This is a genomic window from Pseudomonas sp. FBF18 (assembly GCF_024261405.1).
Classification (GTDB): domain Bacteria; phylum Pseudomonadota; class Gammaproteobacteria; order Pseudomonadales; family Pseudomonadaceae; genus Aquipseudomonas; species Aquipseudomonas palmensis.
In genome coordinates, this window is sequence record NZ_QKRS01000004.1 from 229,177 (window position 1) to 284,970 (window position 55,794).

Here is a 55,794-nt window from a genome sequence, read left to right on the forward strand (position 1 = left end):
TGCGCGACAGCCACAAGTACGACCGCATGCTGGCCTTCGCCAAACGCCTGCCGCGGCTGCGCAAGCAACTCGACGAGCACCTGGCGCGGCCCGGCCTGGACCGCGAAAAGGTCATGGCACTGGTGGTCAGCCTGCTCGACAACACGCTGATCCGCGTGGGCAACCGTCAGTATGCCCGCGACAACCGCTCCTACGGGCTGACCACGCTGCGCACTCGCCATGTGCAGGTCGAAGGCAGCGCAATACGGTTTCGCTTTCGCGGCAAGAGCGGCATCGAGCACCAGGTGACCCTCAAGGACCGGCGCCTGGCACGCATCGTCAAGCGCTGCCTGGAACTGCCGGGCCAGGACCTGTTCCAGTGGCAGGACGCGCTGGGGCAATGTCACACCGTCGGTTCGGCGGACGTGAACGCCTACCTGCAGCAATTGACCGGTGCCGACTTCACCGCCAAGGACTATCGCACCTGGGCCGGCAGCGCGCTGGCGCTGGAGTTGCTGCGTGAGCTGCAATGGCAACCGGAAACCGAAGCGCGCCGACAGATCGTGGCCATGCTCAAGCAGGTGGCGTCGCGACTGGGCAATACCCCCGCCGTATGCCGGCGCAGCTATGTGCACCCGGCGCTGCTGGAGCGCTTCGTGCTGGGCGAGCTCCACGCGCTGCCACGGCCACGGGCGCGCCAGCGCATGGAGCTGGCCGAGGTGGCCCTGGCACGGTTTCTCATGACATTGAATGCATGCGATACGAATGAAAATCATTAACTAGCACATTAAATAACCCTACTTTTTAAACGCCGCCGTTCCATAGAAAAAAGACATATCCCCCATCAGGCAGAGAAATTTCCCATATGCGTTGAAGCCCCCTATGCTTGCGTCCATGGGCGATACCGGTTGTGCGTAATTGCCCATCTGCCCAATCGGAACCTGTGACTAAAGACCTCAACAGAATCTTGTGCTCGGGGAATTAATTTCCATCGAATGCGTCTTTAATGAAGGGAAAGACGGCTGTGCCACCGCGCACACCCGGCCTGTGCAGCTACCGCCTGCAAGGCATTCAAAGTTACCAAGGAGAAGTACATGCTGATACTCACCCGCAAAGTTGGCGAAAGCATCGTCATCAATGATGACATCAAGGTCACCATTCTAGGGGTCAAGGGGATGCAAGTGAGGATCGGCATCGATGCACCCAAAGATGTCCAGGTGCACCGTGAAGAGATTTACAAGCGCATTCAAGCCGGCAGCCCGGCGCCGGAGAAGGGGGATGATCACCAGTAACCAGGGCTAATCGAGTCGCACGGATGCGCTTGGTCCCGGCAACACGGTTCACTGAAGCTCTGGCGTATCCCGCCCGGCCTCCGCCACACCGATGAATGCCCTGACCCTGGCCACCATGCTGGCAGTATCGAACGGCTTGTCGAACACTGCAGAAAACAGGTCAGGTATGGCTTTGCCGATACTTGCCTGGGCCCCGCTCATGAGAATGACCGGTAGGTCCGCAAACTGCGCATTGCTGCGAATCGCTTTGGCCAACTCCTCGCCATTCATTATCGGCATCATGTAGTCGGTGATGACCAGGTCGATTCGCACCTTCTCCAGCACGTCCAGGGCCGTCTTGCCATTGGGCGCCTTCTCGACCTTGTAGCCGGCATCCTCCAGGGCATACCCCAGGATATCGGCGATTACATACTCGTCGTCCACGACCAGAATCGTGCTCATGGCTGCCAGCCCAGGGCTTTCATGCCCCTTGCGCCGATGAAGCGGTGCCCGACATCACCGCGCTCGCCTGAACGAACGCCTTGTCGAGCTCGATGCCTGTCGAACGGATGACCAGCTCCAGCAGGGCCGGATCGTATTCACTGTCGCGCACCTTGAGGATCGACAGCAAGCGTTTGAGCTCGGCGTCCAGCTCGACGAAACGCATCAGGAACAGGTTGTCGACGATCGACGACAGCTCCGACGCGGGTGCGTTGATTTCAGAGCCGAACAGGTCGCGCATCTCCCAGGTCGCCAACACCGTCACATCCTCGGCACGCAGCTCGCCCATCAGCGCACGGAAGAACTCGTTGAGCCGCCCCTGGTTGGTGGCGAGCCGGGCAAACGCGCCCAGGCTGTCGATCAGCACCCGTTTGATGCGGTGCTTGCGTACATGGCTGAGCAAACGGGCGCCCACGCCATCGAGCAACCCTTCGGTAGTGGGCTGCCAGGCCAGGTGCACCGCCCCGCTTTTCTCCAGTGCCGGCAGATCGATACCGATGGCCCTGGCCTTGATGCGCAAGCGCTGCGGGGTCTCGTAGAAGCCGAAATGCAGGCCCGGCTCGGCCACTGTGGCACCGGCCAGAAAACTCAGCCCCAGGGACGTCTTGCCAATACCCGACGGCCCCATCGCCAGCGAGACCGAAGCGCTGGGAAAGCCCCCGCCCAGCAAGCCATCGAGACTGGCCAGGCCCGTGCCGACGCGGGTCAACACCTCGCTGCCCGGGCTGGAGGGGTGGCTGTAGAGTGCTTCAAGGCGCGGATACACCTTCAGCCCCTGCTCGGTGATCTCGCATTCGTGCACCCCGGACAGCGCCCCGCTGCCGCGGGTCTTGCGCAACTGGATGCGTCGCACCGAACGTGCGCCGTACAGGTCCTCGCCCAGCTCGATGACGCCATCGACCATGGTGTGTTCCGGGCTGCCGTCATCCAGGCGCGAACTGGTAAGCAGCAGCAAGGTGCAGCCGGCAAACGCGGCATGGCCTTGCAGCTCTGAAATGAACTTCTTGGTGTCGAGCACGTTTTCGGCGCGTGAACGTGCATTGAGCAGGCCGTCGACAATCAGCAGGGAGGCGCCCTGGCGGCCGATTTCACCGCGCAGCAGCTTGACCACCGCCTCCAGCCCCTCGCTTTCGAGGGTATCGAAGGCACTGACGAACTGCAGCTGGTTGCCCACCAGCGCAGGGTCGAAAAAGCTCAGGGTGGACAGGTACTGGAACAGACGCTCATGGGACTCGCTCAGCAGCGTCGCCACCAGCACCCGCCCGCCCGTGGCCACATGGTTGAACGCCAACTGGTTGGCCAGGATGGTCTTGCCCGAGCCCGGGCGACCCTGGACGATATAGGACGAGCCGGCCACAAGGCCGCCCTTGAGCAGGTCGTCCAGACCTTCGATGCCTGTAGCAAGACGCTTGAGCTGCTCCACGATAGGTTCACTCGCTTTGAAGGTTGTCGGGCTGGGGTGGCTGCCATGCCGGCAGGCACAGGGTCATGCAGGTGCCGCGACCGCTTTCGCTCTCGACCCTGATGCAACCGTTGCTCTGCTTGGCAAAACCGTAGGCCTGGCTCAACCCCAGGCCGGTTCCCTTGCCAAAACTCTTGGTGGTGAAAAACGGTTCGAAAATGCGCGGCAACACCGCAGCATCGATACCACGTCCGGGGTCGCGCACGCTGATGAGCACATGATCGCCAACCAGCCCGTCCCACTCCCCCTGCAGCACCTGGTTGCGTGCAACCAGTTCGATGCGCCCCTCGGCATCCATGGCGTCACGGGCGTTGAAGATCAGGTTGAGCAGCACCATCTGCAACTGGCCGCTGTCCACCTCGATATCCGACACCTCGCCCTGGATATCCACCAGCAATTCGATGCCCTTGGGCAGCGCCTGGGACAGCAACGCCTGGCTCGCCCGGACCAACTGCGCCACATCGACCCGGCTTGTGCTTTGCACCTTGCGCCGGGCAAACCCGAGCAACTGCTGGGTCACTTGGCTGCCGCGTTCGCCGGCATCGACGATATGCTGCAACAGGCGCTCGGTACGCTGCGGGTCGCGAGAGGTCATGGCCAGCTTGGCCGAGCCGATGATGATCGTGAGCAGATTGTTGAAATCGTGGGCCATGCCCCCGGTAAGCTGGCCGAGGGCTTCCAGCTTCTGCGACTGGAACAGCTGCGCACGCATGGCGTCCAACTGTAATGCGGCTTCCCGACGATCGGTGATGTCGCGGGTGTTTTTCGCCAGCCCGACCACCTCGCCCTGCTCGTCCCGAATCACATCCAGTGCCGCCAGGGCCCAGAACTGCGTGCCGTCCTTGCGCATGCGCCAGCCTTCGTCCTGTGCCCCGCCGGTGCTCAGCGCACGATTGAGCAACCAGCCAGGCCGGCCTTCGGCGCAATCCTGCGGCGTGAAGAACATCGAGAAGTGCCGACCGATGACCTCGTCGGCGTTGTAGCCCTTGATGCGCTGGGCCCCCAGGTTCCACGACACCACATGGCCCTCGAGGTCGAGCATATAGATGGCGTAGTCCGCAACGGTCTGCACCAACTGCTCATAGCGGCTGGCGTGCATGGTTTGAAGGTCAGAGCGCTGGGAAGAATCCATGGCAAACCCGCAGGCACCGCAGTGAGGACAATGAGAAGGTAGACAACCGGGTGCCTCTGCAATTCCGTAATTTCGAAACAGTCGTATCGACCTGCAGGACGTGAACGATAAATCACTGGCGGAACAGTGGCGCAGTGATTGCCCGGTGTCAACGGGTGCTCAGCTATCCGGGCAGTGCCCGGGGAAATCGTTCCGGGCCGGGGGGCAACTTGTTATAGTCCACAGGTGCAAGCGCAACCGGGGGAAGGACGTTGACCACAGATGCAAGGATGAAAGGCATTCACGATGACCTGGAGCACACCGCCGCCGATCTGGAGCAGATCGCGCGCGAAATGGCCGGGCATGCGCGCTACCTGCAGCACTCGGCCCACCCGCAGGATGCCCTGGAAGTGCAGCGCAGCATCAATGGGCTGCAGGCATCGATCGACCAGTTGCGCAGCGTGGCCGACCGCATCGAACCCTAGCCCCGGAGACGCCCATGCTGCCAGAGCGCCCACAGGGCCAACGCGGGCCGCTGACTACCCTCGTCTACAAGCGCCGGGGCCGCGTCGGGTTGTTTTTCGTCGCTGCCCTGTCGGTGCTGGCGGGCATGACCGACGCCATCGGCTTTCTCGCCACCGGCGATTTCGTTTCATTCATGAGCGGCAACACCACGCGCATGGCCGTCGCCCTGGGCGATGCGCACTGGGCACTGGTGGCCCGCCTGGCCCTGCTGATCGGCGCCTTCATTGCCGGCAACGCGCTGGGGGTGATCATCGCCCGCCTGAGCGCCAAGCGCGCATGGCCGCTGCTCGCCCTGTCGGCGGCACTGCTGCTGGGGGCAGGCCTGTGGGGCGCGCAGGCGCAGTTGCCGGCGCTGCTGGGCGCGATCATCGCCATGGGCATGCTCAATGCGGCGGTCGAAGAGGTGAACGGGCTGCCCATCGGGCTGACCTATGTAACCGGCGCCCTGTCGCGCTTTGGCCGCGGCCTGGGCCGCTGGCTGATGGGGGAGCGGCGTCCGGGCTGGCGCGTGCAACTGGTGCCGTGGTCCGGCATGTTCGGCGGCGCAGTGCTGGGCGGGCTGCTGGAGCACCGCTACGGCCTGGCGGCGCTGATGGCCTGCGGTGGCTTCGCCCTGGCGCTGGCCATCGTGTCACTGCTGATTCCCCGTCGCTGGCTGCGGCGTTACATGGCAAAGTAGCGGGTGCGCGAGTTGACTCGAATATAACGATGAGTTATAAAGCCGCCTTGATCCGGAAGGTAAAGTGTCGCACACACCCTGTGCCTGACCTTGCAGCCGGATGATCCGTGCGAGTGTGGTGGAATTGGTATACACAGCAGACTTAAAATCTGCCGGCGTGAGCCTTGCGGGTTCGAGTCCCGCCACTCGCACCATCTTCTGAAAAGCGCCCCTTGGGGCGCTTTTCTGCTTTCTGCGTCCTGCGTTCTCCCTCGCCTTGCCCCTGCCCCTGCGTCCATCTCCCTGCAGCAAAATCTGCAGGGATGAATTGACTTGTACAAATTTCCCTCTAACCTGCAAATATCTTGTACAAATAACAATACGTGTACAACTAAATGACCACAATGGTCATGGGTGCAGGCAATGTCCGAGTATCTCAAACGCTTTGCAGAGCGATTCTGCGCCATCGACGCGCACAACCTGGGTGTGCTGCGCGAGTTGTACAGCGACGATGTCCAGTTCCGCGACCCGCTGCATCAGATCCACGGCATGGCCGCGCTGCAGGATTATTTCGCTCAGCTGTACGCCAACGTCGATCAGGTGCGCTTCGAGTTCCACGGTTATGACCAGGTCGACGACGGGAAGGGCTACCTGCGCTGGACCCTGCACTACCGGCATGCGCGCCTGAACGGTGGGCGCCCGGTTCAGGTACAGGGTTGCTCGCACCTGATGTGGCGCGACAAGGTCTACCTGCACCATGACTACTTCGACGCCGGGGCGCTGCTGTACGAGCACCTGCCGGTGATGGGCAGTGTGATCGGCTGGCTCAAGCGGAGGCTGGCATGAGACGCATCTGGCTGACCGGCGCCAGCAGCGGCATTGGTGCGGCACTGGCCCCCCTGCTGCTGGCCCAGGGGCATCGCCTGGCGGTCAGCGCGCGCAATGTCCAGCCCTTGCAGGCATTGGCGCAGCGCTACCCCGACCAGGTACTGGTGGTACCGGGCGACCTTCGCGAAGGTGACCAGGTGCGCGCGATAGCCCAGCAGATCGCCCAGGCCTGGGGTGGCCTGGACCAGGTGATACTCAACGCCGGCACCTGCGAGTACCTGGACAGCGAAGCCTTCGAAGCCGCCATGGTCGAGCGCGTGGTGGCTTCCAACCTGTTCAGTGCCAGCCACTGCGTGGAGGCTGCCCTGCCCCTGCTGCGCCAGGGCCGACAGCCGCACCTGGTGGCCGTGGCCAGCGCCGTGACCTTTCTGGCGCTGCCACGCGCCGGGGCCTATGGCGCCTCCAAGGCCGCGGTGCGCTACCTGTTCGAATCGCTGCGCATCGACCTGGCCCGCGAAGGCATTGCCGTGACGCTGGTCAGCCCGGGCTTCGTCGACACCCCGCTGACCCGGCGCAACGACTTCCCCATGCCGCTGTGCTGGCCCGCCGAAAAGGCCGCACGCCATATTGCCCGGCGCCTGCACAAGCGCCCGTACACCATTGCCTTTCCGCTCCTGTTCATCGCCGGCCTGCGCCTGGTCGCGCTGCTGCCGGTGAGCCTGCAACTGGCACTGGGCAAGCACCTGTCACGGCCACTGCGCCAGGAACCCCACCCATGAAGATAGCCATCATCGGCAGCGGTATCGCCGGGCTTACCTGCGCCCACCTGCTGCAGCGCCAGCACGCCATCACGCTGTACGAGTCCAGTGACCGGATTGGCGGGCACACCCATACCGTCGACGTGCAGCTTGGCGAGCGACACTACGCGGTGGATACCGGGTTCATCGTGTTCAACGACTGGACCTACCCCAACTTCATCCGCCTGCTCGATCAGCTGGGCATCGCCTCGCGCCCTACCGAAATGAGCTTTTCGGTCCACGACCCGCGGACCGCCCACGAGTACAACGGCAACACCCTCAACAGCCTCTTCGCGCAGCGCCGCAACCTGTTGTCGCCGCCCTTCTGGGGCATGCTCTACGACATCCTGCGCTTCAATCGCCAGGCCCTGAACGACCTGGAGCAGCAGCGAGTCAACGACACCCTTTCGCTGGGCGACTACCTGTACATGAACGGCTACGGCGAGCGTTTCATCGACCACTACATCGTGCCGATGGGGGCCGCCATCTGGTCGATGCCACTGGCGCAGATGCTGGGCTTCCCGCTGCAGTTTTTCGTGCGCTTCTTCAAGCACCACGGGCTGCTGTCGGTCAACGACCGCCCGCAATGGCGGGTAGTGGAAGGCGGCTCGCGCAGTTACCTGGCCCCGCTGTGCGCACCGTTTGCCGAACGCATTCGCCTCAACTGCCCTGTACTGGGCGTGACCCGCGATGCCGACGGTGTCAGCCTGTTCAGCCGAGCAGGCATGGAGCGTTACGACAAGGTGGTGTTCGCCTGCCACAGCGACCAGGCGCTGCTGATGCTGCATGATCCCAGCCAGGCCGAGCGCGAGATTCTTGGCGCGCTGCGCTATGCCGACAACGACGTGGTCCTGCACACCGACACCCGCCTGCTGCCGCGTCGCCCCTTGGCCTGGGCCAGCTGGAACTACCGCCTCGGCGGCTCGCAGTCCCAGCCGGCCGCCGTCACCTACAACATGAACATTCTGCAGGGCATCGATGCCCCGCAGACCTTCTGCGTGAGCCTCAACCAGACCGGCGCCATCGACCCCGGCAAGGTCCTTGGCCGCTACACCTATGCCCACCCGCAGTTCAGCCTTGCCGGGGTACGGGCCCAGGCGCGTCACGCCGAACTGTGCGGTGCCCGGCACAGCTACTACTGCGGCGCGTACTGGGGCAACGGCTTTCATGAAGACGGCGTGGTCAGCGCGCTGCGCGTGGCCGCACAATTTGGTGAGCAGTTGTGAACAGCGCGCTCTACCAGGGCTGGGTCAGCCACCGCCGCCCCGCCAGGGGGGATTTCGGCTTTGCCTACCGCATCGGCCTGCTGTACCTGGACCTGGACGAGCAGGCGCAGCTGCCAGCGCTGTCGAGGCTGGCCGGCGGGGGCCGGTGGAGCGCCTTTGCCTTCGACGAGCGGGACTATCTGCCAGCCGCCACTCACCAGGGCACGCCCCTCAAGAGCGCCGTGCTGGACCTGCTCGAACAGGTGCTGCACCACCGCCCCCAAGGGCCGGTGTGCGTACTGACCCAACCCCGCAGCTGGGGCCTGGCCTTCAACCCGGTGAGCTTTTTCTACTGCTTTGAAGGTGACGGGCGTCTGGCTGCGATTCTCTGCGAGGTCACCAACACGCCCTGGCGCGAACGCTTTCACTACGTGTTGCCCGCCGACGGCCCGGGGCCGTGGAACTTCAGCGTGGCCAAGGCGTTTCATGTGTCACCGTTCCTGCCCGCCGACCTGGAATACCGCATGCACTTCTGCACACCTGCAGCGCGTATCCGTGTGCGCATGGAGGACTGGCAGGCACACACCCGGGTGTTCAGCGCCGTGCTGAACCTGGCGCGCATCGAGTTGGACCGACGCAGCCTGCACCGGCACCTGCTGAGCTTCCCGTGGATGACCGCCAAGACCCTGCTGGCCATCCATTGGCAGGCGTTGCGCCTGCTGCTCAAGCGTCATCGCCTGTTCGACCACTTCGCCGCCCGGGGCACCTGGCGGCGAGCCAAACCGATCAATGCACCCGACAGCGCAAAGGACACCCCCCATGAAAAGCCCTGAGGCAATCCCGGCAAAACGCTTCGCGTCCGCCGGCAACGGCATCGGCGTGATGCTGCTGCGGCGCGCTGTGCTGCGCCAGCTCGAACGCCTGCGCCACGGCGCACTGGTGGTCATCGAAGCCAATGTGGTGCACCACTTCGGCGACGCCGGCGCGAACCTGCAAGGGCATGTCCAGGTAGTGGACGACGCGCTATGGGGCCTGGTGGCCAGCAACGGCTCGATTGGCGCAGGCGAAGCCTACGTCCACGGCTACTGGACCAGCCCGGACCCCACCGCCGTGGTCCGCGTGCTGGTGGCGAACCTGGAGGTACTCGACGGCCTGGAAGGCGGGCTGGCACGCCTGGGGCGCCCGCTGCTGCATGGCCTGCACTGGCTCAACCGCAATACCCGGCGCGGCGCCAGACGCAACATCGCCGCCCATTACGACCTGGGCAACGAACTGTTCGAGCGCCTGCTGGACCCGAGCATGATGTACTCGGCGGCCATGTTTCAGGGGGCCGACGATACCCTGGAACAGGCCCAGCACTACAAGTTGCAGCGCATCTGCCAGAAGCTCGCCCTCACCCGCGACGATCACCTGCTGGAGATCGGCACCGGCTGGGGCGGCCTGGCCATTTACGCGGCACGCCACCACGGCTGCCGGGTAACCACCACCACGGTGTCGGCCGAACAGTTCGCCTATGCCCGTCGACGCATCGACGAAGCCGGCCTGCAGGACCGCATCACCCTGCTGCTGGAGGATTACCGCGACCTGCAGGGCCAGTACGACAAGCTGGTTTCCATCGAGATGATCGAAGCTGTCGGCCATCGCTACCTCAGCAGCTACTTCAGGCAATGCGCGCGGCTGCTCAAGCCCGATGGCCTGATGCTGCTGCAGAGCATCACCATCCGCGAACAGCGCTACGCACAGGCGTGCCGCTCGGTCGACTTCATCCAGCGCTACATCTTTCCGGGCGGCGCCCTGCCTTCGGTAGGGGTGATGCTGCAGGTGATGGGCCGCGACACCGATCTGAACCTGCACCACATGGAGGAATTCGGCCTGCACTATGCGCGCACCCTGCGCTGCTGGCACCAGAACCTGCAGCAGGCGCGCCAGCCGTTGCAGGCGTTGGGTTATGACGACACGTTCTACCGCTTGTGGGAGTTCTACCTGTGCTACTGCGAGGGGGGCTTTCTGGAGCGTGCCATCGGCACCGCCCAGCTGTTGCTGGCCAAGGCCGGCGCACGGCCCGCACCGCTGCTGGGGCAACCAGGCTGAACCGGCGGACAGCGCATTGGGCAGCGGTGCTGGGCAATGCGCTGCTGTTTCAGCTTGGCTGGTTCGCCTGCGTGCTGGGTGCTCGCCACCCCGCCTTGCTGGCAGTGGCAGTGGCCTGCCTGGTGACGCACCTGAGCTGCCTGGCCAGGCCCGGCGAGGTGCGCCTGATCGTCGCCGTCAGCCTGTGCGGCTGGCTGACCGACAGCCTGCTGCTGGCGCTTGGGGTGTTCGAGTTTGGCGGTCATCGTTGGCTGCCGCCGTTCTGGCTGCTGTTGCTGTGGCCGGTGTTCGCCTGCACCTTGCGCCACAGCCTGCACTGGACCGCCAACCCCTGGTGGCGGGCCAGCCTGCTGGGCGCGGTGGGCGGCCCGTTGTCCTACTGGGGCGGTGTGCAGCTTGCCGGTGCCAGGCTGCCATTGGGCACCTGGCCGAGCCTGCTGGTGCTTACCGCCGTGTGGGCCTTGCTGCTGCCGGTACTGCACCGTCTCGGCCGGCCTACTGCACCTGCTTGCGAAAGAACAAGGTGACCTGCCCGACTTCGATGCCGAACTTGGTCATGTAGGAGCGGTTGGCCAGGGTGTTCTCGTCCAGCAGGTACATCCAGTCGTCGAAGCGGATGGCCCAGGTCTTGCCGTCCACCGGTACGTCGAGCACGTACTGCCAGCGCAAGGCGAAACCGGCGTTCTGCCCGCGCGCCTCTTCCACCACATCCCCGGCCGTGCCGCGCCAACGTCCTGGGCCGTCCGGGCGAATGGTCCAGGTGCGTTGCTGCCGGGTGCCGTCGCTGTAGGTGAAGTGCTCGTTCAGCACCACGTTATCGCCTTCGCTGCGCCCTTCGATCAGCACGTGAAAACGCTTGATGACCTCGCCGGAACGCTTCTGCACGATGCCCCAGCCGTCGACGCGGCCGTTGAAGTACTGACGCAGGTCGAACGCCGGTGACTGGTTGCGGTAAGCCTCGACATCAACATTGCCGCAGCCGGCCAACAGCAGGAACACCAACAGGTACCAGGCTTTCATGGGGAGGCTCCAAGGAGTTGCCGACGCAAGTCGGGGTAGCGGCTGCGAGGGTCCAGCCAGATGGCGAAGAACGCACGGGCGAATGCCTGGTCACGCACTTCGTGCTGCAGGCGCTCCCCCACATAGAAGCGACAGCCAAGCCCGGGAACGTACACGCCCGTGATGCGCATACCCGCCTCGACATCCACGAACGCCTGCTGCATCTGCGCCTGCCACTGGTCCCGTTGCGCTGCCGTCAGCGGGGTGGCAGACAGACGCTGGATCTCCTCGAGGCTGACCTTGACCAACCGCTCGCGACTGACCGCGCGCCGGTAGGTGATCTCGAGGGCGAAGCCATCGCCCTCGTTCAAGCGTGCACCGGGGGCCCACAATCGCGCCGTATAGATATCCAGGCCCCAGGTCCTGAATTCAGCACTGCCTACCAGACGCGCATCCGGCAGGTCGGCCCGCCACCCCGCCTGGGCGTAACCGCAGGCCAGCACACCGATCAGCAACAGCAGCCTGCACAGCGCGATAGGTGGCGGTCGCATGCGGTACTCCCTGGCAGGCCCTTGGGCGGGGGGGCGGCGATACTTGCACATGGAAAATTTTATGTACAAGTTAATTGCCGTATCTGTACACGCTAGCACAGCCTGCAGAAATCACTGCTTGACGAACACTACCCACGACGGCGAGGAGTCGATGATCTGCTCCTTGAACTCGATCTGGACCTGCCCTGCCCCGAACAGGCTGATGTCCTTCAGGCCCAGGCCACCCTGAACCACCACCCGTGCATCCTGCGGAAGCCGCGACAAGGCTGCCACCAGCTCGCCAACGGTCTTGTACTGCGCCATATCAACCTCACTGTGCAAAAGCCAATCGGCCATCTTCGCCGAGGCCCGCGAAGCCTCGCAAGGGCGCACCACGTTTTTAAATGGCGCGACCGGAAACCAAACCTTCAGCGCGCGGTCTGAACAGCACCAAAAAATCATCTTGCAGATCAAGTACCTGAGGTTCACATCATGCGTTTCACCCTGCCTACCCTCGCCCTGGGTATCCTGCTGCCCCTGACTGCCGCTGCCGGCGACGGCACCACCGCCATCGGTGGCGGGCTGGGCGGCGCACTGGGCAATGTCGTTGGCCAGCAGATCGGCGGCAGCACCGGCGCCGCCATCGGTGCCGGGCTGGGTGGCGCTGCAGGTAGCGCGGCTGGTGCGCGCAAGGGCAACCGCACCCAGGCCGCCGTGGGCGGTGGCCTGGGGTCGGCTGGCGGCTCGCTGATCGGCAATGCGCTGGGCGGCTCCACCGGTTCGACCGTCGGCGCCGGCCTGGGCGGCGCGGCCGGGGGCGCGGTGGGCAATCATCTGGCAGATGACAACAGGCACAGCGCCAGCAAGCACAAGCGCAAGCACCGCCACCGTTAAGTCGCCTGCCACTACGCAAACGTCCGGCCATGTGCCGGACGTTTGCGTTTTGCATTGCAGCACAGTTGCAGTCAAACCACGCTGTACCACAGCACAAATGCCGCCATTGCGATGCCCTGCACGATCAGCAACACCCGAGCACCATCAGGCCGGAACGCCAACAGCCAATAGGCAAACACCAGTGGCAGGCACAGCAGGTTGGTCAGTGCCAGCGCGAAGATCGCCAGCACCGGGCCCAGCGAGGGGAACATGCTGGCCGGGCTCAACAGGCAGTACAGGGAAGCACAGAGACCAACCGCCGCAATGATGACTGCACAGACAACGCAGAAACGACGCGCGACGTCGCGCTCATCCAGCTCCCCAACCATGCAGCACTCCCTTTACCCGATCCGATCGCACGGATCCTACCACTTTTGCTCCCTCGCGCCGGTGCCTGCAACTGTCGATCAGTCGCCGCGATGGGCGAGCGCCTGCAGCACCTGGTTCACCTTGAGGCTGGCGGTCTCCATGCTGTCCAGCGAGGCCACCACCGCGCTCCAGTCCTTGTGCTGCGCCTGGTGCAGCGCATGGCTGGCCGATTCGTGGCAGATACGGTGGGGGTCGTCGAGCTGGGCGAATGCCCGGTCGTGCTGGTAGATCTGCTGGGTTTCCGGCATCAGGTACCACTTGCCCAGGCGGCAATGCTTGTGGTCCGACAGCTCAAGGTTCGGGTCCTGATTGAACAGGCGCAGGTACACCATCAGCTTGAACAACAGGTGGTCGAGCTTGACCGCCTCGCAGAACGAACTGAGCGCCATGTTCTCGATCAGGGTGGTCATGTGGTCACCCATCACCACCATTTCGTCCAGGGTCTGCGCCGAGGTCGACACGTCGCCAGCCAGGCGCGTGGCTTCATTGGAGAGGTTGCCGATCGAGTTGCTCGCCGCCGTGGTATCGACATTGATGGCGTCCACCAGCACACTGATGTCCTGGGTGGCCTGGTGGGTGCGCTGGGCCAGGGCCCGTACCTCGTCGGCCACCACCGCAAACCCGCGCCCCTGCTCACCGGCCCGCGCCGCCTCGATGGCGGCGTTGAGTGCCAGCAGGTTGGTCTGGTCTGAAATGGCCTTGATCAAGCCCACGATGCTGCTGATTTCGCTGACCCGCGCCTGCAGGTGGGTCACGCTCTCGACACTGCTCACGCCTTGACCGGCCATGTGCGTGAGCGAGGTGGAGAACGACGAAAGCAGTTCGGACGTCTCGCTGAACACGCCGCTGTTGGCCTTGAGGTGGTCGACCTCCCCGCGCAGGGTTTCGGCCTGGCTGACCACCCCATCACGGGTCTGCTTCATCGACTCGTCGAACATGCCCATCTTGCTGTGCAGATCACATTGGTAACGGCTGTAGGCATTGAGCTCGGCCTGCTCACCCTGGGTTTGCGCCAGCAAATCGGTCAGTTGCTGGTTTTCCTGCTGGAGCGCCAGATTCTGCTGCTTCAGCTCCTGCAACTCACGCGCCTGTGCGTTGACCTGTTCTCGCCACTTTCCACCAAACATTGCCACAACTCCCCGGCACGCAACGCCTATCGATATGTGCCTCGATTTTAAAGGCGCAGCAGGGAGGCAATATTGACATCAATCAGCCATCATGCATGAATTGGCCCCTTGCGCACTGCCCAGAGCGTCTACATCGCGTTTTTCGCGTCCTTGAAAATGCCCATGGCCATGGCACAGTGCGTGGGCTGCAGTGTTTTCTCTTCGTTGTCGCAGGTAGCTGTATGGACAAACTCACCACCTTTCGAATGGGCCTCACCCTGGCTGCCGTACTGGGCCTGATGCCCCTGACGCTGCTGTTCATTGCCGGGTGCATCGGTTTTTTCTTCCCGATGTTGGTCATCAGTGAGCAACCGCTGTTCGCGATACCCATAGCCATGGGCCTGATGTCGATTTCGTTGTTCGGCCTCTGGTCGTGCTGGAAGATCTACCTGCTGTCGATGGCTGAAATACCCGCGGTACCCAACCGCCGCCTGCTGATCTGCGGGGTGGCAGTCACGCTGATATGGGGCGGCGTGCTGGCCGGCTTCACTCACAAGTTCCCGCAGCTCGTGTACATCTTCATGATGCCCGGCCTGCTGTCGGCCGCCCTGTTGTGGCATACGCTGCGGCGGGAACGGCAGGCGGGGTGACGCGCCCCTTCATCCCCCCCTTGGTCATCGGCTTAGCGCTGGTCAGCCTCCAGCGACTTATCGGGCCTGCGCCGCTCGAGGGCGACCGCAAGCCCCGCCAGCAGAATGGCCAGCGCGTAGGCAAAAAGACCAAGGTTGACGCCCAGGATCATCTTCTCCGAACCGTCTGTGAGTACCATCGAGCCGCCGTAGCCATCGCGCAGCCAGTACGCCATCAGGAACCCGCCGGTGACGAACAGGGTCAGCAGGCTCGCCAGCCTCAGGTTATCGCGCCCCCACACCAGCCAGACGCTGTACGCACCAATGGCGGTATTGGTGAAGAGCTGCCAGGTTTCATGCAGGCGCGCGTGTGGCTCCCAGGCCTGATTGAAGACGTGGGTATCATTGATTTCGAGGATCGGTACCACGACGGCGTAAAACACGATACCAACGGTGACCATCAACTTCGCTATCATCGCAAACTTCCTTGTTCAGACCATGACGGGACTATTCGGCACTGTAGCGCCAAGTTGCGTATATCGCGACTTTTATGGATTCACTGTCCCTGAAGTACACTTCGCGGCATCAAACCGACAAGGCGAGACCATGAGCCTATCCATCAGGCAGGCCCTGGCAGAGGACATCCACCACCTGACAGGCATTGACGCTGTTGCACGCAACGATGAACGCCGCCGCGAGCAGCTTGCGCAGGCCATCGGCGCACGTGAGTGCTGGATTGCCTGCAAAGCGAACGACGCCGCCACCCCCTTGGGTTATGGTTGCCTGGACCGAAGCTTTTTCGGTGAGTACTTCATTCCCCTAGTGGTCGTTTCAGATGCATCCAGGCGCACCGGTGTCGGCCGCCAGCTGATGACGCACCTGGAGCGAGTCGCCTCGGCGCAGAAGGTGTTCACATCCACCAACACCTCCAACCTGCCGATGCGCCAACTCCTGGCACAGCTGGGCTATCAACACAGCGGGACAATCGAAAACCTCGACCCGGGCGACCCGGAACTGGTGTTCGTGAAGTTCATGGGTTGAGCGGGCTTGTCGCCAGGCTTCTACAGAACAGAAAAGGATTTCATCGATGGCATTTTCCCCGACAGAACGTACTGCCCTGCTGGCGCTCAAGGGCGTAGGCCCCACCGTCATCACCCGGCTCGAGCAGATGGGCATCGATTCCCTGGCCGAGCTGGGCAGATCGGATGTCACTGACATCCTTGCCCAGGCATCTGCCGCATTGGGCTCGACCTGCTGGAAGAACAGCCCCCAGGCCAGGGCCGCCATTACCGCAGCCGTGGACCTGGCCAGAGGGCTGGCCGACGGTGAGCCCGCGCGCTAGTTCCCTCCCCATCGATGGCGGCACCGCCCGGCGCAGCACTGGCATCGCCCGGGCGAATCTTTCAAAACGAGACTCAGCGCAGGGTAATGAAAACCATCACCCTGTAGTCTGCAGCGCTAACGCAACAATGATGCAACTAACAGGACCCGTGACCATGAAGTGCAAGTACCTGTTGCCCCTGGTGCTGCTGGCCGGCTGCACCACCCAGCCCAATCATCAGCCCAATCATCAAGGCATCGACTGGGGCCAGGGCACTTGCCCGGCCCCAGACCCGCAGAGCATCTCGCCCAACCACCAACTGGTGATCGAAGATGGCAAGACGCTCAAGTGCCAACTGCGCCCCTACGTGTCGAACATGGCATGCCAGGGCATCGTCGACAGCCAGAATGAAGGCGTCATCTGCCAGGACAACGTGGGCAACCAGATCATCTTTCTGTTCGACGACAAGGGCGTGCTGAGCCTGCATCGAAGCCTGAGATCACGCTAAGCCACCCGGTGCAATGGAACCGCAAATGACCGTATGGAACGCCCTGGGCGCCGCCCTGCTTGTCCTGGCCAGCAGCCACGCTGCGGCTGCCGAAAACGCCAATCCGTTCGACAAGGCGCTGATGTACACCACGTTCGTGCCGAGCATCCTGGTGGCGGGCACCACCGCGCTGACCTTCAATGCGCCCGATCTGTTCAAGTCGGCCAGAAGCGACGCGCTGGCCTTCGTTGGCTCGGATGGCCAGATACGCGGCGCACAGTTCGAGCAGGCGTCTCGGCATTATCGTGCGACCGCCCGGCCACCTTTGATGACAGATCGGCAGCTGGCTCAGGCGATCACCGCCACCTACTGACCAGGCGAGGGTTCAGGCACCGGACTCAGGATCGCTCGCAGGCACGTCGCGCGTCTCCTTTCTCCCATCGCCCTGCTCGCGCAATGGCGAGCCCGCATGCGGGTGGTCGTCGCGACTGTGGTTTCCTGCCTCGGGATGCTCGCTCAGTACCGAGTTGCCGGCCTCCACATCGGTCATGTCTTCTTCGACCGCCGCTTCGTCGTCAGGCGGCAGTGGCACCTCTGGCGCCTCGCGCCTTGGATCGTGACCGGTTTCGTTGTCGGTGGTGCGCGTAACGCCCTGCTGTGACCTGTTGCCAGGTGCGTTCTCGTCGATGTCCATGGTGCTTCTCCAGGCTGCTGCACGGGATGCCCGCGCATAAGCGTGAGAAGCCTCGCAGGGTGTGGGAGTGCCGGGCATTGGACGAACGGTGCGCACAAGCGCAGGGCACCGGCACCCCCACCGCGCAGTACGGGCTAGAGTTCAGCGCTCGATCGAATGGAGTCAATGAGATGCAGGTACAAGGACGATGTGACGCTGCTTTTGAACCGGTCCGCCAAGCCTTCGCCGCCATCCTGGAAGAGCCCCACGAGCGCGGTGGCGGTGTCTGCATACAGGTCGGCGGCAAGACCGTCGTAGACATCTGGGGCGGCGTGAAGGATGCGCACGGCCATGCCCCCTGGCAGCGCGATACCCTGGTCAACGCCTATTGCACCATCAAGCCGATCACCGCTGTGGCGGTACTCATGCTGGTGGAACGGGGCCGACTGGGTCTGGATGATCCCGTGGCCAAACACTGGCCTGAATTCGCTCGACACGGCAAAGAACGAATCACCCTTCGCCAGGTGTTGAGCCATACCAGCGGCTTGCCTGCGCTGCGCCTGCCGGATCGCACGCCCCACATGTACGACTGGAACCACATGGCCCAGGTGACAGCAGACGAACAGCCGTGGTGGTCGCCAGGCACACAGGTGGGGTACGGCGCGACCACCTATGGCTGGATCATCGGTGAGCTGATCCGCCGGGTGGACGGTCGCGACGCCGGGGTTTTCATACACCAGGAGATCCTCGAACCCCATGCGCTGGATGTGTTCCTGGGCGTGCCTGCCGATCAGTTCAAGCGTATCGCTCACTTCGAGCATGCGCCCGGCCGAGTGGGTGACCGGTTCGCACAGGACCTGCGCACCCTCATCCTCAATGAGCCTGCGCATGTGGCGACCCTGGCATTCACCAACCCCAGCCTTTCACCCACCCGTACGGGTAATCCGCGCTGGTGGGGCTACCACCAGCCGGGCGTCTGCAGCCATGGCAACGCCCATGGCCTGGCGGGCTTCTACAGTGCCCTGCTGCAAGGCAAGTTGTTGGGGCCACAACTGTTGAAGGCGTTCGGCACAGAGCAAAGTGCAGGGTTCGACCAGACCCTGCGGCGCCCCATGCGCTATGGCCTGGGTTGCATGATGGAACATGCCGCCGACCCTGACGCGTCCTATTGCATGGGGCCGCAGGCATTCGGTCATGTTGGGCTGGGCGGGCCGGTGGCGTTCGCAGACCCAGACCGGGAGATGAGCTTTGGTTTCGTGACCACCACCATGGGCAGCCATGTGCTGATGGACCCTCGCGCCAGAACGCTTGCGGCACTTGCCTTCGCAGCGGTTGAGTGACGCATCGTGCCAGCGCTTACCGGGCGCTGGCGTTCAGTCCTGATCGGCCAGTTCGCAGACGCCATTCGCACGATTCTTGCCGGTGTACGACACATCCGGCGAGCCGTCGGGCCTGATGGTGAGCGACACGGTTATCCCGCTGCCCTTGGCTTCGAAATAGTTGTCGTTGAATTTCTTCAACGTGGCCTCTTTGCCATTGATATAGATCGGCCCGCCTTCATCGGCGTGAACCTCGATGTTGCCTGGGCAGGTGGCGTTAAGCAGCGGGATGTCCGCATGGGCAATGCCGGCAGCGCTCACCAGCAAGGCGCCCAACAGTAGCTGTTTCATCGAATTGTCTCCTGAGTCGGCCAGGTGCCGAAACATCAGCAATAGCTCACTTCAACGGTGCACGCCACCCTGGTGCAGGGGCGGATGAATCGAATGCGCTACCACAGCGATGGATTCAAGATGAAAAGAGCCCCTCTCGGTCAACCAGCAAAGTGGCTGCAAGCAAAATGCCACCAAGTGCAAGAATGTTCGGACCTGTTTTAAAATGCGCACTTTGTCATTTCAAAGGAATGAACTAGTGGTAAGTCACAATGCCGTCGCGTGCCCACACTGTCACGGGCAAAATGTTCAACTGCTGTCCGTTATCCATGCCGCAGGCACCTCCCGCATCAAAACCACTCATCAAGTGCAATCCGGAGTAGGGCCAAGTGTTACGGTCGAGACGACGGGTAAACATCAGACTGACCTGGCCGCCAGCGTCTCTCCCCCACCAGGCAAACGCTTGCTGGGGCCCGTCATACTTACGATCGTGGGCTCCATCATCCTGTATGACGGCCTTAAACTCATGAACACCTGGTGGGGAGTCGATTGGACCAGGTTCTTCATTGGCGTTGCGTTCATTGCAATCGGCGTGATCGGTTTTGTTCGTCATTGGCGGTTCAACGTCGCGCAATACGACAAGTTGGAAGTCTGGCGCCGTAGTTGGCTGTGTCATGCTTGCGGCACCCGATTTGAGCCCTCATAACGTGTGAGGTCACTGTACCGACGCATACTTGAGCCCGTCTAGCGCGGGCTTTTTTTGAGCCATTTTTCTGCATGAGCATAATTTAAGGGCCGCCAGCTTCTGGTTGTACTCGTCGAGGCTCATGCCGCAGGCGCTGTCACTGTAGTTATTGGCTAGGTTCAGCTTTTTCTGGTTGATCCGGTCGGCGATGGTGGCGGCATCGATCTGCTCATCACGCACCTGGACGTTGAAATAATGGTGAGTTGCCGGTATTGGTGAACATCAAGTCATCCGCAAGGCAAATCATGCAGCTAACGTTCCGACATCTCAGCGATGTTTCAACCGATGCCATCATGGCGCTTAACAACAATCCAGATGTCTTACGCCAGATGCCCCTGGGTCGCCCCGACTTTGACGAAAAAAAATGCAAGGCATGGGTCGCCCAAAAAGAGGCCCAATGGGTCCTTAACGGATATGGGCCCTGGGCCTTCTTCGTCGAGAATGAATTTGCCGGTTGGGGTGGGCTACAGAAAGAGGGCGACGACGCCGATCTTGCCTTGGTGCTCCATCCACACTACTGGGGATTGGGAAAGGTAATTTTCAATGAAATCGTACGGCGCGCTGTTCAGGAGTTGAGGCTGGAGTCGATTACCCTACTGCTTCCACCAACCAGAGTTCGAATCAAAGGTGTCCTGCGCCTAGGGTTTCGCCCTGACGGAGAAGTTGATATCGACGGTACGCACTTCAGGCGCTATCGGCTCCTTGTCAGTCCAAGCGCACAGCACCCGTAACCCTTCAACTCGCATCCAGAGGAGCAAGCGCGCCGCCTGTAAAGCCTGATGCGAGCTTCTAATAGATCGAGCTTAATCCAGCACTCCATTTATCACTTCGTAGATGATGCCAGTGGCAATAGCAACGAGAATCAAGTCTGTGCCAGCTTGTTGCCACTCATAGCCATCGTAGCGCGGTAGATGGCCGATAAGTCTTGCGTCGAGCTTTTTCGCGATGCCAGGAGGGAGCGGTTTTCCTCGTGCCAAGTTCTTCTGGATGCCAGGCGGTAGTGCTGGGCCTGGGGCCCAATAATTGTGGTAACTGTTCAGAACGTTCAGGACGCTGCCACGATCAATGTTCGGGCCGTGGTCCCAGTCATTTTGCCCTGAACGCGTTCCCTTAGCCCCGCTCCCCTGGTTGCCGTGGCCTTGAGCATTGTGAGCGTTACCCTTTCCGTTGCCTTGCCCTTTTCCATTACCGGGGTCAGCGCATGCGCCGACCGAGCCTGTAACTAAAACAAGGCTTGATAGCACTGAGATCAACGTTTTCGATTTGAGCATGGCCGTACTCTCAGAAAGGGGATAGCCCCTCCAATGTAGACGACGCTGTATGAAAAGGTTCATTCACCCCCATGCCGCATCCGGCCACGGAGGGTCACCAGAGTCACCATCTGCCTGCCAGGTAGAACATGCCTCCTGCAAACACAGTCAAGATGATGCCGTCCAGTACATCGCCAAATGCGGCGTTATCTGAGCACCATGCTTCGAGCTGTGCGGCCAGAAAGAAGATCGCAATGAACAACACGACGCCCGCGATGCGCCGCTGAACCTTGAACCTGGCTTTGTCGGTTCCGAACCACAGCATTCACGCCTCCTTCAGTCATCCATCCATAACCGCACGATAACTTGCGTAGGCGCTCAGGTCACGAAGGGCGGCGCATGCCGCCGCGAAGCACTACGTCTTGCCCCACCTGAATGCGCTCCCGCATTGACCCTGTTCCGACCGGTTGATGTTGATATTTGGGCCTCACTACACGGTGCAGGTGCTCGATGAAGATCGACCCGCGACCTTCGCCGAATTTATCAAGGCCGGGGACTACGGCCTGATGGAAAGCTTCACTGCGCACAAGCGCACCCTGAACCAGTTCAGGCGCTACACCGGTCGAGCAGAGGGTTTGTCGATCAGCTTCGAGCCTCACTTGCTCGGCTCCAAGATTGAGTTCGACCAGGACAGCAGCAGCCTGACTATCCGCAACCTGCCAACGCAGCTTACTGATCAACTGAAGCGCCGCGCGGCCTGCCCCTTCGGCGCCGCCCGCCAGTGCCTCAGCGCTTGTCATGGAGCTCGGGAGGCCAAGCGCTCATGAACCACATCATTCCGGGAATCATCACGTAGATCCAGTGCTTGCCAGGGTAAACGCAGATGCCGACAGTCCAGATGACGAGCAACGTACCGCCCGCTCGCCGACGCCGCCGCGGCGTGAACCATTCCTGAAATACCTTATGCTTTTCCCGCAGTTTCACTACCACTCTCCCTGTTTGGTAAGCGGCGAAGCATAACACCAGCAGCGCTGCCCACCAGCGCCTTCCCGCCATACGAAAACGCCGCCTGATGAGGCGGCGCTGACTGTAACGGACGTTACCAGGTCTTTGGCTCTGACTTTTTGTACGAGCCACCAGTCATGCACTTCTCGACCAGGGAAAGAGGAAATCACCAAGCGTGTTTATCGCCGAGTCGGTGAAGTGGTCAGCCCGACCAAGTAGAGGGCTGATGCGGAAACGATGCCTCAAGATGCGGAAACGATCAGGTTTTCTATCGCCCAAAGAAAAACCCCGCAGACGTTAATCTGCGGGGCTTTCAATAATGGAGGCCGAGGTCGGAATCGAACCGGCGTAGACGGATTTGCAATCCGGAGCATAACCACTTTGCTACTCGGCCTCAAATGACTGAACCCTCTGAAGCAGCTCAATCACGTACAAACTGTAGAGATTTGCATCTCATTGAAAACGTTGAGATTTTTATTTCTCGTCGCTTTCGATGGACGCCATTATGTCCGCATTCGGGAGGGCTTGCAACCCCCTGATTTAAAAAAGATTTGGGGTGGGTTTTCGCCAACGGGGTCATGCGGCGGCAGGCTCTCCTGCCCCGCGGCTGACTTCGAACACGCCCACCAGCTTCTGCAGCTTGTTCGCATTCAAGCGCACGGTCTCGGCACTGGTGTGCAACACCGTCACGGTCTGGCGCATTTCCAGTGACGCCTGATCGACCTCCTTGATGGTGCGCCCGTACTCGAGGCTGCGCTGGTTGAGCTGCTGGATGATGCCGAACATGTTCTCCACGGCCCGGTGCAATTGCACGTTCTCGGACGAGGCCTGCTCGGCCAGGCGCAGGCTGTCATCCACGTCCTGCACGCCGCTCTGCATGAAGCCCACGGCCTGCTGCGTCTCGCTGTGCAAACCGTCGACCATCGTACGGATATCGTCGGCCGCCCGTGCCGTGCGCGCCGCCAGGCTGCGCACCTCGTCGGCCACCACCGCAAAGCCGCGACCATGCTCGCCGGCACGCGCCGCCTCGATGGCGGCATTGAGCGCCAGCAGGTTGGTCTGGCTGGTGATGTCGCTGATCAGCCCGGTGATGTTGCCGATCTCGGCCATGCGGCTGTCCAGCAACCTGACACTGGACGATGAACGCTGCACCACATCGCGAATCGACTGGGTGCCCGCCTGCACGGTCAGGAACTGCTCCCGCGCCCGGCTGACCACCTCGTCCATGGCCTGCTTCATCTGCTCGGCGCCGGCCGAGGCCTGCTGGATCTCGCCCAGTTGCTCCTCCACGATCACCATCATGCGGTGCACGGCATCGGCCACCTCCTCGGAGGTGAGGCTGGCGGCCTGGCTGCGCCCCAGCATCATCTGGTTGGTGGTGCCCACGCTGTGGCTGGCCTTGATCACCTGCCCCACCACCGCGTCCAGGTGGTCGATGAAGCTGTTGATCCAGCGCCCCATGTCGCCGGTCTCGTCATTGGCCATGCGCGTGGTGTCCAGGCGCTGGCGCAGGTTGCCCTCGCCTTCGGCGATGGCCCTGATCACGCCGGTCATCTCGCTCAGGCGCGCGGCGAGGCGCTGCGGCCCCAGCACGCTGAACACCAGCGCGGCCAGCAGCAGGCTCACGCCCTCGCACGCATCGATCAGGCCCTGGTCGAGGCCGCTGTAGTGCTGCACCAGGTAGTTGCTGACGAACAGGCCGAGCATGGTCGCCAGGTAGGGCTTCATCAGGCCGTAGCTCAGCGAGCGCCGCCGGTACACCTCCTCCAGGTCGGCTTCGCACATCATGCCCCAGCGGTCCGGCGAACCGGGCAACTGAAAGGTCACACCCTTGCCCACCACGGGAATGTGGCGGTAGTCCGAGTAGCCGGGGTAGCTCACGAACAGGTTGGCGCCGGTGCGGATGGTTTCGCGCACGCCAGGGTGCAATTGCCCGGTGGCCGGGTCGGTGAAGCGCAGCTCAAGCTCGGTGTGGCGCTGCACCTGCACGGTCTTCCACGGGGTGTGCACGCCGCTCTTGAGGTTCTCGCCGTGGCTGAAGGTGCCGTCCTCGAAGCGCGAGCGCGACAAGGCCACCCCCGGCTGCAGGCCGGGGTCGAAACGCGACTGCACCATGAACAGGTAGTTGTCCCCGGACTCGGCAAAGATATGCCCGGCCTCGCGCTGGATCAGGTCGCCCAGTACGTCGTTGGGCACCCGTGCGCACAGGCAGCCCACCACCTGGCGGTCGACCTTGATCGGCTGGTAGAACATCAGCGTCACTTCATCATGAAAGCTGGAGGTCGACGGGCCGATCGCCAGGGTCAGCGGGTCGCTGTAGGGCCCATGCAGAAACGGCGCCTTCAGCCCCTCGGCCAGCGGCCGTGGGTCGATGCGCGGGCGCGTGCCCTGGCCGCGCCAGGTCGAGGCAAGCACCTCGCCCGCCGCATCCACGACGAACAACTCGGAAAAGTCTTCGGCCTGGGCCAGCTTCTGCTGCAATACCTGCCCATCGAGGCTGCGGATGTCGTTGCCGGCACTGGCGGCCAGCTCCGCCAGGTGCTCCCACTGCTCCTGGGCCCAGCCCTGCAGCAACTTGACGCGGGTTTGCGCAATGGCTTCGAAGGTCTGCCCGATCACCGGGTACGCCGATCGGTTGAGGCGGCAGGCCCAGCCCATGGCCAGTTTGCCGGTCTTGCCAAACCATGGCAGCCAGCGCTTTTCTGCGGCGGACAGTTGCATGCAATTGTTCGATAGCGACATTTACATCTCCCGATACGACATTCCTTTGTCCATTCGGCAGGCAACTACCAGGCCAACGCAAAAAACCACCTTGAAAACCGACGCGCAAGCCAGCCAGATAGCACTCTGCCAGCCCCTTCCATGCCCCTGCGAACCCACCTTTTCTGCGCCCCGAAACGGCGCATGAACGCGCTTGTGTGCACCGCAGGAGTGCGCAGATGAAATGTCCTACAATCCTTGCCTTTGCTGCTCAAGCGGCCGCTCGCCACGCCGATAACCCGACCAGACGAAACAACAATTAAACGGCGTCAGCGGAGCGGATATGAACATCAAACAGAAACTCACGTGGGGCTTCGCGACCATCGCCTGCGTACCGATACTGGTCGTCGCTACGCTGGTGATACTCAACATCCGCCTGGAGGCGCGGGACAACTTCGTCGACGGCAGCGACCGCGAGATTCGACAGGTGGCCAATGCCATGCAGTTGTTCTTCGACGGCATCAGCCAGAACATCGAATTTCTCAGCAAGCTGCCCATGCTGCAGAACACCGACGCCAGCCTGAAGAAGTACATTTCGCCCGACGCCCCCACGCTGCCGATGGGGCCGCAGGACAAACCGGTGTTCGACTACTTTGCCCGCCTCGGCGCCAGCCACCCGGCCTATGGCTACATCTCCATCGGCACCACCGAGGGCGGCTACATCTCATGGCCCGAAGACCCCAGCCTGGCCAACTACGATCCGCGCCAGCGCCCCTGGTTCAAGATGGCCCAGGCCAACCCGGGCAAGACCCTGCGTACCGCCGCCTACTACTGGGCCAACGACGACGCGGTGCTGGTCAGCACCGTGCGCAGCCTGCCCAACGCGCTGGGCGCCAACGGCGGCGTGGTGAGCGTGGATGTGTCGCTCAAGCAACTGACCGAGATCATCAAGCAGCTCAAGCTGGGTGAAACCGGCTACGTGATGCTGCTGGAGCAGAGCGGCAACATCCTGGTCGACCCCAAGCAGCCGGCGCACAACTTCAAACAGCTCGACAGCCTCGGCCAGGGCTATGCGCAACTGGCCAAGACTACCCAGGGGCTGGTGGAGATCGAGCTTGACGGTGAGCGCTACATGGCCAACGTGTGGCCTTCCGAGCAACTGGGCTGGCGCTTCATCGGCCTGGTCAAGCAGAGTGAAGTGATGGCCTCGGCCACCCGCCTCACCTGGCTGATCGTCGGCATTGCCGCCGCGCTTGGGCTGCTGTTCGCCTTCGTCGGTGCCAGCTTTGCCAAGGTCATCGTGCGCCCGATCAACGACGTGTCCCACGGCCTGGAAGGCATCGCCCAGGGCGAAGGCGACCTGACCCGCAACCTGCATGTGCGCGGCAACGACGAAACGGCCCAGCTCTCGGGCTGGTTCAACCAGTTCCTGGGCGCGATCCGCAGCCTGATCCAGCACATCATGCACGCCGCCGATGGCATCCTGACCAACTCCCACAGCGCCACCAGCGTGTCCAACGAAATGGCCGACGCCGCCAGTCGCCAGCGCGAGGCCGTGGACATGGTGTCGACCGCCTTCCATGAAATGGTCGCCACCGCCAACGAGGTCGCGCGTTCGTGCAGCCAGGCCGCCGAGTCGGCCGACAACGGCCAGCGCCAGGCTTCCGAGGGCCAGCAGCAGATCGACGCCGCCGTGGGCAGCGTCGACCAGCTCAGCCAGGAAATCGCCCAGTCGGCGCAATCCATGCAGCAGCTGGAGCGCGACAGCAACGCCATCCAGTCGATCCTCAGCACCATCCGCTCGATTGCCGAGCAGACCAACCTGCTGGCCTTGAACGCGGCCATCGAGGCGGCGCGGGCCGGCGAGCAGGGGCGCGGCTTTGCCGTGGTGGCCGACGAAGTGCGTGCTCTGGCCAAGCGCACGGCCGACTCCACCGCCGAGATCGACGGCATGCTCGCCAACCTGGCCCGCGGCACCAGCCAGGTCGCAGCACAGATGAACACCAGCCTGAGCCTGTCGCAGGACTCGGTCAGCCGCATCGGCGAGGCACGCACCCGCTTTGGCCAGATCCGCGAGTCGGTGGACATGATCCGCGACATGAACACCCAGATCGCCACCGCCGCCGAAGAGCAGCACCAGGTGGCCGAAAGCATCAACCAGCACATCAGCCAGATCCACGGAGATGCGCAGCGGGTGGCGCGACTGGCCAGTGAAGCCAAGAGCGATGCGTTCAACCTGACCCAGCTGTCCAACGAAATGAACACGCTGGTACGGCGCTTCAAAACCTGAAAAAAAGGCGCTGCACGATTTATTTTGCAGCGCCTCTGTCACTTTTTGTTTCTCGTGCGGCAACAGGGTTACTGAGAACCATTCACATCAGGAACCTGACCCCATGTCCGTTGCCGCCCCTACGCCCCGCCCTCACCTGCTGGCGCTTGCGATTGCCTGCGCCGGTATCGCCACGCCGCTGCTGGCCGCCGATGAACAGGCTGTGCCCCAAGCCCGGCTGAACCTGCCGCAAACCGACGTCAACGCCACCCGCATCGCCGACGGCAGCGCCGAAGCCGGCTACCTCACCGACTCGCTGAAGAACGTCGGCGCCCTGGGCGGCATGGCCCTCAAGGACACGCCCTATTCGATCAGCGTGGTGTCCAGCGAGCTGATCCGCAACACCCAGGCCACCTCCACCGACGACATCTTCAAGCTCAGCCCCTTCACCCAGTTCACCTCGCCCTCGGGCGCCGGCTATGCCAGTTCGGTGGCGATCCGCGGTTTCAACGACCTGGGCAATCTCAACATCGCCAACGACGGCCTGCGTTTCAGCAATGGCTCCGACAGCGGCAACTTCGTCGAGGAGATGGAGCGCCTGGAGATCGTCACCGGCCTCAGCGGCTTCCTGTATGGCCCCGGCAGCCCGGGCGGGCTGGTCAACTACGTGCTCAAGCGCCCCACCTACGAGCGCTACAACAGCGTGACCCTGGGCAACGCCGGCGGCGAGAACGCCTATGTGCACGGCGACTTCGGCGGCCCGATCGACGATCAGGGCGTGCTGGCCTACCGCGTCAACGTGCTGGCCCAGGACGGCGAGACCGCCATCGACCTGCAGAACCGCCGTCGCAAGATGGTCAGCCTGGCGCTGGACTGGAACGTCAGCGACGACCTGCTGGTGCAGTTCGACGCCTCGTACAAGAAAAACCAGACCCACGGCCTGACCAGCTACTGGTACTTCGCCGACCAGCGCCTGCGCCCCGACGCCGATCAGTTGGACAACGACAAGCTCTACAGCCAGCGCTGGGCGTTCTCCGACAGCGAGCACGAGCGTGTCGGCAGCCGCTTCAACTGGCGCCTGAACGAGGTGTTCAGCCTGCGCGGTGCGGTGGCCCACGACCGCAACCGCACCCAGTACGCCTACACCGGCCCCACCGTGACCTCGCCCGGGGTCTACAGCCAACCGCTGTACGCCTTCGCCCCGGTCGAGCGCGAGGAAACCTCGGCCTACCTGTTCGCCGACGCGGCCTTCGACACCGCCAGCATCGGCCACAAGGTCACCTTCGGCTACCAGGGCAACGTGGCGCGGGTACGCGACTACACCGACTACATTCCCTTCCCGGGGCCGCAGTACCAGCCGGTGGGCGGCAACGGCTCGATCCCGCTGGATGAAACCCCGCAGTACGCCAAGCCCGACTACTCCATCGGCCACGGCGACCAGCGCCTGTCCTCGCGCACCCAGGCCGACAACCTGCTGCTGGGCGATGTGATCACCTTCAACGAACAATGGTCGACCATCCTCGGGGTCACCCGCACCCGCATCAAGACCTTCAGCGACAACTTCGTGTGGGCCGAATCGTTCGGCACCCCGAGCCAGATCGACAACTACAACCAGAGCAAGACCTCGCCCAACGTCTCGCTGATCTACAAGCCGCTGCCCTGGCTGACCACCTACGCCACCTACATCGAAGGCCTGCAGGCCGGCGGCATCGCGCCCAACACCGCACTCAACGCCGGCCAGGCCATGGCCCCGGCCATCAGCGAGCAGTACGAGGTGGGGGTCAAGGCCGAAGTGGGCGAAGCCCTGCTGACCCTGGCACTGTTCAACATCGACAAGCCCAATGGCTACACCAACCAGCAGCAGATCTACGTGCAGGACGGACGCCAGGAGAACAACGGCCTGGAGTTCGGCATCACCGGCAAGGTCACCCCGCAGCTGACCCTGGTCAGCGGCCTGACCCTGCTCGACCCCCAGGTGAAGAAGGCGGCCAACGCCAGCATCGAGGGCAACAAGCCGGTGGGCGTGGCCAGCCAGCTGGCCAAGGTGTACGCCGAATACGACCTGAACGGCGTGCCCGGATTCGCCGTGACCGGCGGCGCCTATTACACCGGCAAGCAGTACGTGGATGAGGCCAACCACTACAGCCTGCCGTCGTTCACCACCTTCGATGCCGGTGCGCGTTATCGCCTGCCGCTGGCGGAAAACGCCCTGACCCTGCGCGCCAACGTCAGCAACCTGACCAACAAGGCGTACTGGCTGAGCGACCACTTCCTGGGCGCGCCGCGTACCCTGACGTTCTCGGCACAGCTGGAGTTCTGAGCCCCTTCGCCGGCATTGCCGGCTCCTGCACGGGCGCACGCAGCCTGCAGGAGCCGGCGTTGCTGGCCAAATGCCCACCTCGCGCCGCGCAAATCCCTGAGCGCCGCCAAAATCAGTACCAAAGAACCATTGCCGTTCGCATCCGGCCCTGATATTGAGTGTGCCGCTTTGCGCACCCGCGCCTTTCGTTTCCTCTTGCCCACCCCGCTGGCTTCATCCCCACGCGATCCGAGATGCCGACATGATTGAAAACTCCGATGTAATGTATCGCCTGCTGGTACAGAGCGTGATCGATTACGCGATCTACATGCTGACCCCGGAGGGTGTGGTCAGCAACTGGAACGCCGGGGCGCAGCGGGCCAAGGGGTATACCGGCGAAGAGATCATCGGCGAGCATTTCTCGGTGTTCTACAGCGCCGAGGAGCGCGCCACGCAGTTGCCGCAGAAAAACCTGCAGACCGCCCGCGACCAGGGCCGCTTCGAGGCCGAGGGCTGGCGCCTGCGCAAGGACGGCAGTGCGTTCTGGGCGCACGTGGTGATCGACGCGGTGCATGACGACGACGGCCACCTGGTCGGCTTTGCCAAGGTTACCCGCGACTGCACCGAACAGCGCCGTGCCCTGCTCGAACAACGTGAACAGGAGCGTCACTTCCGCCTGCTGGTACAAGGCGTGAACGACTACGCCATCTACATGCTCGACCCGCTGGGCCATGTGATCAACTGGAACGCCGGCGCCGAGCGGGCCAAGGGCTACACCCACGACGAGATCGTCGGCCAACATTTCTCGGTGTTCTACACCCCGGCGGACCGCGCCGCCGGCCTGCCCGCCCAGAGCCTGGACGCCGCACGCCAGACCGGCCGCTTCGAGGCCCAGGGCCTGCGCCAGCGCAAGGACGGCTCGCACTTCTGGACCAACGTGGTGATCGAAGCCATCCACGACGACGATGGCCAGCTGCTGGGGTTTGCCAAGATCACCCGCGACATCACCGAGCGCCGCCAGTACGAACTCGACCTGCTGGCAGCCAAGGAGCTGGCCGAAGCGCAGAGCGAGAAAATGGCCGCGCTGTCGCAGTTTCTCGACTCGGTGATCAGCAACATCCCGTCCAGCGTGATGGTGCTGGACGTGGCGTCACGCCAGATCCTGCTGGCCAACCCGCAGGCCGAGAAGCTGTTCTCCAGCCAGCAGTGCGCCCTGGTCGGCAGCACCCCGCAGCAGAGCCTGGTGCCGGTGATGGCTGGCTACCTCGAACACCTCACCGAGCATTGCCTGAACCATAACGGCCTGCACCTGACCGAAGACCACCTCGACACCCCGCTGGGCCGACGCACCCTGCGCTCACGCACCCTGCTCAGCCGCAACCCGCAGGTGGGTGCGGGCCACTATGTGCTGCAGATCGCCGACGACGTCACCGACGAGATCGCCGCACACGCGCAGATTCACCACATGGCGCACCACGACGAACTCACCGGCCTGCCCAACCGCACGCTGTTCCACAACTGCCTGGAAGAGGCCCTGGCCGACGGGCAGGCGCGCCAGCACATGACTGCGGCGCTGTGTCTGGACCTGGACAATTTCAAGAACATCAACGATGCCCTGGGGCATGCCTTCGGCGACCGCCTGCTGCGCGCCCTGGGCCAGCGCCTGCGCAGCGTGCTGCGCGACCAGGACACCCTGGCGCGCCTGGGCGGTGACGAGTTCGCCGTGGTGCTGCCGCACCTGGCGCGCCTCGAGGATGCCCAGCGCACCGCCACGCGCCTGATCGAGGCAGTGGCGCCGGCGTTCCTGATCGACGGCCACAGTTTCTCGGTGGGCCTGAGCGTGGGTATCGCCATCGCGCCGGTCGACCACCACAAGGCCGACCAGTTGCTGCGCTACGCCGACATGGCCCTGTACGAGGCCAAGCGCAACGGGCGCAACCGCTACGAGCTGTTCCACCCCGAGCTCGACGAAGCCGCGCGGCGCCGCCGCATCATGGAAACCGACCTGCGCACCGCGCTGCACCTGGGCCAGCTGCACATGCACTACCAGCCGATCATCGGCAACGACGGGCAGATCACCGGCTACGAGGCGCTGATGCGCTGGCAGCACCCGGTCAAGGGGCAGGTCATGCCGATGGACTTCATCCCGATTGCCGAAGAGACCGGGCTGATCCACGAGGTGGGTACGCGGGCGCTGAACCTGGCCTGCCAGGAGGCCGCCAGCTGGGCCACCGAGCAATCGGTGGCGGTCAACCTGTCGCCGGTGCAGTTCAAGAACAGCGACCTGGTGGAAGTGGTGCAGCTTGCGCTGACCGACGCCAGGCTCGACCCGTCGCGCCTGGAACTGGAGATCACCGAATCGGTGCTGCTGGAGAACAGCGACGGCAACCTGCGTACCCTGCAGGCGCTCAAGGACATGGGCGTGCGTATTGCCCTGGACGACTTCGGTACCGGCTACTCCTCGCTGGGCTACCTGCGCTCGTTCCCGTTCGACCGGATCAAGATCGACAAGTCGTTCGTGCACGACATGGGCGAAAGCCGCGAGGCGATGTCGATCATCCGCGCCATTACCGGCATGAGCAGCAGCCTGCTGATCAACACCACCGCCGAGGGGGTGGAGACCGAGGCGCAGTTCAAGCAATTGCAGGCCGAAGGCTGCTCGCATTTTCAGGGGTATCTGTTCGGGCATCCGCAGCCGGCTGACAAGCGCCAGAAGGGAGGCCGGTAGAGCAGCGAGCGCGCAGGCCGTTTCGCCGGCAAGGCCGGCTCCTACACGACAGGTGCGGGAGCCGGCCCTGCCGCCACCTGATCGTACAGCCGCCGCAGCCGCTGCACTGCCGCCTCGATCTCGCCCACCTTGACCCCGCCGTACCCCAGCACCAGCAGGTTGTCGTCATCGGCGTCGGGCTCCACGCTGTAGCCGCCGCGCAGCACCAGCCCATGTGCCGGGGCCTGCGCCAGCATCTTGCGCGCCGTGCCCGGGGCACCGATGCGTACCGCCAGGTGCAACCCCGCCTGCCCCGCCGAGTACCCGATCAGCGCCCCGAACGCCTCGTCCAGGCACTGCTGCAGGCAACTGCGGCGCTGGGCGTACTCGGCGCGCATCTTGCGGATGTGCCGGGCGAAATGCCCTTCCTGGATGAAGTCGGCCATCGCCGCCTGAATCGACAGGTACCCTGGCCGGTACAGCTGGATCAGGCCCTTGCCGAAGGCCTCGGCCAGCCCCTCGGGCACCACAAGGTAACTCAGGCGCAGCCCCGGGAACATCACCTTGCTGAAGGTGCCCAGGTAGATCACCCGGTCTTCGCCACCGAGCCCCTGCAGCGACGGCATCGGCTCGATGTCGTACCGGAACTCGCTGTCGTAGTCATCCTCCACCACCCACAGGTTGTTGGCCTGGGCATACGCCAGCCAGTCACGCCGGCGCTGCAGCGACATGATGTTGCCGGTGGGGTACTGGTGCGACGGCGTGACGAACGCCAGCCGCGGCGCAGCAGCCGGCACTGCAGAAGGCAGGCAGGCGCCCTGCGCATCGATCGCCAGCGGCGCGCAGTGCAGCCCCGCCGCCGAAAACACCACCGGCGCCCCCCAATGGCAGGGGCTCTCGACCCACACGGTGTCCCCCGGGTCGCCCAGCAGCTTGGCCACCAGGTCCAGCGACTGGTGGGTGCCCTGGGTCACGATCACCTGCGCCGGGCTGCAACGGACCGCGCGGGCCGCATACAGGTAGGCACTGAGCGCCTCGCACAGCGGGCGGTAGCCGCCCTGATCCACGTAGCCGGCCAGGTGCGCCTGGCGCTTGCTCAGGTAGCGGTTGTGCAGGCGCTTCCAGATATGAAACGGAAACAGGTCGGCGTCCGATACGCCGCCCACGAAGGCGCCCTCGGCCCGCGCCACCGCGCCGAAGCGCGCGTTGATCGCCTTGCCCCGGGCCGACAGCGGCGCCTGATCGGGCGTATCGGGGGCCGGCACGCCGGTTTTCACCTGGGGCAAGGTGTCGGCCACGAAGGTGCCGCTGCCGGGCCGGGCGTACAGGTAGCCCTCATCGAGCAGACGGTCGTAGGCCAGCGACACGGTCAGGCGCGAGACCAGCAACTGCTCGGCCAGCGCCCGGGTGGAGGGCAACTTGTGGTTGACCGGCAGGCGCCGCTGCAGGATCGCCGCCTGGATCGCCTGGTACAACTGGCGCTGCAGGGTCACGCCGCCGTCGCGGTCCAGCGTGCCGACCAGCAGGTCGTGGAGAAGCGATGCCATCGGGTGCCTCACTGCAGGGGCGGAATCGGAACCGCGAGCATACAAGTGGCCTTAACAACTGATCAACTCTGGATATAACCGATATAGCCAAACAGGCCTATGTTCGAACCAGTGCTGGCCTGACACCCCAGCTTTCCCGGCAATCGACAGAGTGATGTTCAGTGACCCTTCACACACCCCCTGCCTTCGACGCATTGCTGGTCGCAGCTCCGCCCAAGGTTTCGGCCGAACAGGCGCAGGCCGTGGCAGCGCAGTACTTCGGCCTGCACGGCGCGTGCCGCCTGCTCACCGGCGAGCGTGACCTCAACTTCCAGATCACCTGCGCCGACGGCGCCCAGTACCTGCTCAAGGTCTCCAACGCGGCCGAAGACCCGCAGGTGGCCGACTTCCAGAACCAGGCGCTGCTGCACATCCAGCACTGCGACCCGACCCTGGCGGTGCAGCGCATCTACCCCAACACCAGCGGCAGCTACCAGATCCCGCTGATGTTCGATGGCCAGCCGCTGCTGGTGCGGTTGTTCTCGTTCGTCGACGGGATCTGCCTGCACCGCGTCGAACACCCCGACGTGGCGCTGCGCAGCAGCCTGGGCGAGCACCTGGCCCGCCTGGGGCTGGCCCTGCGCGGCTTCTTCCACCCCGGCGCCGGGCACGAGCTGCTGTGGGACCTCAAGCACGCCTCGCGGCTGAGCGACAAGATCGGCCTGATCCAGGACCCTGAAGAGCGCCAGCTGGCCCAGCACTTTCTGGACAACTTCGAGCGCCACGCACAACCGCACCTCAAGGGCCTGCGCGCCCAGGTGATCCACAACGACCTGAACCCGCACAACGTGATCGTCGATGCCAGCCAGCCGCACCCGGTGCGCAACATCCTCGATTTCGGCGACATGGTGCATGCCCCGCTGGTCAACGACCTGGCCGTGGGCGCCGCCTATCAACTGGGCAGCCAGGGCGACCCGCTGGAACACGCTGCACCGTTCATCCGCGCCTACCACCGCATCGCGCCGCTGGAGCCGCTGGAACAGGAACTGCTGGTGGACCTGATCGCCACCCGCCTGGTGCTGACCGTGACCATCACCAACTGGCGCGCTGCGCTGTACCCGGAAAACCGCACCTACATCCTGCGCAACGCGCCGTCTGCCTGGCGCGGCCTGAAGGCCCTGGCTGACGTGCCGCGCGAGGTCGCGCAGCAACAGATTCGTCGTATCTGCTCCGAGGAGACGCTGTAAATGACCATGATCAATGGCTTCACCGCCGAAGATGCCGCACGCCTTAGCGAAACCGAACGTGCCCTGATCGAGCGCCGTGCGCGCGTGCTGGGCCCGGCCTACCGCCTGTTCTACGAACACCCGCTGCACCTGGTCAAGGGTGAAGGCGTGTGGCTGTACGACGCCGACGGCAAGCGTTACCTAGATGCCTACAACAACGTGGCCTCCATCGGCCACTGCCACCCCAAGGTGGTCGAGGCGCTGTACGAGCAGGCCAAGGTGCTCAACACCCACACCCGCTACCTGCATGAAGGCATCCTCGACTATGCCGAGAAACTGCTGGCCACCTTCCCGCCCGAGCTGGACCAGGTGATGTTCACCTGCACCGGCAGCGAGGCCAACGACCTGGCCCTGCGCATCGCCCGTCAGTACACCGGCGGTACCGGCCTGATCGTGACCCAGCTGGCCTACCACGGCGTGACCGACCAGATCGCCGCCGCCTCGCCTTCGCTGGGTGCGGGCGTGCCGGTGGGTGACTTCGTGCGTACCGTGCGGGCTCCCGACGCCTACCGCCTGGGCGCCGAGAACGTGGCACAGATCTTCGCCGACGACGTGCGCGCCGCCATCGCCGACCTGCGCCGCTGCGGGATCAAGCCGGCAGCACTGCTGCTCGACGGCATCTTCGCCAGCGATGGCGTGCTGTCCGACCCGGCCGGCTTCCTGCAGCAGGCGGTGGCCGTGGCCCGCGAAGAGGGCCTGCTGTACATCGCCGACGAGGTGCAATCGGGCTTTGGCCGTACCGGCTCGCACATGTGGGGCTACCAGCGCCATGGCGTGCAGCCCGACATCGTCACCATGGGCAAACCCATGGGCAACGGCCAGCCGATTGCCGGTGCGGTGTTTCGCAGCGAGGTGCTCGATGCGTTCGGTCGCACCGCCCGCTACTTCAACACCTTCGGCGGCAACCCGGTGTCATGTGCAGCAGCCAACGCGGTGCTCGACGTGATCCAGGGCGAAGGCCTGATGGCCAACTGCGCGGCGGTGGGCGAATACTTCAAGGCGGGTCTGCAGGGGCTTGCCGAGCGCTACCCGCTGATTGGCGACGTGCGCGGGGCCGGGCTGTTCGTGGGGGTCGAGCTGGTGACCGATCGTGCCAGCAAGGCGCCGGCCACCGAGGCAACGGCACGGGTGGTGAACGGCATGCGTGAACGTGGCGTACTGATCAGTTCGGCGGGGCCGGCGGCCAACATCCTGAAGATCAGGCCGCAGTTGATCTTCCAGCGCGAGCATGCCGATCTGTTCGTACAGACGCTGGAGGCGGTGCTGAAGTCGCTGAACTGACAGCAAGAGGCATTGACGGTTGTGGCCCTTTCGCCAGCAAGGCTGGCTCCTACAACGATTGGTGCAGGAGCCAGCCTTGCTGGCGAAGGGGTTCACTCACTTGGTCTTGGCAACCCAGGCATTGAAGCGCTGCTCGAGGTCTTCGCCGTTGTTGACCCAGAACTCGCTGTCCATCGGGATGGCCTGTGCCAGGTTGTCCGGCGCGGTGTTCAACTGCGCCGCCAGTGCAGGGTCAAGCAGCCCGGCGGTATGCAGGTTGGTCGACCCATAGCCCAGCTTGGTGGTGTGGATCTTCTGGTTTTCCGGGCGCAGCGAAAACGCGATGAAGTCCTCGGCCAGGGCCTTGTTCTTGCTGCCCTTGGGGATCGCCCACGAGTCGATGGCGTAGATGCTGCCATTCCATACCGTGTGCACATTGGCGCCGGCCGCCTGTGCGGCGAACACCCGGCCGTTGAACGCGGTGCTCATCACCACGTCGCCGCTGGCCAGGAACTGCATCGGCTGCGCACCGGCCTCCCACCACTGGATGTCGGGCTTGATCTGGTCCAGCTTGCGGAATGCACGCTCCACCCCTTCCGGCGTCGACAACACCTTGTACACGTCGGCATACGGCACGCCATCGGCCATCAGTGCCGCTTCCAGGGTGTACTTGGCGCCCTTGCGCAGGCTGCGCTTGCCCGGAAACTTCTTGGTGTCCCAGAAATCGCTCCAGCCGGTAGGCGCCTGCTTGAGCTTGTCGCCGTTGTAGGCCAGCGCCATCGACCATACCAGCAGGCCGCCGCCGCAGTCCGACAGGGTGCCGGGCACGAAATCCGATTCCTTGCCGATACGGTTGAGGTCCAGGTGTTCGAACAGGCCCTCCTCGCAGCCACGGATCAGTTCGGCGCTCTCGACCTGCACCACGTCCCAGTTGACGCTGTTGGTGTCGACCATGACCTTGATCCGGCCCATTTCGCCGTTGTATTCACCCGCTACCACCTTGCTGTGGCTGGCGGCGGCAAAGGGGGCGTAGAAGGCCTCGGTCTGTACATCCTTGCTGGCACCGCCAAACGAAATCACGGTGATTTCGGCAGCAAGGGCGTTGGCGGCAAAAGCACTGAGCAACACGGCGGCAATGGTGGTTTTTTTCATGTCTACCTCTGTAATTTATTGGTTTTGGCAGAGTTGATACACGCTGGGCGTCCTTTCGGGTGGTCGCACTTCAGCTTCGGTAATCCACCTGATCACCACTGATCAGGCGCAAGGCGGCGGTCCAGGCCAACAGGTGAAGTTGCTGATCGAATTCGGCGTCGGACTGCTGCGCGGTCAGTTCGCAGACCGCTTCGTCCGGCAGGCGCAGCGGCGGGTTGCCCGCCAGTGCCTGTACCTGCGCCTGGCAGGCGCGCTCCAGGAAGTAGATCTGGTTGAAGGCTTCGGCAATGCAGCGCCCGGCGGCCAGCAGGCCATGGTTGCGCAGGATCATCGCCATGTGCGGGCCCAGGTCCCTGACCAGGCGCTCGCCTTCGGCCGGGTTCAGCGCAATGCCCTCGTAGTCGTGGTAACCCAGGCGGCGATAGAACTTCAGCGCATGCTGGGTGATCGGCAGCAGCCCCTGCTCCTGGGCCGACACGGCCATGCCGGCAGCGGTATGGGTGTGCACCACACAGGCCAGGTCCGGACGTGCGGCGTGGATCGCCGAATGGATGTTGAAGCCGGCACGGTTGACGCTGCCGGCGTCATAGCCAGGGTCGATGGTGTTGCCGTGGTGGTCTATCTTGATCAGGTCCGAGGCGCGCATTTCGTGAAACAGCACGCCGTAGCGGTTGATCAGGAAATGCCCCGGCTCGCCGGGGACACGGGCCGAGATGTGCGTGTCGATCAGATCGGTCATGCGAAAGTGGGCCAGCAGCCGGTACAGCGCTGCCAGGTCGCAACGGGTCTGCCACTCTTCGGGCGAAACCTGCTGCGCGTCGATCCGCGGGGTGTTGGGGTGCATCGCGCCTCCTTGTTCATGGTATGTTTCGGGCACTTGGCCCGCCGGCATGCAGGGATGTTGCAGCAGCCCCCGGCGGCCCACCATGCACAGAACGCGCTGGTTGTGCCGGCCCTGTTATGGTGTTTTCACCAGTACACCCACCGCCACACCCTCGCCTGACGGATGTTTTCTATGATGTTGTTGGATGCCAGCTCGTCGCAGTCGCTGGTCAACCAGATCGTTGCGGGCATCACCCTCGCGATCAACGAACAGCGCTTGCGCCCGGGCACCAAGCTGCCCTCCATCCGCAAGTTCGCGCAAACCCACAAGGTCAGCCATTTCACCGCCGTCGAGGCCTATGACAGGCTGGTGGCCCTGGGTTACCTGACGGCGGTGCGCAATGCCGGCTTCTATGTACGCAGCGCCCCCGACACCCCCGCCCCGCCGCCGATGCCCAGTGCCAGCGACGATGCCTTCGACTTCGACGCCTACCTGCTGCTGCAGAAGGTGTTCCAGCCGCTGGGCATGGACCTGCGCCCGGGCATCGGCCTGCTGCCCGAGCCCTGGAGCGACGATGACGGGGTGCAACGCAGCCTGCGCGCCCTGAGCCGTCGCGACCCGAGCGAGTTCACCGGCTACGGCCATGCCAAGGGGTGCGCCAACCTGCGCGCCCGGCTGGTGGAGAAACTGCTCGATACCCGGGTCAACGCCCACCCCGAGCAGATTCTGCTGACCAGCGGCGCCAGCCATGCGCTGGACCTGCTGGTGCGCTACCTGGTGCACCGCGGCGACAGCGTGCTGGTGGACGAACCGGGCTACCACAACCTGTTCCTCAACCTGCGCCTGCAGGGGGCCCGTCTGCTGGGGGTGCCACGCACCCGCGACGGCATCGACCTGGACGTGCTCGAGGCGCAGATCCGCGAACACCGGCCCAAGGTGTTCTTCACCAACACGCGCCTGCAATGCCCCACCGGCACCAGCCTGACACTGGCGGTGGCCCACCGTCTGCTGCAACTGGCGGAAAAGTACGACTTCCTGATCGTGGAAAACGACATCTACGCCGACCTCGACCCGTCCGACCAGCAGGCGCTGGCAGGCATGGACCAGCTGGCGCGGGTAATCTACGTGGCCAGCTTCTCCAAGAGCATCGCGCCGTCGCTGCGGGTGGGGTTCGTTGCCGCGCACCGCGACCTGATCGACGAACTGGTGCCACTGAAGATGGCCAGCGGCCTGACCACCTCGGCAATTGCCGAGGAACTGGCACTGGAGGTGCTGCTGCAGGGGCGCCACCGCAAGCACGTCAAGCAGTTGCAGGCCAACCTGGCCCTGGCCCATGAACAGGTGGCGCGCAAGCTCGAGGCGGTGGGCATGGAGATCTTCGTCAAGCCCCATGCGGGGTTGTTCCTGTGGGCCCGTCACCCCCAGGTCGAAGACGCCACGGCACTGGCCATGGACGCACGCGAACACAAGATTCTGCTCGCGCCCGGGCAACTGTTCATGCCCGATGCGCGGGTGGTGCCGTGGCTGCGCTTCAATGTGGCGCACGCGCAGGATGAGCGGATCTACCGGCTGTTGGAGCAGGCCGCGCACTGACCAGATTCGACTCGCCTCTTCGCCAGTAGGCGCCGGCTTTGCCGGCGAAGCGGCCCGCCCGGGCGACACCCCCGCAGGTCCGGAGAATCAGGCATGACACGCAGAGGAATGCCGGTGGGCACGCCCGTTGCCCGCGCGGACAATGCGCCGCCTCTACCGTCATTGCTTTTGCGAGGTTCCCCCATGTACACCGCCATCGGCTACGCCGCCCAGTCGGCCACCACGCCCCTCGCCCCCATGACCTTCCAGCGCCGCAGCCCACGCCCCGACGACGTGGCCATCGAGATTCTCTACTGCGGCGTGTGCCACTCCGATATCCACCAGGCCCGCAACGAATGGGGCATCGCCGTGTACCCGCTGATGCCCGGCCACGAAATCGTGGGCAAGGTCACTGCCGTGGGCGCCAGCGTCAGCCGCTATCAGGTGGGTGACCTGGTGGGTGTGGGCTGCATGGTCGACTCCTGCCGCCACTGCCAGGCCTGCGCCGCCAACCTGGAACAGTACTGCCTCGAAGGCCCGACCATGACCTACGCCACCCCCGACCGGGTCGACGGCAGCAACACCATGGGCGGCTATTCCAGCAGTATCGTGGTCGACCAGCATTTCGTGGTGCGCATCCCGGCCGGCATGGACCTGGCCAGCGCCGCGCCGATCCTCTGCGCCGGCATCACCACCTATTCGCCGCTCAAGCACCACGGGGTCAAGGCCGGGCACAAGGTCGGCATCCTCGGCATGGGCGGCCTGGGTCACATGGGCATCAAGCTGGCCAAGGCCATGGGCGCCGAAGTCACCCTGTTCACCCGTTCGGCCAGCAAGGCCGAGGAAGCCCGCCGCCAGGGCGCCGACCATGTGGTGGTGTCCACCGATGCCGCGCAGATGGCCGCCGTGGCCGGGCACTTCGACTTTCTGCTCGACACCATCCCGGTGCAGCACGACCTCAACCCCTACCTGGAAACCCTGAAGTTCGACGGCGTGCACATCCTGGTGGGCCTGATCGAACCGGTGGAGCCGCCCCTGCACGCCGCCAACCTGGTGCTCAAGCGCCGCGTACTGGCCGGCTCGCTGATCGGCGGCATCGCCGAAACCCAGGAGGTGCTGGACTTCTGCGCCGAGCACGGCATTTGCTGCGACATCGAGATGCTCGACATCCAGCACATCAACGAGGCCTACAGCCGCATGATCGCCGGCGACGTGAAGTACCGCTTCGTGATCGACATGGCCTCGCTCAAGGCCTGAGCCCCCGCCTCACAGATTGAAGCGCCCCAGCAGGTGGTGCTGTTGCCCCACCTGCTCCACCATCACCGCACACTGGCGCACCTGCACCTGGGTGCCTGCGGCCACTTCATGACTGATGTCGCGAATGGTCGTGGTGTTGCGGTTGATCTCTTCGCTGGTGGCGCTCTGCTGCTCGGCCGCGGTGGCGATCTGGGTGTTCATGTCGTTGATGCGGGTGATCGCCTGGCGAATGCGCACGAGCATGTCGTTGGCCGCGCCCGCCTCCTCGGCGGTCTTGCCGGCGCTGTCGCGGTTGTGCTGCATGCGCGACTCGGCGTGGCGCACCCCGGCCTGCAGCTGGTCGATCATCTGGCGGATCTCCTGGGTCGACTGCTGGGTGCGCGAGGCCAGCGTGCGCACCTCGTCAGCCACCACCGCGAAACCTCGCCCCGTCTCGCCGGCACGTGCAGCCTCGATGGCAGCATTGAGCGCCAGCAGGTTGGTCTGCTCGGCAATGCTGGTAATCACCGCCAGGATCGACTCGATGTTGTCGCTGAGGCGTGACAGGTCATTGATTGCATGGCCGGTGTCGTCCATTTCGCTGGCCAGTTGCCGGATCGCCGCGGTCGAGCGTCGCACCACGTCCTCGCCGCCGTGTGCTTCCTCGTCGGCAATCACTGCGGCCTGCGCCGCTGCCTGAGCGTTGCGCGCGACGTCTTCGGCGGTGGAGGCCATCTCCTGCATGGCCGTGGCCAGTTGGTCCAGCTCCTGCAACTGGCGCTGCAGGCGTTCATCGGTCCGGGTGGCTTCGGCCGACGTCAGGTGGGTGCTCTCGCGCACCTGGTTGGAGGTGCTCATCACCTGATGGATCAGGTTCTGCAGGTTGCCCAGAAAGCCGTTGAACTCGCGCGACACCAGCGCCACCTCGTCATTGCCGCCGTCGGGCAGGCGCCGCGTCAAGTCGCCGTCGCCCTGGTTGACCTCATGGAACGAGCGGTGCAGCAGCTCCAGCGGCTTGAGCAGGCGCCCGAGCAGCAGGCCCAGCACCACGAGGCTCACCAGCACGCCGAGCAGCGTGGCCAGCACTGCACGCCAGGTCAGGCTGTCGGCCTCGGCCATCACGATGCGCTGGTCGAGCACCACGCCGATCAACCAGTCCATGCCCTCCAGGTAGGTCAGCGGGGTGAAGGACACCAGTGAATCGTGATCGCCGGTTCGAACCGTCTGCAGCTGGCTGTCCAGCGCCGGGTGCTGGCCATCGAACAGGCTGCTGTAGGGCTTGCCGTTGTACTGGCTGTCGGGGTGGGAAATGATCGTGCCGTTGCGGCTGAGCAGAAAGGCATGGCCGGCGCCGTTGAAGTCCAGGGTATTGATGGCATCGGCCACGCTCTTGAGGCGGATATCGCCGCCCAGCACGCCGGCGAAGGTAGCGCCATCGTGGAGGCGCGTGACCGCCGAAATCAGCGTTTCGCCAGTGGCCGAGTCGATGTAGGGCTCGGTGAGCACCGCCTTGTCGGCGCCCTTGGCGACGGCATACCAGGGCCGTGTGCGCCCGTCCCAGCTCGCATCGGGGCGCCAGCTGGGCGTGTTGGTGAGGGGTTTGCCGTCGCGTTGCAAGGCGCCGAATATCAGGATGAACTCGTCCTTGAGCATCGGGCTGTCGATGATGCGCTGGGTGTTTTCAGGGCTGTAGCGGCTGTCGATGACCTGCGCCACCAGGCCCATGAGCTTGAGCTTGGCGTTCAGCCAGTTCTCTATCTGCCGGGCCAGGGCACCGCTGGACTCGGCGATGCCGGCAGACACTTGCTTGTGCAGGGCGTCGCGCACCTGGCTGACCTGCGCGACCGACAGCAATCCGGTGGTAATGAACAGCAATGTGGCGGCCGCCAGGCCAGCCTTGTGAACGATCTTCATGCCTGCACTCCGTGCCGAATCGAGCAAACGGGCATGCTAGGCAGGCGTACTGGCACACTGCAATCAACGTTGCGATGATTGCCCGGTGCCGTAATGGGGATTGTTTACCGGCATCACGGCCACTGCTTGTAGGACGAACCCGGCGCACGGCATCCGCGCCACGGGCAGGCAAAAAAAAACCAGGGCCGTTTGCGGCCCTGGTCTTTTTCGTCATGGTGCCTGTCAGCCCTTGAGCTGCCTGGCCGCACGCACGTGCATGAACACGCCCATCAGTGCCACGATGGCCGCGGCCGCACCGGTGGAGAACACCAGTACCTGGTAGTCCGGCACAAAGGCCATGGTCACCAGGCACCCGATGATGAACACGATCACCAGGTAGGTCAGCCACGGGAACAGCCACATCTTCAGGCGGATTTCCTTGCCCTCGGCTTCCAGCTTGCGACGCATCTTCAGTTGCGAGAACGCGATCACCAGGTACACCAGCAAGGCGATCATGCCGGTGGTGTTCATCAGCACGTCCAGCACGTCTTTCGGGCGCAGGGTGTCGCTGAAGTTGATCAGGGCGACGAACACCGCCACCGAGCACGAACCGATGATGGCGAACACCGGCACACCGGTACCGGCGCGGGTGATCTTGAAGAACGACGGTGCATCACCGCGGGTCGACAGCGAGAACAGCATGCGCGAGGCGGTGTAGTGCGCCGAGATCAGGCAGCTGCTCACCGAGGTCAGCACCACGAAGTTCATCACGAACTCAGCGCCCGGAATGCCCAGCAGTTCCAGGGTACGACGGTACGAACCGTAGCCCGACTGGCCCATCAGCGGGTCGTTCCACGGCACCAGGGCCACGATCAGGAAGATCGAACCCACATAGAACAGGCACACACGCCACACCACCGAGTTGGTGGCCTTGACGATCTGCTCGGACGGGTTCTTCGACTCGGCGGCCGCGATGGTCACGATTTCGGCGCCCAGGAAGGCGAACATCACCCCCAGCATGGCCACCACCACTGCCTCTACCCCATTGGGCATGAAGCCCTGGGCCGTGAGGTTGGTGATGCCGTGGACCTCACCGGTGGGCCACAGGTTGGCCACGGCCAGCCCGCACACCACAAGGAAGCATATGATCGCCACCACCTTTATCAGCGCGAACCAGAATTCGAACTCCCCGTAGTGCTTGACGTTGAAGAAGTTGACGCTGATCAGCACCAGGGTAGTGGCCAGCACGAACACGTTGACGCTGATGGAGGGGAACCAGCCGTGCAGGATCTTGCCCGCCACATAGGCTTCCCAGGCCATCAGGATGACCCAGAACCACCAGTACAACCAGCCGATGGTGAAGCCTGCCCAGCGCCCGATGGCGCGCTCGGCGTAGGTGGAGAACGAGCCGGTGTCTGGCGAGGAGGTGGCCATTTCACCCAGCATGCGCATGATCAGCACCACCAGGATGCCGCCGGCCAGGTACGCCAGGATGGCGGCCGGCCCGGCGCTGTGGATCACACTCCCCGAGCCCACGAACAGCGCACCGCCGATCACCCCGGCGATGGACATCATGGTCAGGTGGCGCGATTTGAGCGAAGCGCTAAGCTTGCTCTCGGGCTCCACCTTGGAGGATGTGGAAGTCGATGTAGCGTCCATCAGTTGTCTACCCCTTGTTTTTCTTTTTCCAGCGAACACGCAAGACCGGCGAATGCCGGGCTTCATTGCTCGTCAGTGTCTGATTGTGTACGGGATGGATCGCAAACCCGGCGGGCATCCATGGCCTTGAAGGTCGGCAATCGTGCTGTGCACGCCCGGGGGCTTGCCCCTGGCGGTAGTGATCGGGCCTCTCAACATGCTTTAGCTGGCGAATACAGACCCCTAATGTAAAAATGTACGACACAGAGAGCCATGCACAGCGCCGTGAAATATGCACTGCACTGTACAGGCCGCCAATGCAGTACACCCCCGTTCCCTGCAGGCGCCAGGCGTTACGCACCCTGAAGGCACAGCCCCAACATGCTTGAATTACGACCCGACTCCGCCCCCCCGCTCGTCAACCAGATCATCAACGGGTTGCGTGAGTTGATCGAGAACCAGACCCTCAAACCCGGTGCCAAGGTACCGTCCATCCGCGCCTTCGCCGCCACCTACTCGGTCAGCACCTTCACCGTGGTCGAAGCCTACGATCGGCTGGTGGCCCAGGGCCTGCTGGTCAGCCGCGGCAATGCCGGCTTCTTCGTCAACCGCTCGGTGAACGAGCGCATCGAAAGCCAGGCCAGCGACGCCGAGCCGGGCAAGCCGGAGTTCAACTCCGAGTGGTACCTGCAGAACATCTTCGAAAGCCGCCAGCTGGCCTTCAAGCCCGGCTGTGGCTGGCTGCCCAACGAGTGGATGTTCGAGGACGGCCTGCGCCGCGGCCTGCGCCAGGTGGCCGGCAGCGTGATGGAACTGAGCGGTTACGGCGACCCCATGGGCCTGCTCGAGCTGCGCACCCTCACCGCGCAGAACCTGGAGCAGGACCAGCGCATCGTGGCCAACCCCAACCAGCTGATGCTCACCCACGGCGCCAGCCAGGCGCTGGACCTGGCGGTGCGCACCCTGGTGCGCCCAGGCGATGTGGTGCTGGTGGACGACCCGGGCTACCCCAACCTGATGAGCATCCTGCGCTTTCAGGGCGCCACCCTGATCGGCGTGCCGCGCACCCCGGCCGGGTATGACCTGGAGCATCTCGAGCGGCTGCTGGCCCACCACCGGCCCACGGTGTTCTTCACCCAGCCGCACCTGCACAGCCCCACCTGCTCGCGCACCCCGCTGGCGCAACTGCACCGCCTGCTGCAACTGTCGGCGCAACACGGCTTTCGCCTGGTGGAGAACAACCTGTACGCCGACATGGTGGCCGAACCGCAACCGTGCCTGAGCAGCCTGGACCACCTGCAGCAGGTGGTGTACGTGGGCAGCTATTCCAAGAGCATCTCGCCGAACGTGCGGGTGGGCTACATGCTGGCCAACCCCGAACTGATCCAGAAGCTGCTGCAACTGAAGATGCGCTCGGGCCTGACCACCTCACAGGTGATGGAGCGCGTGGTGTATGCGGCCATCACCGACGGGCGCTGGCGCAAGCACCTCAAGCGCCTGCGCCAGCGCCTGGCCGAGGCGCAGCAGGAGGTCAGCCGGCGCCTGAACCGCCTGGGCTTCGAGATTTTCGTCGAGTCCGACGAGGGCATGTACCTGTGGACCCGCCACCCGCAGATCGCCAACAGCGCAGCGCTGGTGGACGACGCCCTGGAGCGCGGCATCATGATCGGCCCCGGCCAGTTGTTCATGGTCGACGCCCAGGCCACCGGCTGGATGCGCTTCAACGTGGCGTTCAGCACCGACCCGGCCTTGTGGCAGCAACTGGAAAAGCTGTTCGCCCGTCACGCCGCCTGAACCTGCGCAATTTTGTTCAATACGCCGCCCCCGGCCCCGCCACACACTTCCTGGACCCACATCCATAGAAGTGAAGGTTACATGGAGCAGTTCCTGATCATTGCAGCAGCGCACTTTCTGGCGCTGCTGTCACCGGGGCCGGATTTCTTCCTGGTGGCACGCACCTCCCTGGCCACCAGCTGGCGCGTGGCCAGCGGAGCCTGCCTGGGCATCGCACTGGCCAACGGGGTGTTCATCGTCGCCGCCTTTACCGGCGTGTCGGTGCTGCAGCCGCACAGCACGCTGTTCATCGTGCTGCAACTGGCCGGTTGCGCCTACCTGCTGTACCTGGGCTGGCTGTTCATCCGCCATGCCGGTGCCAGTACGCTGGAGGTTGCCCCGCAGGGGTCGCCGGCACCGTCGCCCGCGGCCACCACCTGGCTGGGCGCCGCCGGCATGGGGGTGGTGTCCGGCATCCTCAACCCCAAGAACGCGCTGTTCTACGCCAGCCTGGCGGCCATGCTGAGCGGGCCGCAGGCAAGCCCTGGCTGGAAGCTGGCCTACGGCCTGTGGATGTTCGGCGTGGTGCTGGCGTGGGACCTGCTGGTGGCGGTGGTGATCGGCAACCGCCACGTGCGCCGCCGCTTCGCCCGTGCCCTGCCGTGGCTGGAGCGGGCCACGGGGGCGATGCTGGTGCTGCTGGCGCTGGGCGTGATCGCGGTAATGGCGCTGGGCTAGCACCGGGGCGTGGGGTAGGCTATGAGGCTTCATTTACCTGTTTTCAGGGATACCTATTGGCCGCTGCATGGGGCACAGTCGCCCCCACCGCGCGCCCGAGACTGCCCATGCCTATCCAGACGACTGTTCCCGAACTCACGCTGCTCGCGCCGGTACTGCTGGTAGAGGACGAGCCGCTGATCCACCGCCGCCTGGAAGCCCTGCTGCTGCAACTGGGCTACCGGCCCGAGGCCCTGCTGTTCGCCAGCTCGCTGGCCGAGGCCCGCGCCTGCCTGGCAGTGCAGCCGGTGGCGCTGGCGCTAATAGACCTGGGCCTGCCCGACGGCAACGGCATCGAGCTGATCGAAGAGATGCACGCCACCGACCCCGGCCAGGCGATCCTGGTGATCTCGGCATGGAGCACCGAAGACACCCTGCTCGCGGCGCTGCGGGCAGGCGCCACCGGCTATGTGCTCAAGGAACGCGACGACCTGGAGATCCTGTTGTCGCTGCGCAGCGTGCTGCGCGGCGGCGCCCCCATCGACCCGTTCGTGGCCCGGCGCATCATCGAGGAACTGCGCCCGGGGGCCGCCCAGCCGGTCGACACCGCCGATGGCGAACGCCTGACCCCGCGTGAAGACCAGATCCTGCGCCTGGTGGCCGAGGGCCTGGGCAACCGCGAAATCGCCGAACAGCTGAACCTGTCGCGCTACACCGTCGAATGCCACGTCAAACGCATCTATCGCAAGCTGGCGGTGTCTTCGCGCACCCGCGCCATCCATGCGGCACGCACGCGTGGCCTGCTCGATTGAGAGGCCTGATGGCGTGCTGGCTGCTCGTCCTGTGCCTGTCGGGTGCAGCGCAGGCTGCAACGCCGGGCGGTGCAAGCTGCACCGTGCAGGTGCTGTCGGTAGCCACCGCCCAGGGTGATGACCAGGGCAACCGCCCCGAGGCCGGCCCCTGGCAGGCCGTGACCCTGCCCGACGACTGGAGCCGACGCTGGCCGCAGCACGACGGCACGGTGTGGTACCGCCTCCAGTGGCAGCGCGACTGCGCGGCCGGTCAACGCATGCCGGTGGCACTGACGCTGCGCTCGGTGATCATGGCCGGCGAAGTGTTCGTCAACGACCAGCGCCTGTGGCGTGACAGCCAGCTGAGCGAGCCGCTGTCACGCAGCTGGAACATGCCCCGCTACTGGCACCTGCCCGAAGGCCTGTTGAACGAAGGCGTCAACACGCTGTGGGTACGTGTGGTGGGCCTGGCGGTACAGTCACCCGGGCTGGGGCCGGTGTACCTGGGGGATGAGGCCTCGGCACGCCAGCTGTATGAAGAGTTGCTGTGGACCAACCGCTCGTTGTTCGTGCTCAACCTGACCGTCTCGGCGGTGCTGGGCGGGCTGTTCTTCTGTATCTGGGTGATCCGCCGCGAGCAACGGATCTTTGGCTGGTATGCGGCCATGGCCCTGTGCTGGGTGCTGTTCATCGCCAATATACTGATGACCAGCCCCTGGCCCTTCTCCACCACCCTGATGGCTGCGCGCTTCAACGGCATCGCGCTGGTGATGTACGTCACCTGTTTCTGCGTGTTTGTCTGGCGATTTGGCGGGCAATCGCTGCCGCGCCTGGAGAGGGCACTCTGGCTGCTGACTGCCGCACTGGTGGCCTTGATGGCACTGGCCCCGGATGCCCGCGTCGGCAACGCGCAACTGGTGGCGGTGCTGAGCACGGCGACGGTGTTTTTCCTCAACTGCCTGCAGTTTCAGCTGCATGCCTTGCGCACCCGGCGGCCCGAGCATGTGTGGCTGGCCGCCAGCCTGCTGATATTCATGCTGGCCGGGGCCCATGACCTGCTGATAATGCTGAAGCTGATCGGCGAAACGCCCGCGTGGACACCGCTCACCAGCGTGGTGACGACCCTGTGCATGTCGGTGGTGCTGGGCTTGCGCCATGCGCGCAGCGTGCGCCGCATCGAGCGCTTCAACCTGGAGCTGGCCGAAGGCATCGAGCGCGCTCGCGGGGAACTGGCCACCACCCTCGAACGCGAACACGCCCTGGCGCTGACCAACTCCCGCCTGCAGGACCGCCTGCAGATCGCCCACGACCTGCATGATGGGCTGGGCGGCTCGCTGGTGCGCATGATGGCCATGGTCGAGCAGGCCAGCACGCCGCTGCAGGGCCCGCAGTTTCTGTCGATGCTCAAATTGCTGCGTGATGACCTGCGCCAGACCATCGACAATGGCTCCAGCGCCGGCATCAAGGTGCCGGCCACGCCGCAGGAATGGATCGCCCCGCTGCGCCATCGCTTCACCCAGCTGTTCGACGAACTGGATGTGACCTGCACCTGGCACTTTGCCGCGCAGTGGCGCACACCGCCCAGCGCCTTGCAGTGCATGGCATTGACACGCCTGGTGGAAGAGTCGCTGACCAATGTGGTCAAGCACAGCCGTGCCCGGCATGTGCAGGTTGAGCTGCAGCAGCCGCAGCCCGACAGCCTGGAGCTGAACATCGAGGATGACGGTATCGGCTTCGACGTGCTGGCGGTACAGCGCGCCGGGGTGAGCGTGGGCATGCGCAGCATGCATGCGCGCATCGCCCGGGTGGGCGGTCAGTTGGAGGTGGTTTCGCTGCCGGGTTGTACGCGGCTTGTTGCACGCCTTGCGCTGCAACGGGAGGTGCCGGCCAGCGTGTGAGCCGGTACTGCAGGCATTCGCTTGGCCGGCAAGGCCGGCCCCTGCAGGGGGTGTGCTGCTCTGCAGGGGCCGGCCTTGCCGGCGAACGCGCTACTTCACATCGAAACGGTCCAGGTTCATCACTTTGGCCCAGGCCGCCACGAAGTCGCTGACGAACTGCTGCTGCGCATCCGCACTGGCATACACCTCGGCCACGGCCCGCAATTGCGCGTTCGAGCCGAACACCAGGTCGACCCGGGTTGCGGTCCACTTCACCTGCCCGCTTTTGCGATCACGCCCTTCGAACGCCTGAGCGGCCTCGGACACCGGCTTCCACTCCACGCCCATGTCCAGCAGGTGGGTGAAGAAGTCATTGGTCAGCGCCTGCGGCCGCTGGGTGAACACGCCATGGCTGCTCTGGCCCACATTGGCCCCCAGCACCCGCAGGCCGCCCACCAGCACCGTCATCTCCGGTGCACTGAGCGTCAGCAGTTGCGCCTTGTCGATCAGCAGCGCTTCGGCCGGCACGCGGTAGTGCCCCTTGAGGTAGTTGCGAAAACCATCGGCAATGGGTTCGAGAAAGCCGAACGACTCCACGTCCGTCTGCTCCTGGCTGGCATCGGTGCGCCCCGGCGTGAACGGCACCGTGACCGTATGCCCGGCGTTTTTCGCGGCCTGCTCGACACCGGCGTTGCCCGCCAGCACGATCAGATCGGCCAGGGAGATCTTCTTGCCACCGGCCTGCGCCCCATTGAATTCGTTCTGGATGCCTTCCAGGGTCGCGAGCACGGCGGCCAGCTGTTCGGGCTGGTTGGCCTGCCAGAACTTCTGCGGGGCCAGGCGCAGCCGCCCGCCATTGGCACCGCCGCGCTTGTCCGAACCCCTGAAGGTGGAAGCCGCCGCCCATGCGGTGGACACCAGCTGCGCCACCGACAGGCCCGAGGCCAGTACCTTGGCCTTGAGCGCGGCGATGTCGCCGTCATCGACCAGCGGGTGGTCGACCTTGGGAATCGGGTCTTGCCACAGCAGCTCCTCAGCGGGCAGTTCCGGGCCCAGGTAGCGCGACAGCGGGCCCATGTCACGGTGGATCAGCTTGTACCAGGCGCGGGCAAAGGCATCGCTCAGCTGGTCGGGGTTTTCCAGGTAGCGGCGCGAGATCTTCTCGTAGATCGGGTCGAAGCGCAGCGACAGGTCGGTGGTCAGCATGGTGGGGTTGCGCCGCTTGGACGGGTCGTGGGCGTCGGGGATGATACCGGCGCCGGCGCCGCCCTTGGGCGTCCACTGGTGGGCCCCGGCCGGGCTCTTGGTCAGCTCCCACTCGAAGCCGAACAGGTTCTCCAGGAAGTTGTTGCTCCAGCGGGTCGGGGTGGTGGTCCAGGTCACTTCCAGGCCGCTGGTGATGGTGTCCGGGCCCTTGCCGCTGCCGAAGCTGTTCTTCCAGCCCAGGCCCTGCTCCTCCAGGCCTGCCGCTTCAGGCTCGGGGCCCACGTTGTCGGCCGGGCCGGCGCCGTGGGTCTTGCCGAAGGCGTGGCCGCCGGCGATCAGGGCCACGGTTTCCTCGTCGTTCATGGCCATGCGCCCGAAGGTCTCGCGAATGTCCTTGGCGGCGGCGACCGGGTCGGGGTTGCCTTCCGGGCCTTCCGGGTTCACGTAGATCAGCCCCATCTGCACTGCGGCCAGGGGGTTCTCCAGGTTGCGGCCCTGCTCGGTACGGCTTTCTTCATTGCCGTGCTGCTCGGGTTCGGCCACCAGGGTGCCCTCGCCCGGCGGCTGCATGGCTTCAGGGTCTTTGCCGTAGCGCGTGTCGCCGCCCAGCCACTTGTTCTCCGAGCCCCAGTACACGTCCTCGTCCGGCGCCCACACGTCCGGGCGACCGCCGGAAAACCCGAAGGTATTGAAGCCCATCGACTCCAGCGCCACGTTGCCGGTGAGCACGATCAGGTCGGCCCAGGAAATCGCCCGTCCGTACTTCTGCTTGATCGGCCACAGCAGCCGCCGCGCCTTGTCGAGGCTGACGTTGTCGGGCCAGCTGTTGAGCGGCGCGAAGCGCTGCTGGCCGGAGCCGGCACCGCCGCGCCCGTCGCCGGTACGGTAGGTGCCGGCACTGTGCCAGGCCATGCGCACGAACAGTGGCCCGTAATGGCCGAAGTCGGCCGGCCACCAGTCCTGCGAGTCGGTCATCAGCGCGGTGAGGTCCTGCTTGAGGGCCTGGAAGTCCAGGCTCTTGAACGCCTGGGCATAGTCGAAGCCCTCGCCCAGCGGGTCGGCCTGGGGCGCGTGCTGATGCAGGATCTTCAGGTTGAGCTGGTTGGGCCACCAGTCACGGTTGGTGGTGCCACCGCCGGCGGCATGATTGAACGGGCATTTCGATTCAGTTGCCATGTGAGAGCTACCCTTGGTCGAGTTCATGTCGCCAGGCAGCCCTGCCAGGGCGCCGTGGCAACGTGCGAAATCAGTTACACAGGTTGCATCGTCAACGACTCGAACGGCTGAGCGCCGCGATCTTGTCTCTTCATCAGGATGGGTCGGCCAGCTGGCGCCGGCACCGAACTAAGGCTAGTTCGCCGCCCCCGAGTCGGCAAATAGCCGCAGTATTGGTGGGTGATAGCCATAATCTCTTATACGGAACCCGCCAGGGAGCAGAAGGTAGGACAAACGCTCGCTGAGCCGTGCACCGATAACGCAGGCGTAGTCAGGGCGAGCGACCACCCCACGGGAGGCTCGCCCCATGGACATGCGCCCGCGTTCAACCGCCATCCACGAGGCCGGTCACGCCCTGGCCGTGTGGTGGAACGGCCAGCCCATTGCACGGGTGACCGTGCTGACCCACGCCCAGGCCGCCAGCGGCCCGCTGATCGACCTGAACGGGCGTGCGCACTTTGCCGAGGGGCTGGTGGAGGCGGACTACCTGATCGTGCACCCGGCCTTTGCCGCCCGTGGCATTGCCGAATACCTGCCCTCCCTCGTCGAACCCATCGAGCGCGACCTGCTGCACTGCTTTGCCGGGCCCGTGGCCGAAGCCATCCACCGGCACGCACGCTATGACCGGATCTTGCGCGGCAGCGGCCGTGGCGACCGCTGCCGCGGGCATGAACTGATCAGCCTGTTGCCCGCGCACAAGCTGCTCGATGCCGAGGCCCTGGCCATCGCCCGGTCCGGCTGCCTGGTACGCCGGTACTGGGCGGGGCTGGTAGCAGTGGCCGACCTCTTGCAGGCACGGGGTGTGGTGGACGGCGAGCGAGTCAGCGCGTTGCTGTGCCGGGTGACTGGTGAATCACCGGCACAAGGGCCCGCAAGCCTGCGCGAGCTTGACCCTGAGGGCGGGTCCGACCAGAGGCAGGCCACCCGGCAAAAGCGTTAGCGCTTTTTGCAATAGCGCAAAAAAGCTGAGCTACAGTCGTAAAAGGCGCATCTGATACGTATTTATCAGGAGAAACTGATCTGTATCCACGGATGTTCACATCATGCAGGGATGAGCAACGATGGATCACTGGACAACGGAGCAACTGCGTCAGCTGGTGTGCTCGAAGGACTTGGACAGCCAGTTGGCGCAATTGGAAAAGCTGCTTCGGTGCCTGGGTTTCGACTGCTACGCCTTCAGTTTCACCACCCCGACGTTTTCGATCACACAAAGCAACTGCCCCAACCCATGGGGCGAGCGCTACCGTCGCCATGAGCCTGCGGTCGTTGAGCCCCTGCTTGCGCACAGCCGGCACTCATCCTTCCCGTTGCTGTGGACACCAGAGGCTTTCACCAGCCCCCCCGAGTTGTGGGCAGGCGCGCAGGATCACGGCGTTTGCCTCGGCTGGACCCAACCCTTTCACGATGAGCACGGCAGGTTCAGCAGCTTGAGCGTGGTACGCCAACACCCGCCCGTGACCGTCAATGAGCTTTACCGCAAGGGGGCCGCGGTGCTGTGGCTGGTGCAGGTGCTGCATGCGACGGCGGCCGCTCTGGTGAATGACCCGCAAGGGCCGTCATCATCCGAGTGACCCGCAATGGGGTTCGCCAGCGCCACATGGGATATCCTCGCTACCCGGCCCGTTCAAAGATCGAGTGGAAGACCCATTGAAACTGCTCAAGGAAAACAGAGAAATCCTCCTGTCTGGAGAGGAAGCCATCCACCTTGTCGCCGATATCGAATACATGCTCATTTCCCTGAGAGACATTGCCCGCCATTACTACAGGGAGGTTGATGGCGACATCAGCCCAGGCGACAGAGCGCTGTATTGCGAAGAGACGACACGGTTCATCGATGAAAACCAGATCACCCGTCGACTGGCCGCCATGCGAAGAACAATCACTGAAAAGTTCGACCTCGAGCTGGGCTGCGACGACATGGATGACATTGAAAGAGCGGTGGCCGAGATGGACTACTGGAAGCCCAAACAGGCAACGTAGCCAGCTACGTTGCTTGCTCAAAGGCAGGCATGAACCCTACTCGACCATCAACCCTCGACGCACTCGCCCCGCCCTTTTGTAGGCCCTGACCACCGTATTGGTCTCACACGAGATGATCCCCTCCAGGGATCCCATGCGGGCGGTCGAGACGGTCCATAGATCATGGATATCACGGCACAGCACATGCCAGAACAGCTGCGAGCCGCCACTGGTGCCAAACAGGCAACGCGTGTGTTCATCCTTCGCCAGTTCCTGGGCAATGCCCTCCGCCGCACCCGGTCGAGTCTGCAACGACACAATCGCCTCTACCCCATAGCCCACCAGCAACGGCTCGAGCTCCACACGAAATGTCAGGGCATTGCTGTCGACGAGCCCACTCAGCATCCGCTGAACCTTCGGCTCACTGACTCCACATGTCTCGGCAAGCACGCCCAGGCTGGCCCTTCCATCCAGGGTCAGGGCGCCGAGTAACCGCATTTCGTCAGCACTCAGGCTCACAGGCCCGGCCAGCACCGGCTCGGTAGGCACCGAACCATCAATACGCCAGCGGCTGGCTCGTCGGAACGACCTGAGCACCACTTGCGTTTGAACCTGCCTAACCCCCGGCACCAGCGGCAACTCCCGCACCACCATGTCAGAAAGCGCTTCCACGCTGGGCAGGTTGATCTCGGTGAAGATGTCGAACTCGCCCGTTGTCGCCATCACAACCTGCGTCTGTGCCCACTGCGCCAGGTGCTGCGCCACTTCGCTCTGACGACCGTCTGCTACCCGAATCCAGGCATGTAGCACCGGGCCACTCCCCACCACAACCGGGTCGAGCTCGCCGATCACCCGGATATACCCGTTGTCCATCAAGCGTTGCAGGCGACGCGAAAGCGTACGCTCCGCCACATCGCAGCCGGCACTCAGATCCCGCCAAGTGCCGCGAGGGTTCGCCTGCAGTGCAATCAGGCAGGCCAGATCCGCGTCATCCAACGCAAAATGTCTTTTTTCATCAGAATCAACGGTTGACGAGACCATATCCTTACAATACCTTCGCTCAAGTGGCCAAATTAATACAAAAAAACGCCGCATATGTCTAAAAACAATTACAACTCAAACCCAAAGGCACAAGCCAATGAATTATGCGACTCAAACGTCCGAAGCGGCAAAGCCGCAGGTATCAACCGCGCGCAAAATTGCTGCTGGCAGCATTGGCAATGCGGTGGAGTGGTTCGATTGGACGATCTATGCGTCGTTCGCGGTGTTCTTTTCCACACAATTCTTTCCAAAAAATGACGAAACGGCGTCCCTGCTGGCGACCTTCGCGATTTTCGCCGTGGGGTTCTTCATGCGCCCGATCGGTGGCTGGGCCCTGGGGATCTACTCTGATCGCTATGGCCGCAAATCGGCACTGGGGGTCACCATCCTGCTGATGGCAGGCGGGTCCCTGATGATCGGCATCACCCCCACCTACGAGAAGATCGGCCTGCTCGCGCCGGTCTTACTGGTGATAGCGCGCCTGATGCAAGGCCTGTCGCTGGGCGGTGAATACGCTTCAGCCTCTACCTACCTTGCCGAGTTGGCGCCGGACCACCGTCGCGGGTTCTTTTCGAGCTTTGTGTTCTTCAGCTCCGCCGCGGGCATTCTGACCGCCTCGGCGATCGGCTGGGCGCTGACCACCCTCCTCACCGAGGAACAGATGAGAGAGTTCGGCTGGCGCATTCCGTTCCTGCTCGGCGCCCTGGGCGGTATCGCAGGCATCTGGCTG

The 55,794-nt window shown here is 64.1% G+C and carries 54 protein-coding genes, 2 tRNA genes and 4 pseudogenes (2 of these 60 cut by a window edge); 35 read left to right on the top strand and 25 right to left on the bottom strand.

What is annotated here, in order from left to right; genetic code table 11:
* Positions 1–758, top strand: the 3' portion of a protein-coding gene (locus DN387_RS09030) for a DNA topoisomerase IB (RefSeq protein WP_054914302.1). 280 nt of this gene lie to the left of the window's left edge; 758 of the gene's 1,038 nt are visible here — the last part of the coding sequence; the start codon falls outside the window, past its left edge; its stop codon occupies positions 756–758.
* A 315-nt stretch (positions 759–1,073) separates the two neighbouring features.
* A complete protein-coding gene (gene csrA / locus DN387_RS09035) occupies positions 1,074–1,271 on the top strand; it encodes a carbon storage regulator CsrA (protein WP_043861731.1) in 198 nt (65 codons plus the stop codon).
* Between the two features lie 48 nt (positions 1,272–1,319).
* On the opposite strand, the gene DN387_RS09040 is transcribed toward csrA, so the two are convergent.
* From DN387_RS09040 to DN387_RS09050, 3 genes are read right to left on the bottom strand one after another with little or no spacing between them, the layout of a single operon-like run.
* A complete protein-coding gene (locus tag DN387_RS09040; protein ID WP_054914301.1) occupies positions 1,320–1,712 on the bottom strand; it encodes a response regulator in 393 nt (130 codons plus the stop codon).
* A 19-nt stretch (positions 1,713–1,731) separates the two neighbouring features.
* Positions 1,732–3,177 carry an ATPase domain-containing protein gene (locus tag DN387_RS09045; protein ID WP_043861729.1) on the bottom strand — a complete coding sequence of 482 codons (1,446 nt, stop codon included), beginning with the start codon at positions 3,175–3,177 and terminating at the stop codon, positions 1,732–1,734.
* Positions 3,178–3,181: 4 nt separating this feature from the next.
* On the bottom strand, positions 3,182–4,345 hold the full coding sequence (locus tag DN387_RS09050) for a nitrogen regulation protein NR(II) (protein ID WP_254506047.1): 1,164 nt from the start codon (positions 4,343–4,345) through the stop codon (positions 3,182–3,184).
* Positions 4,346–4,614: 269 nt separating this feature from the next.
* Here DN387_RS09050 and DN387_RS09055 point away from each other — a divergent pair, with 269 nt between their 5' ends.
* The 9 genes from DN387_RS09055 to DN387_RS09095 all read left to right on the top strand — a co-directional run bounded on the left by DN387_RS09055 (position 4,615) and on the right by DN387_RS09095 (position 10,955).
* Positions 4,615–4,809, top strand: coding sequence for a hypothetical protein (locus tag DN387_RS09055; protein WP_043861727.1), 195 nt, complete (start codon positions 4,615–4,617; stop codon positions 4,807–4,809).
* 14 nt (positions 4,810–4,823) lie between these two features.
* Complete coding sequence (locus DN387_RS09060) at positions 4,824–5,528, top strand: YoaK family protein (RefSeq protein WP_043861726.1); 705 nt, start codon at positions 4,824–4,826, stop codon at positions 5,526–5,528.
* Positions 5,529–5,637: 109 nt separating this feature from the next.
* Positions 5,638–5,722, top strand: a tRNA-Leu gene (locus DN387_RS09065).
* Between the two features lie 208 nt (positions 5,723–5,930).
* On the top strand, positions 5,931–6,353 hold the full coding sequence (locus DN387_RS09070; RefSeq protein WP_043861725.1) for a nuclear transport factor 2 family protein: 423 nt from the start codon (positions 5,931–5,933) through the stop codon (positions 6,351–6,353).
* Positions 6,350–7,114 (top strand): SDR family oxidoreductase, encoded by a 765-nt coding sequence (locus tag DN387_RS09075; RefSeq protein WP_043861724.1) that lies wholly within the window; start codon positions 6,350–6,352, stop codon positions 7,112–7,114. The genes DN387_RS09070 and DN387_RS09075 overlap by 4 nt, the downstream gene beginning before the upstream one ends.
* The gene (locus DN387_RS09080) at positions 7,111–8,358 is read left to right on the top strand and encodes an NAD(P)/FAD-dependent oxidoreductase (RefSeq protein ID WP_054914299.1); all 1,248 of its coding nucleotides are present in this window, start codon (positions 7,111–7,113) and stop codon (positions 8,356–8,358) included. The genes DN387_RS09075 and DN387_RS09080 overlap by 4 nt, the downstream gene beginning before the upstream one ends.
* Positions 8,355–9,170 carry a DUF1365 domain-containing protein gene (locus DN387_RS09085; RefSeq protein ID WP_054914298.1) on the top strand — a complete coding sequence of 272 codons (816 nt, stop codon included), beginning with the start codon at positions 8,355–8,357 and terminating at the stop codon, positions 9,168–9,170. Before DN387_RS09080 ends, DN387_RS09085 begins: the two co-directional genes overlap by 4 nt.
* Complete coding sequence (locus tag DN387_RS09090) at positions 9,157–10,428, top strand: cyclopropane-fatty-acyl-phospholipid synthase family protein (protein WP_054914297.1); 1,272 nt, start codon at positions 9,157–9,159, stop codon at positions 10,426–10,428. Before DN387_RS09085 ends, DN387_RS09090 begins: the two co-directional genes overlap by 14 nt.
* Positions 10,429–10,454: 26 nt before the next feature.
* A complete protein-coding gene (locus DN387_RS09095) occupies positions 10,455–10,955 on the top strand; it encodes a DUF2878 domain-containing protein (RefSeq protein ID WP_054914296.1) in 501 nt (166 codons plus the stop codon).
* On the opposite strand, the gene DN387_RS09100 is transcribed toward DN387_RS09095, so the two are convergent.
* The 3 genes from DN387_RS09100 to DN387_RS09110 form a co-directional block, all read right to left on the bottom strand.
* Positions 10,924–11,448 carry a DUF3833 domain-containing protein gene (locus DN387_RS09100; protein ID WP_054914295.1) on the bottom strand — a complete coding sequence of 175 codons (525 nt, stop codon included), beginning with the start codon at positions 11,446–11,448 and terminating at the stop codon, positions 10,924–10,926. The genes DN387_RS09095 and DN387_RS09100 overlap by 32 nt on opposite strands.
* A complete protein-coding gene (locus DN387_RS09105) occupies positions 11,445–11,978 on the bottom strand; it encodes a chalcone isomerase family protein (protein ID WP_054914294.1) in 534 nt (177 codons plus the stop codon). Before DN387_RS09105 ends, DN387_RS09100 begins: the two co-directional genes overlap by 4 nt.
* 111 nt (positions 11,979–12,089) lie before the next feature.
* Positions 12,090–12,281: a hypothetical protein gene (locus DN387_RS09110; RefSeq protein ID WP_043861717.1), complete on the bottom strand. Its 192-nt coding sequence runs from the start codon at positions 12,279–12,281 to the stop codon at positions 12,090–12,092.
* 168 nt (positions 12,282–12,449) lie between these two features.
* On the opposite strand from DN387_RS09110, the gene DN387_RS09115 reads away from it, so the two are divergent.
* A complete protein-coding gene (locus DN387_RS09115; RefSeq protein WP_054914293.1) occupies positions 12,450–12,851 on the top strand; it encodes a glycine zipper domain-containing protein in 402 nt (133 codons plus the stop codon).
* Between the two features lie 71 nt (positions 12,852–12,922).
* Here the strand turns inward: DN387_RS09115 and DN387_RS09120 are convergent, their stop codons facing one another.
* The 3 genes and pseudogenes from DN387_RS09120 to DN387_RS26040 form a co-directional block, all read right to left on the bottom strand.
* On the bottom strand, positions 12,923–13,219 hold the full coding sequence (locus DN387_RS09120; RefSeq protein ID WP_043861715.1) for a hypothetical protein: 297 nt from the start codon (positions 13,217–13,219) through the stop codon (positions 12,923–12,925).
* Between the two features lie 78 nt (positions 13,220–13,297).
* Positions 13,298–13,669 carry a CZB domain-containing protein gene (locus tag DN387_RS09125; RefSeq protein WP_321141387.1) on the bottom strand — a complete coding sequence of 124 codons (372 nt, stop codon included), beginning with the start codon at positions 13,667–13,669 and terminating at the stop codon, positions 13,298–13,300.
* Positions 13,646–14,386: pseudogene (locus DN387_RS26040) on the bottom strand (methyl-accepting chemotaxis protein); the annotation flags it as partial. The pseudogene DN387_RS26040 and the gene DN387_RS09125, both read right to left, overlap by 24 nt.
* A 221-nt stretch (positions 14,387–14,607) precedes the next feature.
* On the opposite strand from DN387_RS26040, the gene DN387_RS09135 reads away from it, so the two are divergent.
* Positions 14,608–15,015, top strand: coding sequence for a hypothetical protein (locus DN387_RS09135; RefSeq protein WP_054914292.1), 408 nt, complete (start codon positions 14,608–14,610; stop codon positions 15,013–15,015).
* A gap of 32 nt (positions 15,016–15,047) precedes the next feature.
* Here the strand turns inward: DN387_RS09135 and DN387_RS09140 are convergent, their stop codons facing one another.
* Entirely contained in the window at positions 15,048–15,470 is a 423-nt protein-coding gene (locus tag DN387_RS09140; RefSeq protein ID WP_043861713.1) for a hypothetical protein, read from the bottom strand.
* Between the two features lie 130 nt (positions 15,471–15,600).
* Between DN387_RS09140 and DN387_RS09145 the strand changes: the two genes are divergently transcribed.
* The 4 genes from DN387_RS09145 to DN387_RS09160 all read left to right on the top strand — a co-directional run bounded on the left by DN387_RS09145 (position 15,601) and on the right by DN387_RS09160 (position 17,175).
* On the top strand, positions 15,601–16,035 hold the full coding sequence (locus tag DN387_RS09145; protein ID WP_054914291.1) for a GNAT family N-acetyltransferase: 435 nt from the start codon (positions 15,601–15,603) through the stop codon (positions 16,033–16,035).
* A gap of 46 nt (positions 16,036–16,081) precedes the next feature.
* Positions 16,082–16,336: a hypothetical protein gene (locus DN387_RS09150; RefSeq protein WP_054914290.1), complete on the top strand. Its 255-nt coding sequence runs from the start codon at positions 16,082–16,084 to the stop codon at positions 16,334–16,336.
* A gap of 154 nt (positions 16,337–16,490) precedes the next feature.
* Positions 16,491–16,823, top strand: coding sequence for a hypothetical protein (locus DN387_RS09155; protein ID WP_043861710.1), 333 nt, complete (start codon positions 16,491–16,493; stop codon positions 16,821–16,823).
* A gap of 25 nt (positions 16,824–16,848) precedes the next feature.
* Entirely contained in the window at positions 16,849–17,175 is a 327-nt protein-coding gene (locus DN387_RS09160) for a DUF2388 domain-containing protein (RefSeq protein WP_043861709.1), read from the top strand.
* Between the two features lie 129 nt (positions 17,176–17,304).
* Here DN387_RS09160 and DN387_RS26130 read toward each other — a convergent pair.
* Positions 17,305–17,496, bottom strand: a pseudogene (locus DN387_RS26130) (hypothetical protein); the annotation flags it as partial.
* Positions 17,497–17,666: 170 nt separating this feature from the next.
* On the opposite strand from DN387_RS26130, the gene DN387_RS09170 reads away from it, so the two are divergent.
* Positions 17,667–18,815 (top strand): serine hydrolase domain-containing protein, encoded by a 1,149-nt coding sequence (locus DN387_RS09170; protein WP_054914288.1) that lies wholly within the window; start codon positions 17,667–17,669, stop codon positions 18,813–18,815.
* A gap of 33 nt (positions 18,816–18,848) precedes the next feature.
* Here DN387_RS09170 and DN387_RS09175 read toward each other — a convergent pair whose 3' ends face one another.
* The 3 genes from DN387_RS09175 to DN387_RS09185 all read right to left on the bottom strand — a co-directional run bounded on the left by DN387_RS09175 (position 18,849) and on the right by DN387_RS09185 (position 20,049).
* Positions 18,849–19,145, bottom strand: a complete 297-nt coding sequence (locus tag DN387_RS09175; protein ID WP_043861706.1) for a hypothetical protein — start codon at positions 19,143–19,145, stop codon at positions 18,849–18,851.
* A 235-nt stretch (positions 19,146–19,380) separates the two neighbouring features.
* Positions 19,381–19,800 carry a hypothetical protein gene (locus DN387_RS09180; RefSeq protein WP_143516626.1) on the bottom strand — a complete coding sequence of 140 codons (420 nt, stop codon included), beginning with the start codon at positions 19,798–19,800 and terminating at the stop codon, positions 19,381–19,383.
* Between the two features lie 39 nt (positions 19,801–19,839).
* Positions 19,840–20,049, bottom strand: a complete 210-nt coding sequence (locus tag DN387_RS09185) for a hypothetical protein (RefSeq protein WP_054914287.1) — start codon at positions 20,047–20,049, stop codon at positions 19,840–19,842.
* 65 nt (positions 20,050–20,114) lie between these two features.
* On the opposite strand from DN387_RS09185, the gene DN387_RS09190 reads away from it, so the two are divergent.
* A complete protein-coding gene (locus DN387_RS09190; protein ID WP_054914286.1) occupies positions 20,115–20,600 on the top strand; it encodes a GNAT family N-acetyltransferase in 486 nt (161 codons plus the stop codon).
* 72 nt (positions 20,601–20,672) lie between these two features.
* On the opposite strand, the gene DN387_RS09195 is transcribed toward DN387_RS09190, so the two are convergent.
* Complete coding sequence (locus DN387_RS09195; RefSeq protein WP_082405690.1) at positions 20,673–21,140, bottom strand: anti-virulence regulator CigR family protein; 468 nt, start codon at positions 21,138–21,140, stop codon at positions 20,673–20,675.
* 103 nt (positions 21,141–21,243) lie between these two features.
* Complete coding sequence (locus DN387_RS09200) at positions 21,244–21,444, bottom strand: hypothetical protein (protein WP_054914285.1); 201 nt, start codon at positions 21,442–21,444, stop codon at positions 21,244–21,246.
* Between the two features lie 175 nt (positions 21,445–21,619).
* Here DN387_RS09200 and DN387_RS09205 point away from each other — a divergent pair.
* Positions 21,620–21,946: pseudogene (locus DN387_RS09205) on the top strand (nucleoid-associated protein); the annotation flags it as partial.
* Positions 21,947–22,444: 498 nt separating this feature from the next.
* On the opposite strand, the gene DN387_RS09210 reads toward DN387_RS09205, so the two are convergent.
* Together DN387_RS09210 and DN387_RS09215 are read right to left on the bottom strand one after the other, a co-directional pair.
* A tRNA-Cys gene (locus tag DN387_RS09210) sits at positions 22,445–22,518 on the bottom strand.
* Between the two features lie 182 nt (positions 22,519–22,700).
* Complete coding sequence (locus tag DN387_RS09215) at positions 22,701–24,866, bottom strand: methyl-accepting chemotaxis protein (protein ID WP_054914283.1); 2,166 nt, start codon at positions 24,864–24,866, stop codon at positions 22,701–22,703.
* A gap of 301 nt (positions 24,867–25,167) precedes the next feature.
* Here DN387_RS09215 and DN387_RS09220 point away from each other — a divergent pair, with 301 nt between their 5' ends.
* From DN387_RS09220 to DN387_RS09230, 3 genes and pseudogenes are all read left to right on the top strand, one after another.
* Positions 25,168–27,114 (top strand): methyl-accepting chemotaxis protein, encoded by a 1,947-nt coding sequence (locus tag DN387_RS09220; protein ID WP_054914282.1) that lies wholly within the window; start codon positions 25,168–25,170, stop codon positions 27,112–27,114.
* 154 nt (positions 27,115–27,268) lie between these two features.
* Positions 27,269–29,413, top strand: a pseudogene (locus DN387_RS09225) (TonB-dependent receptor); the annotation flags it as partial.
* Positions 29,414–29,654: 241 nt separating this feature from the next.
* A complete protein-coding gene (locus tag DN387_RS09230) occupies positions 29,655–32,120 on the top strand; it encodes an EAL domain-containing protein (protein ID WP_054914281.1) in 2,466 nt (821 codons plus the stop codon).
* Positions 32,121–32,161: 41 nt separating this feature from the next.
* Here DN387_RS09230 and DN387_RS09235 read toward each other — a convergent pair whose 3' ends face one another.
* A complete protein-coding gene (locus DN387_RS09235) occupies positions 32,162–33,646 on the bottom strand; it encodes a PLP-dependent aminotransferase family protein (protein ID WP_054914280.1) in 1,485 nt (494 codons plus the stop codon).
* 161 nt (positions 33,647–33,807) lie between these two features.
* Between DN387_RS09235 and DN387_RS09240 the strand changes: the two genes are divergently transcribed.
* Positions 33,808–34,872: a phosphotransferase gene (locus DN387_RS09240; protein ID WP_054914279.1), complete on the top strand. Its 1,065-nt coding sequence runs from the start codon at positions 33,808–33,810 to the stop codon at positions 34,870–34,872.
* The gene (locus DN387_RS09245; RefSeq protein WP_054914278.1) at positions 34,873–36,192 is read left to right on the top strand and encodes an aspartate aminotransferase family protein; all 1,320 of its coding nucleotides are present in this window, start codon (positions 34,873–34,875) and stop codon (positions 36,190–36,192) included.
* A gap of 96 nt (positions 36,193–36,288) precedes the next feature.
* On the opposite strand, the gene DN387_RS09250 is transcribed toward DN387_RS09245, so the two are convergent.
* Together DN387_RS09250 and DN387_RS09255 are read right to left on the bottom strand one after the other, a co-directional pair.
* Positions 36,289–37,323, bottom strand: coding sequence for an ABC transporter substrate-binding protein (locus DN387_RS09250; protein WP_054914277.1), 1,035 nt, complete (start codon positions 37,321–37,323; stop codon positions 36,289–36,291).
* A gap of 70 nt (positions 37,324–37,393) precedes the next feature.
* Positions 37,394–38,167 (bottom strand): class II aldolase/adducin family protein, encoded by a 774-nt coding sequence (locus tag DN387_RS09255; protein ID WP_043861694.1) that lies wholly within the window; start codon positions 38,165–38,167, stop codon positions 37,394–37,396.
* A 171-nt stretch (positions 38,168–38,338) separates the two neighbouring features.
* Here DN387_RS09255 and DN387_RS09260 point away from each other — a divergent pair, with 171 nt between their 5' ends.
* A complete protein-coding gene (locus DN387_RS09260) occupies positions 38,339–39,739 on the top strand; it encodes a PLP-dependent aminotransferase family protein (protein ID WP_043861693.1) in 1,401 nt (466 codons plus the stop codon).
* A 183-nt stretch (positions 39,740–39,922) separates the two neighbouring features.
* Positions 39,923–40,975 carry an NAD(P)-dependent alcohol dehydrogenase gene (locus DN387_RS09265; protein ID WP_043861692.1) on the top strand — a complete coding sequence of 351 codons (1,053 nt, stop codon included), beginning with the start codon at positions 39,923–39,925 and terminating at the stop codon, positions 40,973–40,975.
* Between the two features lie 9 nt (positions 40,976–40,984).
* On the opposite strand, the gene DN387_RS09270 is transcribed toward DN387_RS09265, so the two are convergent.
* A complete protein-coding gene (locus DN387_RS09270) occupies positions 40,985–42,868 on the bottom strand; it encodes a methyl-accepting chemotaxis protein (RefSeq protein WP_054914276.1) in 1,884 nt (627 codons plus the stop codon).
* Positions 42,869–43,090: 222 nt separating this feature from the next.
* Positions 43,091–44,506 (bottom strand): amino acid permease, encoded by a 1,416-nt coding sequence (locus DN387_RS09275; RefSeq protein ID WP_054914275.1) that lies wholly within the window; start codon positions 44,504–44,506, stop codon positions 43,091–43,093.
* Between the two features lie 360 nt (positions 44,507–44,866).
* Between DN387_RS09275 and DN387_RS09280 the strand changes: the two genes are divergently transcribed.
* From DN387_RS09280 to DN387_RS09295, 4 genes are all read left to right on the top strand, one after another.
* Positions 44,867–46,279, top strand: a complete 1,413-nt coding sequence (locus DN387_RS09280; protein WP_043861689.1) for a PLP-dependent aminotransferase family protein — start codon at positions 44,867–44,869, stop codon at positions 46,277–46,279.
* A gap of 81 nt (positions 46,280–46,360) precedes the next feature.
* Entirely contained in the window at positions 46,361–46,996 is a 636-nt protein-coding gene (locus tag DN387_RS09285) for a LysE family translocator (RefSeq protein WP_043861688.1), read from the top strand.
* Positions 46,997–47,103: 107 nt separating this feature from the next.
* Positions 47,104–47,787, top strand: a complete 684-nt coding sequence (locus DN387_RS09290) for a response regulator transcription factor (protein WP_054914274.1) — start codon at positions 47,104–47,106, stop codon at positions 47,785–47,787.
* A gap of 8 nt (positions 47,788–47,795) precedes the next feature.
* Positions 47,796–49,664 (top strand): ATP-binding protein, encoded by a 1,869-nt coding sequence (locus tag DN387_RS09295; RefSeq protein ID WP_218186775.1) that lies wholly within the window; start codon positions 47,796–47,798, stop codon positions 49,662–49,664.
* Positions 49,665–49,754: 90 nt separating this feature from the next.
* On the opposite strand, the gene katG is transcribed toward DN387_RS09295, so the two are convergent.
* Positions 49,755–52,025: a catalase/peroxidase HPI gene (gene katG / locus DN387_RS09300; RefSeq protein WP_054914272.1), complete on the bottom strand. Its 2,271-nt coding sequence runs from the start codon at positions 52,023–52,025 to the stop codon at positions 49,755–49,757.
* A 346-nt stretch (positions 52,026–52,371) separates the two neighbouring features.
* Between katG and DN387_RS09305 the strand changes: the two genes are divergently transcribed.
* The 3 genes from DN387_RS09305 to DN387_RS09315 all read left to right on the top strand — a co-directional run bounded on the left by DN387_RS09305 (position 52,372) and on the right by DN387_RS09315 (position 54,044).
* A complete protein-coding gene (locus DN387_RS09305) occupies positions 52,372–53,004 on the top strand; it encodes a hypothetical protein (RefSeq protein WP_236066335.1) in 633 nt (210 codons plus the stop codon).
* A 121-nt stretch (positions 53,005–53,125) separates the two neighbouring features.
* On the top strand, positions 53,126–53,635 hold the full coding sequence (locus tag DN387_RS09310) for an autoinducer binding domain-containing protein (protein WP_054914271.1): 510 nt from the start codon (positions 53,126–53,128) through the stop codon (positions 53,633–53,635).
* A 76-nt stretch (positions 53,636–53,711) separates the two neighbouring features.
* Complete coding sequence (locus DN387_RS09315; protein WP_054914270.1) at positions 53,712–54,044, top strand: hypothetical protein; 333 nt, start codon at positions 53,712–53,714, stop codon at positions 54,042–54,044.
* 36 nt (positions 54,045–54,080) lie between these two features.
* Here DN387_RS09315 and DN387_RS09320 read toward each other — a convergent pair whose 3' ends face one another.
* A complete protein-coding gene (locus DN387_RS09320; RefSeq protein ID WP_054914269.1) occupies positions 54,081–55,064 on the bottom strand; it encodes an Lrp/AsnC family transcriptional regulator in 984 nt (327 codons plus the stop codon).
* A 97-nt stretch (positions 55,065–55,161) separates the two neighbouring features.
* Between DN387_RS09320 and DN387_RS09325 the strand changes: the two genes are divergently transcribed.
* A protein-coding gene (locus tag DN387_RS09325; RefSeq protein WP_043861683.1) for an MFS transporter crosses the window boundary here: on the top strand, positions 55,162–55,794 show its beginning. It continues 660 nt past the right edge of the window; only the first 633 of its 1,293 coding nucleotides appear in the window; the start codon lies at positions 55,162–55,164; its stop codon lies off the right edge, out of view.

Bases quoted from the DNA above. Each gene is read 5' to 3' on its own strand.
- DN387_RS09305 (WP_236066335.1), top strand. From the start codon at position 52,372: ATGGACATGCGCCCGCGTTCAACCGCCATCCACGAGGCCGGTCACGCC.
- DN387_RS09215 (WP_054914283.1), bottom strand. From the start codon at position 24,866: ATGTCGCTATCGAACAATTGCATGCAACTGTCCGCCGCAGAAAAGCGC.
- DN387_RS09150 (WP_054914290.1), top strand. From the start codon at position 16,082: ATGGCATTTTCCCCGACAGAACGTACTGCCCTGCTGGCGCTCAAGGGC.
- DN387_RS09180 (WP_143516626.1), bottom strand. From the start codon at position 19,800: ATGACACAGCCAACTACGGCGCCAGACTTCCAACTTGTCGTATTGCGC.
- katG (WP_054914272.1), bottom strand. From the start codon at position 52,025: ATGGCAACTGAATCGAAATGCCCGTTCAATCATGCCGCCGGCGGTGGC.
- DN387_RS09170 (WP_054914288.1), top strand. From the start codon at position 17,667: ATGCAGGTACAAGGACGATGTGACGCTGCTTTTGAACCGGTCCGCCAA.
- DN387_RS09190 (WP_054914286.1), top strand. From the start codon at position 20,115: ATGCAGCTAACGTTCCGACATCTCAGCGATGTTTCAACCGATGCCATC.
- DN387_RS09220 (WP_054914282.1), top strand. From the start codon at position 25,168: ATGAACATCAAACAGAAACTCACGTGGGGCTTCGCGACCATCGCCTGC.
- DN387_RS09260 (WP_043861693.1), top strand. From the start codon at position 38,339: ATGATGTTGTTGGATGCCAGCTCGTCGCAGTCGCTGGTCAACCAGATC.
- DN387_RS09310 (WP_054914271.1), top strand. From the start codon at position 53,126: ATGGATCACTGGACAACGGAGCAACTGCGTCAGCTGGTGTGCTCGAAG.
- DN387_RS09125 (WP_321141387.1), bottom strand. From the start codon at position 13,669: ATGACCACCCTGATCGAGAACATGGCGCTCAGTTCGTTCTGCGAGGCG.
- DN387_RS09175 (WP_043861706.1), bottom strand. From the start codon at position 19,145: ATGAAACAGCTACTGTTGGGCGCCTTGCTGGTGAGCGCTGCCGGCATT.
- DN387_RS09285 (WP_043861688.1), top strand. From the start codon at position 46,361: ATGGAGCAGTTCCTGATCATTGCAGCAGCGCACTTTCTGGCGCTGCTG.
- DN387_RS09290 (WP_054914274.1), top strand. From the start codon at position 47,104: ATGCCTATCCAGACGACTGTTCCCGAACTCACGCTGCTCGCGCCGGTA.
- DN387_RS09250 (WP_054914277.1), bottom strand. From the start codon at position 37,323: ATGAAAAAAACCACCATTGCCGCCGTGTTGCTCAGTGCTTTTGCCGCC.
- DN387_RS09055 (WP_043861727.1), top strand. From the start codon at position 4,615: ATGAAAGGCATTCACGATGACCTGGAGCACACCGCCGCCGATCTGGAG.
- DN387_RS09255 (WP_043861694.1), bottom strand. From the start codon at position 38,167: ATGCACCCCAACACCCCGCGGATCGACGCGCAGCAGGTTTCGCCCGAA.
- DN387_RS09230 (WP_054914281.1), top strand. From the start codon at position 29,655: ATGATTGAAAACTCCGATGTAATGTATCGCCTGCTGGTACAGAGCGTG.
- DN387_RS09080 (WP_054914299.1), top strand. From the start codon at position 7,111: ATGAAGATAGCCATCATCGGCAGCGGTATCGCCGGGCTTACCTGCGCC.
- DN387_RS09060 (WP_043861726.1), top strand. From the start codon at position 4,824: ATGCTGCCAGAGCGCCCACAGGGCCAACGCGGGCCGCTGACTACCCTC.
- DN387_RS09200 (WP_054914285.1), bottom strand. From the start codon at position 21,444: ATGCTGTGGTTCGGAACCGACAAAGCCAGGTTCAAGGTTCAGCGGCGC.
- DN387_RS09275 (WP_054914275.1), bottom strand. From the start codon at position 44,506: ATGGACGCTACATCGACTTCCACATCCTCCAAGGTGGAGCCCGAGAGC.
- DN387_RS09070 (WP_043861725.1), top strand. From the start codon at position 5,931: ATGTCCGAGTATCTCAAACGCTTTGCAGAGCGATTCTGCGCCATCGAC.
- DN387_RS09120 (WP_043861715.1), bottom strand. From the start codon at position 13,219: ATGGTTGGGGAGCTGGATGAGCGCGACGTCGCGCGTCGTTTCTGCGTT.
- DN387_RS09100 (WP_054914295.1), bottom strand. From the start codon at position 11,448: ATGAAAGCCTGGTACCTGTTGGTGTTCCTGCTGTTGGCCGGCTGCGGC.
- DN387_RS09090 (WP_054914297.1), top strand. From the start codon at position 9,157: ATGAAAAGCCCTGAGGCAATCCCGGCAAAACGCTTCGCGTCCGCCGGC.
- DN387_RS09160 (WP_043861709.1), top strand. From the start codon at position 16,849: ATGACCGTATGGAACGCCCTGGGCGCCGCCCTGCTTGTCCTGGCCAGC.
- DN387_RS09145 (WP_054914291.1), top strand. From the start codon at position 15,601: ATGAGCCTATCCATCAGGCAGGCCCTGGCAGAGGACATCCACCACCTG.
- DN387_RS09040 (WP_054914301.1), bottom strand. From the start codon at position 1,712: ATGAGCACGATTCTGGTCGTGGACGACGAGTATGTAATCGCCGATATC.
- DN387_RS09105 (WP_054914294.1), bottom strand. From the start codon at position 11,978: ATGCGACCGCCACCTATCGCGCTGTGCAGGCTGCTGTTGCTGATCGGT.
- DN387_RS09270 (WP_054914276.1), bottom strand. From the start codon at position 42,868: ATGAAGATCGTTCACAAGGCTGGCCTGGCGGCCGCCACATTGCTGTTC.
- DN387_RS09135 (WP_054914292.1), top strand. From the start codon at position 14,608: ATGGACAAACTCACCACCTTTCGAATGGGCCTCACCCTGGCTGCCGTA.
- DN387_RS09245 (WP_054914278.1), top strand. From the start codon at position 34,873: ATGACCATGATCAATGGCTTCACCGCCGAAGATGCCGCACGCCTTAGC.
- DN387_RS09195 (WP_082405690.1), bottom strand. From the start codon at position 21,140: ATGCTCAAATCGAAAACGTTGATCTCAGTGCTATCAAGCCTTGTTTTA.
- DN387_RS09235 (WP_054914280.1), bottom strand. From the start codon at position 33,646: ATGGCATCGCTTCTCCACGACCTGCTGGTCGGCACGCTGGACCGCGAC.
- DN387_RS09140 (WP_043861713.1), bottom strand. From the start codon at position 15,470: ATGATAGCGAAGTTGATGGTCACCGTTGGTATCGTGTTTTACGCCGTC.
- DN387_RS09155 (WP_043861710.1), top strand. From the start codon at position 16,491: ATGAAGTGCAAGTACCTGTTGCCCCTGGTGCTGCTGGCCGGCTGCACC.
- DN387_RS09115 (WP_054914293.1), top strand. From the start codon at position 12,450: ATGCGTTTCACCCTGCCTACCCTCGCCCTGGGTATCCTGCTGCCCCTG.
- DN387_RS09110 (WP_043861717.1), bottom strand. From the start codon at position 12,281: ATGGCGCAGTACAAGACCGTTGGCGAGCTGGTGGCAGCCTTGTCGCGG.
- DN387_RS09050 (WP_254506047.1), bottom strand. From the start codon at position 4,345: ATGGATTCTTCCCAGCGCTCTGACCTTCAAACCATGCACGCCAGCCGC.
- DN387_RS09320 (WP_054914269.1), bottom strand. From the start codon at position 55,064: ATGGTCTCGTCAACCGTTGATTCTGATGAAAAAAGACATTTTGCGTTG.
- DN387_RS09265 (WP_043861692.1), top strand. From the start codon at position 39,923: ATGTACACCGCCATCGGCTACGCCGCCCAGTCGGCCACCACGCCCCTC.
- DN387_RS09280 (WP_043861689.1), top strand. From the start codon at position 44,867: ATGCTTGAATTACGACCCGACTCCGCCCCCCCGCTCGTCAACCAGATC.
- DN387_RS09295 (WP_218186775.1), top strand. From the start codon at position 47,796: ATGGCGTGCTGGCTGCTCGTCCTGTGCCTGTCGGGTGCAGCGCAGGCT.
- csrA (WP_043861731.1), top strand. From the start codon at position 1,074: ATGCTGATACTCACCCGCAAAGTTGGCGAAAGCATCGTCATCAATGAT.
- DN387_RS09075 (WP_043861724.1), top strand. From the start codon at position 6,350: ATGAGACGCATCTGGCTGACCGGCGCCAGCAGCGGCATTGGTGCGGCA.